Genomic DNA, 57,671 nt, shown 5'->3' on the forward strand with positions numbered 1-57,671 from the left:
CTTCTATCTATATTCCCAAAGGACAGTATCTACTTGCTGCTTTAGCCGTAACCGCAATGATCCTTATGCTTATTGTATTTATAGGAGCGTTCAGAAAGTGGTATCAGCTGCTGCAGATTAACACAACAGAAATTGACCATTATGGAGAACCTGTGAAAGAGCTGGTAGAGAGATAATGTGCTTTCTGCAAAATCTGTTAAAGACTTTTGCTTCCTCTGATAATTTTTATACATTTGTTTTGCTTTAGGGGTATTCTGTAAAGAATTGAGAGAGTCCCTTTGAACCTGATACGGCTTACACCGACGTAGGGAAAAGCAAAATGACATGATTTCTTATGTCTTTTGTTCCGGATTTTTTCCTAAAGCTATTTTTATTTTAATAATAACAATGGAAAAAAATCTCTGGCAACAAGTTCAGCTTGTACGACAAAAATCTCCTCTTGTTCACAATATAACCAATTATGTAGTGATGAACAATACAGCCAATGCTCTTTTGGCTGCAGGAGCCTCTCCTATTATGGCACATGCCAAATCAGAAATCCGGGAAATGATTAATATAGCTCATTCTGTGGTTATTAATATCGGTACTCTGGATGAATATTGGTCTGAGTCTATGCTGATGGCCGCAGAAACAGCGAATGCCATTCATAAACCATGGGTACTTGATCCAGTGGGAGCAGGAGCAACTTCATTCCGTGATCAGATTTTACATCAACTGTTACAATTTCATCCTACCGTAATCAGAGGCAATGCTTCTGAAATTATTGCTCTTGCTAAGATCAATACAACAGTAACTAAAGGCGTAGACAGTACAGCAGAAAGTAATGATGCCGTGAAAGCTGCACAAATCCTGGTTCAACAATATAATACCATTGTGTGTATCTCCGGTGAAACAGATATTATTCTTAGCCAAGATCAATCTATACAAATTAAAAACGGACATTCCCTTATGACCAAAGTAACGGGGCTGGGATGTTCTGCAAGTGCATTAGCAGGTGCATTCATCGCCATTGCAGAAGATAAAGCAGCAGGTATTGCTGCGGCCATGTCATTATTGGGAATAGCAGGTGAACTGGCTGTTCGTGAAAGTAAAGGCCCCGGCAGCCTTCAGGTCAATTTGATTGATAAATTATATAACATGACCGAAGAAGAATTTACAAGCCATTTAAAAATAGAAAAATCATGAATGTAAATCCTTTCCCTTACTCATTATATCTGGTAATTTCTGAAGAAGACTGTATGGGAAAAAACTTTCTGGAAGTCGCAGAACAGTCCATATTAGGAGGTGTAGATATGATACAGCTTCGCGAAAAAAAAGATAGTCCTGAAGTATTCCTTCAAAAAGCTATGCAGCTTATTGAAATTACGAATAAATATGGCATTCCACTTATTATTAACGATAATATAACCGTTGCTGAAAAAGTAAATTCAGCAGGGATACATGTTGGGAACAGCGATGCAACTCCTCAGAATCTAAGACAGCGTCCTTTGATCAGAAATAAAATGATCGGTTACTCAATAGAACATCTGGCTCAGCTCGACAATGAACAAACTACAGTGGCAGACTATCTGGGAATAAGTCCTGTTTTTAAAACTAAAACTAAAACAGATACTATTATAGAATGGGGACTGGAAGGTATTTCTCAAATCAGACAGCTTACAGAAAAACCTTTGGTAGCCATAGGTAATATTCATCTTAAAAATGCAAGGGCAGTTATCAATGCCGGAGCTGATTGTATCGCAGTAGTTTCTGCTATATGCAGTGCTGATGATCCTCAAAAAGCAGCTTATGAATTAAAAAATGAAATTGTAAAATGAAAAAATACAAATACCCATCAGTTTTAACTATTGCGGGCTTCGACGGAAGCGGTGGTGCCGGTATTCAGGCTGATATTAAAACAACTTCTGCTTTAGGCTGCTATTCCACTTCAGTACTAACGGCTTTGCCTGTGCAAAACACCCAGGGAGTACAAAAAATATATCCTATTCCTGTAGAAGCAGTTGCTGATCAGATAAAAGCAATTCTCGACGATATTGTTCCTGATGCTATAAAAATCGGAATGGTTCATACTCCCCAGCTGGTAGAAACCATTGTTTCCACATTAGCCCAATATCCTAAAATACCTATTGTCTTTGATCCTGTCATGGTTGCCACCAGCGGGCATCATTTGATTGAAGAAGAAACCATCACGGCACTCACTGAAAGGTTGTTTCCTATTGCAGATGTCATCACTCCCAATATGGATGAAGCTGCCATTTTAGCAGATATGAAAGTAGAAACGCTTGAAGATTTATACACTGCAGGAATTAGGATTAAAAAACTAGGCTGTAGAACTATTCTTCTTAAAGGCGGACATCAAGAGACCTCAACAATTACCTCTCTCTTTTATGATGAACAGGAAAATTTTCATTCTTTCGAAACACTGAAATTTAATACCAATAATACCCATGGTTCAGGCTGTACGCTTTCATCTGCCATTGCTGCATATATTGCTCAGGGTAAAACCTTATACGAAGCGGTTTCTCTTGGGCAACAATATATCTACAAAGCTATAGAAAGCGGGACAGATGTACAAACAGGTCATGGAAACGGGCCACTGAATCACTTTTTTAACCCACAAAAACTTATCAAAAATGAAATGGTCTGAACAAACCTGGAATGCTATAGAAAAACATTATCAATCTATCCTTACTATGCCTTTCATCAAAGAACTATCTGATGGTAGGTTGCCACAGGAAAAGTTCCGTTTTTATATGGCTCAGGATTCTCTATATTTGGAACACTTTGGAAGAACCCTGTCCCTTATTGCAGCAAAAATACCTGATCTTGAAGATGTACTTGCCTTTATGCGTTTTGCAGAAAACGCTATCGTTGTGGAAAATGCTCTTCATGAATCCTACTTCAAAGACTTTGGGTTAGTGGATAAAGGAGTTTTACAACCGGCTTGCCATCACTATATTCACTTTCTGAGAAGTACCGCAGCATTGGAATCTGTGGAAATTGCGGTTGCAGCAGTCCTTCCATGCTTCTGGATTTATCGTGAAGTTGGAAATTATATTTATGAGATTCAAAATACGGTGAACAATCCTTATGAAAAATGGATCGCTACTTATGCAGGAGAAGAATTTTCAGCTGCAGTAGATCAGGCTATTGACATCTGTGATCAATTAGCTGAAAACAGCACCGAAGAAACCAGAAAAAAAATGACAGAAGCCTTCATCGCTGCATCCAGAATGGAATATTATTTTTGGGAAGCAGCTTATGATTTAAGAACATGGGAGTAAAAAATAGAGAGGCTACACCAATCATATTTAATCTTATCAACCAGTAAAAAAAACGGAACCAAAAAGTTGGTTCCGTTTTTTTATAAGTATAAAACTTCATTAAAAATTGAAATTAAGTCTTGTGAAAACATACCGCCCGTTCTGTCCAAACTGTGAAGTGGAACGTGAGTAAATAAACTGATCGTTATTACTTGAAGCCGGTAGATTTTTGGTAGGATAAATATCAAACAGATTGTTGACTCCTATCGTTAATCCTACATTTTTTGTAAACTGATAAGCCGCTGAAATATCTGTAATGATTTTATCTCCTATGGTCTGGTGTTCGTTAGGTTCAAGAATACCATTACCATTCGCATCAATAATGTCTGCTCCGGTTACTTTTCCGAAATAAGTATTTCTAAGGTAGAAACTTGCACCCTTCCATGTAAGTGTGTGAGAAAGACTCGCTTTTACTCTAGGTACAGCTTCTTCCAGATATACTCTTGATTTTTCGGAGAAATAAATCTTTTCAAGAGCCGGCGATTTTAATAATCCCGCTGAATGAATCTCCCCAACCTGCTTAGTCTGATTCAAATTGATGGCAAAATTATTATCCAGTTTTACACCTGAAAATCTTGCGTTATGAGCAATAACAATATCCACCCCTTTTGTTTCCGTATCAATGGCATTGGTGAAAAACTGAGCTGCATTCACATTTAATTTTTCAAACTCTATTTGCGCTTCCAGAGGTACATCTTTTTTTAAGAACTGATCGGTAAGGATAATTCTGTTATCAATTTTTGTAAAATATCCATCAGCAGTGAAGGTCAAATTCACAGATGGAATTTTATACGTAAATCCTAAGCTTGCAGATTTTGAGGTTTCCTGTTTCAGTTTTGGGATATTCAACTGTCCTGCCAATCGTGAGTCATTGCTGTAAGTTCCCACTTCAAGAAGTTGTCCACCAGTAAATAAAGTAGAAGTTACATTATAATAAATTTGGTGAATAGACGGTGCTCTGAACCCGGTAGATCCTGCAAATCTTACATTGAAATTAGGAGCGACTTTAATTCTTGAAGCCAGTTTATAATTGAATGTAGATCCGAAATCTGAATAATTTTCATATCTCGCAGCTGCATCCACCAAAAGCCAGTTGGTAAAGTTGAACTCTACATCTGCATAAGCCGCTAATGACTGTCTGTTTTTGTTCACCGCATTCTCAGGTTTAAATCCACTAAATACCTGTGAGCCTCCCGGAAGAGCCTGTCCAAAGAAATCTGTAGGTCTTTTCGTAGTATTGTTCCATGGATTTCCCAAAACATCATACGTGGTATAAGATGCTTCTTCACCAGCTGTCATTTTAAAGTTTTCAAAACGGTGTTCTCCCCCGAAGGCCACATTCATACCTTCCAATACATCATATTTTTTAGAGAAATCCAAATTGATCGTATTTTGAGTAAATCTTAATCCACCAGCATCAAATTCATTCGGTGAAGCAAAACGCAAAGAAGTGTTTCCTGTATTTCTGATATTGTACATAAAGGAGTTTTGCCCAAAAGTATTGCTGAAATCAATATGCCAGCCCTCCCATTTTCCTTTAATACCTGTTGCCAGGGAAATATCCTGAATATCAGTTCCTATTTGTGGCAGGTAGCCATTAGGATACAGACCTGTAAAAGTTCTGCTTTCTCTCGGTCTTCTGTAGAATCCTCCGGAAACCCCATGTCTTAAACTGTATCCGCCAAAAGTATATACCTTCCAGTCGTCACTTACAGGAACCTCAGCATTAATGAAAAGCTGGTGGTTATTAAGCTTGGACTGCCCTACCTGCATATTGAAGTCTTTTCTTGTCTGTCCTCTGTATGCAAGCTCCTGATCAGTAACATCAAAATTCAATAAAGACTGAAGCCCTTTCTGAAGAACATTCCCTGCTCCATCTTTTATATCCTGAATAGTAGTAGCTCCTTGTATGCCGGCTAATTGGCCAGGAGTAAAATAATTTACTCCCTGAGCATACTGATGAATGTAGTTGATGATTTGCTGTGAATTGGGAGTATTTCCAATATCAGTAAAAAGAGAAGAAAGGTTTACTCCATCTTTCAGAGCCCGTTGCTCAATAGCATTATAAGCATTATAAAGCGTTCCTGATTCCGTTCCGGCTCTGTAGGTAGGATTTCTGAACTGGGAAGACCAGGTAATATTGAAGAAACCACCTTTAGTCCCGATCTTATTACCATAGTTAAGGTCCAATTGGATATTCTGTCCATCAAAATTTCCTGTATGGTCATTAGCTGTAGGGGTTAAATTCCCACCGTAGCTGATCTGACCAGCCAGTTTTCCTGTGTCTCTTTTCAGTTCAAGGTTCATTACCCCGGCAATGGCATCAGATCCGTATTGTGCGGCTGCACCGTCTCTTAAGACTTCTATCCTATTTAAAGCGAAAGAAGGAATAGCATTCAAATCTGTTCCTACAGTTCCTCTTCCAGGTGTTCCATTTACGTTGACTAATGCAGAGGTGTGTCTTCTTTTTCCATTAACCAATACCAGAACCTGATCCGGTCCCAAACCTCTTAACTGCGCTGGATCCAAATGGTCTGTTCCATCAGAATTGGTTTGAATGGTAGAAGTAAAAGAAGGTGCAATGGCATTTAAGATTTGTCCGATACTAGACTGCGGAAGAACCACAGAAGCTTCCTTCAGATTGAATACATCCACAGGAACCGGGCTGTCTGCCTTCGATCTTGCTCCGGCTCTGGATCCCAGGATAACAACTTCTTCTACTTTATTGGTATTAACACTGTCTTTTTTGGTTTTGATACTGTCTTTTTCCTGTCCATAGGTAAAAACTCCCAGGAAAAATAAAACAGAAGCTGAAAAAATAGTCTTTTTATTACTCATATCATTTCATCAATTTGATTAAACATTTATGTTTTTTGCAGGTGCAAATGTAAAATATATTTATTAGTCTACAAAAACAATAGACTTTGTTTTTGTAAAAAATGATAATCGTTTCTTTCTATCCCTTATTAAAATTACTATTTTTTCCAATAACTTAAAGAAATTTCATAAAAAAACGGATTCAAAAAATGAATCCGTTTATCTTATTTAAAAAGCTATTTTTCAAACTTAAATCTTGGTAAGTTTAGCATATTTCAAAATCAGGTTCTTCTCCCCTTCGTGTATGAATACTACTTTTGCTTTGATATTCTGAGGATCTGTTCCATCCAGGAAAGCAACCTCTCCTATTCCGAAACGGTCGTGTCTCACTTTATCTCCCACTTCAATATCCTGAGACGATGCACCACTTGGATTGATAATTTTGGCAGTGCTCACCGGTTTCAGTTTTCTAGCTTCCGGAGCTGGTTTTGAATTATCTTCCCCTCTGTTAAGTGTCTTTTTCTCTACCTTTTTGAAAGATTTTCCTTCTGATGGATGTTCATCAAAGATATTAGATCTTACCCCTGAATTATTGATAAATCTTTTCTCCAACGCCGGGTTAAGGAATTCTATATATTCATCATCAATTTCGCTCAGGAATCTTGATGGTTCTGCATCAGTAATTTTCCCCCATTGGAAACGGGAAACAGCATAAGAGAAAAACACTTGCTTCTCAGCTCTGGTTAACGCCACATAGAACAATCTTCTTTCTTCTTCAAGATCTTCTCTGGTTGCAGAACTCATGAAACTTGGGAAAAGATTTTCCTCAAGACCTACCAAATGAACTACAGGAAATTCAAGACCTTTGGAAAGGTGAATCGTCATCAAGGAAACCATATCATCTTCCAGATTTTTATCCTGGGTATCTGCCGATAAGGCAATATTCTCAAGGAAATTGGAAAGACTCGGATCTCCATCTTCCAGCTGCATCTGTTCTTCAATAAATCCTTGCATCGAGTTCATTAATTCCTGAACGTTTTCTACTCTTGAAATCCCTTCCGGAGTCTGATCATCTTTTAAAAACTTAATTAAACCACTTCGTTTAGCTACTTCCATAGCAACACTGTAAGCTGTTTCCGTTTTCAACAAGACCTGGAATGCTTTAATCATCGACCAAAAGTCATTCAGTTTATTTAAAACACCATTATTTAACCCTAATTGAGGAGCATATATGGGTAAATTATCAAGAACTTTTGATACAGGAAGGTTCTGAGCGTCTGCAAAAACAATCAATTTATTTTGCGTTGTTTCTCCAATTCCTCTGGTTGGATAGTTAATGATTCTCATCAATGCTTCCGAATCATTTTCATTGATTAAAAGACGCAGGTAACCGATTAAATCTTTAACCTCCTTTCTTTGGTAGAATGAAAGACCTCCATATACTTTGTATGGAATATTTTTACGTCTCAGGGCATCTTCAAATGCTCGGGTCTGAGAATTTGTTCTGTATAAAATAGCAAAATCACTATATTTTCTCTGGTCGCGGTTACGAAGCTCCCAGATATTTCCGGCTACAAAGTTCGCTTCATCAGCATCAGAAAGAGAACGGTAAATTTTAATTTTATCTCCTTCTTCATTATCACTGAAAACATTTTTCTTAAACTGCTGTAAGTTTTTTGCAATAACAACATTGGCTGCGTTTACAATGTTTTGTGTAGAACGGTAATTTTGTTCCAATGATACTGTAATTGCATCCGGATAATCTTTCTTGAAGTTCAGGATGTTATAGATATTAGCTCCACGGAAAGAGTAAATAGACTGGGCATCGTCCCCTACCACACAGATATTTTCAAACTTGGAAGCTAATGCTTTCACAATAAGATACTGAGAGTGGTTAGTATCCTGGTACTCATCTACCATGATATATCTGAATCTGTCCTGGTATTTTGCCAATACTTCTGGGAAACGAGTCAGTAATTCATTGGTTTTTAACAATAAATCATCAAAATCCATTGATCCGTTTTTGAAACACTGTTCAACATATCTCTGGTAAATCTGTCCTATAAATTTCATATTGGCTTTTTCATCAGCCTCCATCAGTTCCGGATTATTGAAATAAGCTTTAACGGTAATCAGATTATTTTTATAGGTTGAAATTCTTGCCTGAACTTTTTTAGGTTTATAAAGATCAGCATCAATATTCATATCCTTCAATACTTTTTTAATCACATTCAAAGCATCCTGCTGGTCATAAATGGTAAAATTGGAAGGATAGCCCAGATAATGAGCCTCAATTCTTAAAATTCTTGCAAAAACCGAGTGAAATGTTCCCATCCAAAGACTTCTCGCATTGCTGTCTCCTACTACCTTTGCGATACGTTCTTTCATTTCACGAGCTGCCTTATTGGTAAAGGTAAGTGCCAGGATATTGAAAGGGTCTATTCCATTATGGATAAGGTGGGCAATACGCATCGTAAGCACACGTGTTTTTCCGGAACCTGCTCCCGCAAGTACCATCAGAGGGCCTTGTAAAGAGGTAACGGCTTCATATTGTGATTCATTGAGTCCTTTCAAATAGTCCATACTGCAAAAAAATTTTGGGAACACAAAATTAAGGTATTCAGAGGAGAATTCAAATTATGAAATGGGAATGGTGAATTTTTGCTTCACAAGTGAATGGTAAATGGCACAAAGAAGTATGCTGAATGAGCCACTGATCTTGTTCTCAACCGATCTTAAACGTGAATAGGCAATTTTGCTTCGCAAGTGAATGGTAAATTGTTATGGCTTATAAAATTGACAAGCGAAGCGGATTGACTGTTCACTATTGCTTATTCTCGCCTTAACTTCTCACTCTATTTCTGTAACATTTAATTCACTTTTTCTACTAATTGATAAACAATTTCTAACTTTATGAAAAAGCGTCTTCTTTCTGCTGCTGCCGTAGCTTTCTTCGGGCTCATGCTGAATGCACAGCAAATTAAATTCGAAGAGTATGATCTTCCCAATGGTCTTCACGTAATTCTTCATCAGGATAATTCGGCTCCGGTAGTAACTACGGGGGTTATGTATCATGTAGGAGCAAAAGATGAAGTAAAAGGAAGAACCGGGTTTGCTCACTTCTTTGAACATCTTTTATTTGAAGGAACTCCTAATATCAAAAGAGGCGATTGGTTTAAGATCGTTTCTTCAAACGGAGGACAAAATAATGCCAATACAACCAACGACAGAACCTATTACTACGAAACTTTCCCTTCCAATAACGAACAACTTGGACTTTGGATGGAAGCTGAAAGAATGCGTCATGCAGTTATCAATCAAGTTGGAGTAGACACTCAGAGAGAAGTGGTAAAGGAAGAAAAAAGATTAAGAATGGATAACCAACCTTATGGAAACCTTTTCTCAACAATTCAGAAGAACTTGTTTACCAATCACCCGTACAATTGGCCAACGATTGGATCTATGGAAGACCTGAATGCTGCAAAACTTGAGGAGTTCCAGGCTTTCTACAAAAAATTCTATATTCCAAACAATGCTACATTAGTGGTTGCAGGAGACATTAAACCTGAACAGACTAAAAAATGGATTGAAGAATATTATGGCGGCATTCCAAAAGGAACTATCTCTCCAAAAGATTTCCCTAAAGATACTCCTATCACTCAGGAAAAAGAAGTGACTGCCACTGATCCGAACATTCAGCTTCCGGCTTATATTTTCGCTTACAGAACTCCTGCCAATAAAGAAAAAGATGCGTATGTTTTGGATATGCTTTCTTCTTATTTAAGCAATGGAAAATCATCTGTTTTATACAAGAAATTAGTAGATCAGGACAAAAAAGCACTTCAGGTAGCGGCTTTCAATCAGGGGCTTGAAGATTACAGTATTTTTGCATTCTTCGCTATTCCGATGGGACAAACTTCTAAGCAGACTTTACAGGCTGATATTGATGCAGAGATTAAAAAACTTCAGACGACTTTAATTTCTGATGAGGATTATCAAAAAATCCAGAACCAGTTTGAAAACCAGTTTGTGAATCAGAACTCAAGCATTCAGGGAATTGCAGCTTCTTTAGCTACCAACCATGTATTGATGGGAAATACCAACCTCATCAATAAGGAAATTGATATCTACAGATCTATCACCAAACAGGATATTCAAAATGCTGCTAAAAAGTATCTTAATTCCAACCAAAGAATCATCATCAACTACGTTCCTGAGAAAAAATAATTTACCCATGAAAAAGCAATTCACCTATATAGCAGCGGCATTTTTATTTGCAGGAATGCTTTCTGCCCAAAAAATTGACCTTAATGCAATGCCTAAACCGGGACCTACTCCTGCCATTAACATTGCCAAACCAAAAACTTTTCAACTCAGTAACGGGTTAACCGTAATGGTGGTTGAAAATAACAAACTTCCAAGGGTAAATACTACTCTTTCTATGGACAGACCTCCTTACTACGAAGGAAATATAGCTGGGGTAAGCCAATTGATGGCAGAACAGCTTGATAACGGAACTACCAATCTAAGCAAGGATGAGTTTAATAAAAAAGTAGACTTTCTGGGAGCTAACATCAACTTCTCATCCAACGGAGCTTCTTCGAATTCTCTTTCAAAATATTTCCCTGAAGTATTGGGATTAATGGCAGATGCCATCGTAAATCCAAAATTCTCAGCAGAAGAAATTAAAAATGGAAAAGAAAGAATCATTGAAGGATTAAAAGCTGATGAAAAAAATGCTTCCTCCATTGCTGAAAGAGTATCCAATGCTTTGATGTATGGAAAAAATACCTCAAGAGGTGAATTTGAAACTATTGAATCTATCAATAAAATTCAATTGGCGGATATTCAGAATATTTACAATAAATACTATGCTCCTGATAATGCCTATTTAGTAATTGTTGGAGATGTAAAATTCGATCAGATTAAGCCTTTGGTGGAAAAAGCTTTTGGAAGCTGGAAAAAGTCAAACACCAAGTTTGCCGCTTTAGAGCCTGCTTCTAATGTTTCCAAAACAGAGATCAATGTGGTTGATGTTCCATCAGCTGTGCAATCTGTATTGTCTGTCGGCAATCTTAACAACCTTAAGATGAAAGATCCACATTACTTCCCTGCTACGATGGCCAATTATATTCTTGGTGGTGGCGGTGAAGCCAGACTTTTTATGAACCTCAGAGAAAAGAACGGATTCACTTACGGTGCCTATTCAAGCATGAATGCCAGCAAGTATTCCCCTGATTTCTCAGCGGAAACCAGTGTAAGAAATGAAGTTACGGATAAGGCTGTAAAGGAAATGATGAATGAACTGAACACCATTTCTACAGTTAAACCGGAAGAACTGGAAAATGCTAAGGCTAAGTTGAAAGGTTCCTTCATTATGTCTTTAGAAAAACCTGAAACCATCGCTAAGTTTGCATTAAATCAAAAAGTTCAGGATCTTCCTGCAGATTTTTACACCAATTATCTAAAATCTATTGATAAAGTTACTGCTGCAGATGTTTCTAACACTGTAAAAGCGACAATCCTACCGAACCAGAGCAGAATCTTCATTGCAGGAAAAGCATCTGACATTTCCGAAGGGCTGGAAAAATTAGGGTATCCGGTAAAATATTTTGATAAAGAAGCCAATCCGGCAGCAAAACCTACAGCACAGAAAGTTGATGCGAATGTAAGCATTGGTTCTGTAGCGGATAAATACATCAATGCTATTGGTGGTTTGGCTGCTGTTCAGAAAGTAACCTCCATTACAGCTGATGCTACTACCAAAGTTCAGGGAATGGATATGAGTATGAAGCTTATTCAGGGGAAAGGCGGAAAAATGATGATGGAAATGAAAATGATGGGCAATACTCTTCAAAAGATTGTTTTTGATGGTAAAGACGGATATGCTGAAGCACAGGGACAAAAAATGCCTTTAAATGATAAGCAAAAAGCTTCTATGGCAGATCCGGAACTTTTCCCGGAGCTTACTTTCGCTAAATCCACAGAATTAAAGTTAGCAGGAATCGAAAAATATAACAATGAAGATTCTTATGTAGTAAAAGGACCAAAACAAACCTATTATTACAGCGTAAAAACAGGTTTAAAAACCGGTGAAATAAAAGTTGGAGAAGGAGGTTCTATGCCTACGAACTTCTCTGATTATAAAGATGTATCCGGAGTGAAACTTCCATTCACCATTATCCAGAATATGGGTGGCATGGAAATTAATCTGGCTGTACAGTCTTACCAGCTTAATCAGGCTAAAGATTCTGACTTTAAATAATAAACAAAACAATTTTATAGAAAAAGGCTATCTCAATTTGAGATGGTCTTTTTTGTTTCTTCTCTCATGTAGAAAATCTATGTAATAAAAGAATCTGTGTTATCTGCAAAATCAGTGAGAAAACTTAAAACAATTCAGGCATCTGTTATAAACATTCCTATCTTGCTATTTGTCTTCTCCTTTGTTTTAAGCTTAAAATCATTGTTTGATTTTTATTTTTTTGCGATTTTGCCATATTTACCGATATCTTTTTTTGTTGTTCAGTAAAAAAAGATTAAATTTGCCCATTCAAAAAGATATCAGAATTAATGGATACTATATTTACACTATTGATGGTTCTTATTATGATTGCCAGTGTTTTATTGGTGATTGTTGTTATGGCTCAAAACCCAAAAGGTGGAGGTCTTTCCAGTACTTTCGGGGGGGCATCTTCTGCACAGTTTGGAGTACAGAGAACCAATGATTTCATGGAAAAAGCAACATGGACTCTAGGCGGAACTATCATCGTTCTTATCCTTTTAAGCGTTGTTATTACGGGTAAACCGTCGCAAGTGGCTCCGGCTCAACAACAACCTACTAAAAAAGAAGCTCCGGCAAAACAATCTGCTCCGGCTTCTTCAACAACCACTACTCCGGCTCCAGTACCAGCTGCACCGGCTAAATAAGAAGATTATTTTTCTACATATAAAAAGCAACTCAAATTGAGTTGTTTTTTTATTGTACTATATTTCCATAGTTTAATGTATAATGTAAAGAAGTTATAAAGCAGATGATAAGTATTTCACTCATCCACGTCTTCCAACTTCTCTCCTCCAGCTTCCAGCCTATTTACTTCAGTTTTACCTTCTCAATCTGGTAACGAAGATTTAGACCTGCTTTTAAGAAGGAATACTGCATCGGTTTTGATTCTTTATAATATTTATTGATAAAGATCTGCATAGCACCATAGAAACGGTTCAGATAAACATCATTTTTCACTGTACTTTCTCCTTTGTGGTGAAGAAGAGAAGCCTGGCCATAATAATAATTTTTATACCCGTTTCTTATTAAAGTATAACAAAGATCAATATCCTCACCGTACATAAAATAGGCTTCATCCAATCCACCTACCTTTTCATAAACCCCTTTCTTTAAAAGTAAAAATGCACCTGTCATTACTTCCACTTCAGCTACAGCATCTTCTTCAAGATCATTCCTGTAATAAGACTTGGAGTTATTTTTTTTAAAATTGGTGAACAGTTTTTCAAAAGAATTGAACATATCCGGCACCGAACGTTTGCTTTCCGGCAGGAAATGTCCTTCTGCATCGTGCATCCGTATTCCAAGGCATCCGAAATCCGGCTGTTTATCCGAAAAATCTAAAAGGTCCTTCATATAAAAACCTTCAAACTCTGTGTCAGGATTTAAAAGCAATACATACTCTCCTTTTGCAACTTGTATTGCCTGATTATTAGCCTTTGAAAAACCTCCGTTAATTTCCGAAGGAATAAAATGTATTTCAGGAAACTCTGAGATAAGCTCCCGCCATGAGCTATCTGTAGAAGCGTTGTCTATCACAATCACCTCATATACTACTTCTCTTACATATTTCTGAATAGATAAAAGGCAATTTCTGAGTAATTGGGTAACATTGTAATTAACAATAATAATAGACAGCTTCATATTAATCCTTTTCGTTGTAGGGTAACCTGTTGATAATAGATCTTCCGAGTGAAATTTCATCTGCATATTCCAATTCATCTCCTACTGAGATTCCTCTTGCAATGCTTGAAAAATTCACGTTAAAGTTTTTAAACTTTTTGTAGATATAATAGGCTGTGGTATCCCCTTCCATGGTAGCACTCAACGCGAAGATAAATTCTTTTACCTTCCCTTCATTCAGTTTTCTTTCAATACTTGGAATATTCAGCTGGCTTGGACCTACTCCTTCCATCGGAGAAATTTTACCTCCTAGAATCAGGTATTTCCCACCATATTTTCCTGTATTTTCAATGGCAATCACATCCCGTACGTCTTCAACAATACAAATCAGCTCACCGCTTCTTTTCTCATTGCCGCAGATGTCACATATGTCAAAATCAGAAAAATTATGACACTCTTTACAGTATTTTATTTCATTGACAAGATTAATCAGGGAATTTCCAAGGCTCACCGCTCTGGAATTGGGCTGCTTTAATAAATGTAATGCTAATCTCAAAGCTGTTTTTCTTCCGATTCCAGGCAACCCTGAAATTTCATCAACTGCTTTTGCCAACACTTTACTTGGGTAATCCATAGGTACAAAAATAAGCATTATTTGAGGAAAATGATCTATCCGGAAGGGGAGTTTTTGACGTATTGAAAAGGAACACTCAATGTCAATTCGCTACGCTTATCAATCTTAGTAACCAATGATCATCCATTATTCACCAGCAAAGCAAAATTCACTATTGACATGTAAAACCTAGGTTACCTGTTGTTTTTACTGTTCCCATCTATTATCTATTCGTCTATCATCATTTCTACATCTCTTCTTCCCAACTCCCACAATGTCTCATTTCGATATTTTAATTCCCTATTCTATCCCCATACTCCATAACTATAAAAAAACCGTTATATTTGCGGCTCAAATTAAATATGAAAAAAATAAACTAACACATGGTACTTAACAACCTAAATTATCCACTGGATTTCAAGTTTAAAATTTCGACATTAGCCAGTGACTTCAATATTACTGACAAAAATGGGAATTACGTAGCATACGTACGTCAGAAAATGTTCAAACTTAAAGAAGATGTTATTGTTTTCAATGATGAAAGTAAATCAAAAGAACTTTTCAGAATCAGAGCCAATAAATGGATTGATTTTAATGCCTCTTATTCTTTAAACGATATTGTAGACAACAAAAACTATGGTAGATTAGCAAGAAAAGGGATGCGTTCTCTTTGGAAATCAAGCTATGATATCCTGGATGCTAACGACCAGCCTAAGTTCAAGGTACAGGAAGACAATGCATGGGTAAGATTCTGGGACAGCTTTGTAGGAGAACTTCCTATCATCGGAATGTTTACAGGATATTTCCTTAACCCATCTTATACTGTTACCGGGATTGATGGAAAAGCATACTTCAAACTAAAAAAAATGCCTTCATTCTTTGGAAGAAGATTCCAATTAGACAGATTGATCGATATTGATGATGAGGAAGAAAGTTTAGTAATTCTTTCCTTATTAATGATGACCCTTCTTGAAAGAGCAAGAGGCTAAAATTTCAAAACCACAACCCCATGAAATACCTAATCATTTTATTTTCTGCATTTCTTTTAGTTGCCTGTAAAAAGGACAAAGAAACAGTGTCTGCAAACGCTACCACTGATTCATCAAGCATTGCTAAAGATTCTGCTACAGCTAGTATTCCTTCCGGAAAAATTCAGATTGAAACCATTTCATTCCCTGAAGAAATCAAAGAATGTTCATGTTATTTTGCAAGAAACAAGACTGATTTTGAAGCTGAAAAATACATCTATGCAGACGATGCCGGAAAAACAGCGTATATGAACCTGGATGGTAAAAGACTCGCTATGAACCTGATCTCTTCAAGTGATATGGAAATAGATGAAGAATTGACTAAGGAAATAGAAAATAATGATTACAAAATCTCTGTAAAAGGTAAAAAGATTAAAGGTGAAGAAGCCCTACTCTTTGAAGGTACCCTAACGATTGAAAAACCGGACGGCAGTGTTATTACAACACCAATCTATGGAGAATGTGGATGTTAACAACAAAAAATGAATAGGCTTATTGAAAAATATGCTTATTCATTCTTTTATAACACATAAAAATGCTTCTGTATTCTACGGAAGCATTTTTTATTTTGTAAATTTGAGAAAAATAAATTTCAATGGCATTATCTAACATAGAGCCGCAAATAATCTGGAAAAATTTCTCCAAATTAAATGCAGTTCCAAGACCATCTAAAAAAGAGGAAAAAGTAATTGCTTTCATCAAAGGATTTGGTGAAGACCTGGGCTTAGAAACTACTGTAGATGAAGTAGGAAACGTAATTATTAAAAAACCTGCCACTGCAGGAATGGAAAACCGTAAATCTATTGTACTTCAGTCGCATTTGGATATGGTTTGCCAGAAAAACAATGACGTTAATTTCGATTTTGAGACAGAAGGAATCAAAATGGAAATTGATGGGGATTGGGTAAAAGCAAAAGGAACTACTTTAGGTGCTGATAACGGTTTAGGAGTGGCTACCATTATGTCTATCCTTGAAAGTTCAGATATTCCACACCCTGCATTGGAAGCTTTATTTACTATTGATGAAGAAACAGGAATGACAGGGGCTATTGGTTTAAAACCTGGACAGCTTACCGGAGAAATCCTATTAAACCTTGATACGGAAGAGGATGATGAAATTGACATAGGTTGTGCCGGAGGTGTTGACGTTACCATCACTCAGACCTATGCACAAGAAGCTCCAAAAGGGCAGACTGTAAGAATTGAAGTGAAAGGATTACAGGGGGGACACTCAGGAATGGATATCCATAAAGGTTTCGGAAACGCAAATATTATTCTGGGAAGACTTCTTTACAAAGGATTAGAAAAGCAAAATCTTGAACTGATCTCTATTGATGGTGGTGGATTAAGAAATGCTATCCCAAGAGAAGGTGTTGCTATGATCTCTGTAAGAAATGCTCAGGAGTTCATCGAAGAAGTTACTGTTCTTAAGAAAGAAATTTTAGAAGAATTTGCATCTGTAGAAGCAGGTCTTCAGATCAATATTGAAAACTCTACTTCTTCTGACAAAGCGATCTCAGAAGCAGATTCTAAAAAAGTAATCCTTACTTTAAAGGCTCTTCACAACGGAGTTTACAGAATGAGTCCTGATGTAGCAGACCTTGTGGAAGCTTCTAATAACGTGGCAAGAGTTGAATTAAAAGGCGGAGAATTAAAAATCCTTAACCTTACAAGATCTTCAGTAGACTCTTCTAAATATTCTACAGCAGAACAGTTGAAGTCTGTAGCAGAATTGGCTGGAATGAATGTAGTATTCAGCGGTTCATATCCAGGATGGAAACCAAGACCAGGATCTGAAATCGTACAGATCATGGAAAAGATCTACACCGAGAAATTCAATGAAAAACCTCACGTAGTAGCTTGTCACGCTGGATTAGAATGTGGTATCATCGGAGCTAACTATCCTGAAATGGAAATGGTAAGTTTCGGCCCCACTATCAGAGGGGCACACTCTCCTGATGAGAAAGCGAACATTCCATCAGCTCAGAAGTTCTGGAGCTTCCTGAAAGATATTTTAGCGAATATTCCTCAGAAATAAATCAAAAGTCATGATTGGTACCTGGAAAGGAAAATATAAGTATAACCTCAAGCAAAACTCAAAATTCAACAATAAGGATGTTCAATTTCTTTTGGAGATCACAGAGTTTGACGGTGAAAGATTTATAGGAACTGTACAGGATGATGACCCTGAATTTGGAACCAAAGGACAAGGAATTATTGAGGGAAAACTTAATGGAGATCATATAGAATTCATTAAACAAATGCCGGTAAGAACCATGCTGCTTAAGAATGGAAAAAAGATAGAAGCTAAAAACAAAAAGCACCACCCTATCTATTACACTGGTACTTCCAACATGAAGGATTCTTTTTCCGGACAGTGGAAAATTAAAGCAGGAATCAGTTTTACCAATATGCTTTTATATATTTCCTTTGGCACAAAAGGTACATGGGAAATAACCAAAATAAAATAATAAAGCATAAAATGCTATATCAATATCCAAAGTCTTAGATTTTGGATATTTTTAATTTTAATTTAAACCATTAAGGTATTTTAAGCAGTTAAGATTATTAAGAATCCACAAGCGGATTGAAAAGTATCCCGCTCAAAAATATCCCGGATATTTTCTTAACTTTCCTTAATCACTTAAAATATCTTAATGGTTCCCAAAACCATTTAAATATGAAAAATATTACAGTATTCTGCGGCTCAAGTTTCGGGTCGGATAAGATTTATGAAGAACAGGCATTTTTGCTTGGCCAGGCTTTAGCAAAACAAGGTATACAGCTTATTTATGGTGGTTCTGAAACAGGTTTAATGGGAACAATAGCCAACGGAGCATTAAGTGAAAATGGAAAAGTAACCGGTGTTCTTCCCCAATTTTTAAAATCTAAGGAAATTGCCCATAAAAACTTAACAGAGCTTATCCTTGTGGAAACCATGCACGAGAGAAAAACCAGAATGAATGATCTTTGTGATGGTGTCATCGTTCTTCCTGGCGGTTATGGAACTTTGGAAGAATTCTTCGAAATGATTACATGGGCACAGCTTGGTCTTCACAAAAAGCCTATTGGTATCTTGAATATTGACGGATTCTACAATGACCTGATTAATTTGGTTGAAAATATGGTAAATAAAGGTTTTTTAAAGGCTGTAAACCGAGACATGCTTCTCATCAGTGACAATATAGATGAACTTCTGGAAAAAATGAGAAATTATAAAGCTCCTACTGTTGGAAAGTGGATTTCTAAAGAGGAAGTTTAATTATACAAAGAAGGAATATTTTTAGAGTATTCCTTCTTTTTATATATCTATCATCATTTCTTAGACATAGTTTAGTATTTTTGTAATTAAAATTTTATCACTATCAAAAGAAATAATGCCATGAAAAATGTATTTCTAACAGGCTGCCTATTTTTAAGCCAGATCGGTTTCGCACAATATAGTTACCCAAAAACGCCAGAGAAACCTGTAACGGATGATTATTTTGGAACAAAGATTACCGACAATTATCAATGGCTGGAAGACCTGAAAAGCCCTGATGTACAAACATGGTTTAAGGCCGAGTCAGACTACAGCCATATTATTATTGATAAAATCCCTAATCGTGAGACCCTTTATAATCGTATGAAGCAGGTTCAGGAAATGGGAGGTGACTCGTACAGCTATGCGAAACAAAGGGAAAATTTTTATTTCTATCTTAAAACAAAAAAGAACGAGAAGCTTTCCAAGCTGTATACCAGAGATATTTCTACGGGAAAAGAAACATTGATATTTGATCCCGAAACGTATAAAAAGAATGCTCAGATCACTAATTTCTCAATAGATTCCAAAGGCAATAAAATAGCGTTACTATTTTCGCAATCCGGTGGTGAAATTTGTGAGCTTAAGGTTTTAAACTTACAAACAAAACAAATACTTGACGATACACTGAGTCCTATCTGGAGTGAGTTCAACTTTGAGTTTACCCCGGATGACCAATCTATTATTTACACCAAGATGAGTACCGGAGATCCCAACAGCAATATGCTTCTGAAAGAAATGAAAGCAATGCTGCACAAGCTGGGAACCCATTCTGATCAGGATATTGTACTGGCATCAAGAGAGGCAAATCCGGAAATCAATATGCTAACGGAGCAATTTCCAATGATTGAGTTTTCTGAAGATTATCAATACATTTTCCTTAATATAGGTTCTACCAAATCGGAAAGTCCTCAATTCTATGCTCCTTATTCTGCTTTAAAGGATAAAAAAATCACATGGAAACAGATTGTAAAAGCTTCAGACGATATTACTCAAACCTTTATTAAAGGAGATCAATTATTTTTCCTTAGTCACAAAAATGCACCGAATTACAAAATAGGACTTACGAGCCTGTCAAACCCTGACTTTGATAATGCTAAAATTATCGTTCCGGAGGGTAATGCCGTAATCAAGTCAATCCACAATTCTAAAAATTATTTATTCTATGCTTTAAACAATGGTATTACTCAGGATAAATATCAAATTGACCTTAAAACATTAGCTATAAAAAAGGTACCGTTACCTAACGGAGTCAATACTTCCGCTCCCCTTAACTCCCGTGAAAATGATCATCTACAGTGCAATAACAGCAACTGGCTTACCCCGAATACATTCTATGAATATACTCCTCAGGATGGGAAAGTTATTAAAAGTAAATATTTCAATGGGCACAGCAAATACCCGGATTATAATGCATCCTATGAAGTAAAAGAAGTGGAAGTAAAAAGCCATGATGGTGCTATGGTTCCTCTTTCTGTTATCTATCCTAAAAACATGAAAATGGATGGTAGTACACCTGCTTACATCACCGGATATGGCGGTTATGGGATCTCTTCTACTCCACGCTTTTCAAATAGGTTGTCTGTACTGCTTGAGCAAGGTGTAGTTGTTGCTATCGCCCATGTGAGAGGAGGTGGAGAAAAAGGTGAAAACTGGCATAAAGACGGAATGAAAGCTAAAAAACCTAATACATGGAAAGATTTCATTGCCTGTTCAGAATATCTTGTTGACCAAAAATATACTTCTCCTTCAAAATTAATTGGTAACGGAGTAAGTATGGGAGGTGTTCTTATTGGAAGAGCCATTACAGAAAGACCGGATTTATTTGCCGTTGCTATTGCTGAAGTAGGAATGACTAATGTTCTTCGTTCTCAAAACTCAGCCAATGGAGCTAATCAGATTCCGGAAGTAGGAAGTCTAAAAAATGCTGAGGATACTAAATATCTTATTGAAATGGATGCACAAAGCAAGGTTAAAAAAGGAGTGAAATATCCTGCAGTGATTGTCCGTACTGGAATGAATGACTCACGAATTACCCCATGGGAACCAGCAAAATTTGCAGCAACACTACAAAACAGTACAGCATCTGATAAACCTGTTTTATTGTATGTCAATTACGAAAACGGTCATTTTACGAGTGACCTGGATGTAGTCTTCAAAGAATATTCTGATATTTTCGCTTTTGCATTATGGCAGGTAGGACACCCGAAGTTTCAGCCGGCAAAGAAATAAAAGTAAAAAATTCATAAAAACAAAAACCCGTCCGGAAAACTCGAACGGGTTTCTTATTAAGATTAAAAAATATTTTCTAAGGATAAGGAGCAATTTCCACTTCAAGCCCTTCCATAGCATCTGCAATATGCAACTGGCATCCTAATCGGCTGTTGTCTTTCACGTGGAAAGCTTCAGCAAGCATGGCATCTTCTTCATCTCCCATAGGTTCCAGACCAGGATCATTGATTACATAAACCTGGCATGAAGCACACATCGCCATTCCGCCGCATACACCAATAGTACCTTCTTCAGCCAATTCATAAGAACGGATAATTTCCATTAAGTTCATGGACATATCCGTTGGAGCAATAACATCGTGGGTTACACCTTCTCTGTCGGTGATTTTAATATTAATATCTGACATAATTCTGCAAAATTAGTCAATTTTTTTCACAACAGCCTTCTCTGCTTCTTTACGGCTTCCGTCAAATCCGTCTACTCCACTTACGGTAGTATATTTTAATACGAATTTTTTACCAGGATTCAGTCTGTTATAAACACTCTGACACATTAAAGTAGCCTCGTGGAAACCACAAAGGATCAGCTTCAATTTACCAGGATACGTATTGATATCTCCGATTGCATAAATACCATCAATGTTAGTCTGATAATCAAGAGCGTTGTTTACCACAATCGCATTCTTCTCAATATTTAATCCCCAGTTTCCGATCTCTCCTAATTTTGGAGTCAATCCGAATAATGGGATAAAGTAATCTGTTTCAATTTCAAAAGCATCCTCACCATCTTTCTGTACAGTGATTGCTTCTACTTTTCCGTCACCTCTGATACCGGTAACTTCAGCAGGAGTAATTAATTTAATTTTCCCTTCGTTTTTCAGATCCTGAACTTTTTCTACAGAATCCAAAGCTCCTCTGAACTCATTTCTTCTGTGAATCAAAGTTACTTCGCTTGCTACGTTGGAAAGGAAGATACTCCAGTCAAGGGCAGAATCTCCACCTCCGGCAATTACTACTTTTTTATTTCTGAAGTGTTCAGGTTCTTTAACGAAATATTCCAGTCCTTTTTCTTCATAATCAGCTACATTTTCGAAAGTAGGTTTTCTTGGTTCAAAAGTTCCCAATCCACCCGCAATAGCAATAGCTTTACATCTGTGAACTGTTCCTTTGTTGGTAATCACTTCAAACCACTCATCATCAACTTTTGTATAAGAAACAGCGGTTTCACCTAAAGTGAATCCAGGTTGAAACTGCTTGATCTGCTCCATCAAATTATCCACTAATTCTCCAGCATTCACTGAAGGATACCCCGGAATATCAAAAATAGGTTTCTTAGGATAAAGTTCAGCCAATTGCCCTCCCGGTTGTGGAAGTGCATCAATAATATGGCACTTCATTTTTAAAAGACCCGCTTCAAAAACTGCAAAAAGTCCTGTAGGTCCTGCCCCTATGATCAATATATCAGTGGTTATCATAATTTAAGATAATTTAATTATACATGTAACTGCAAATTTACTAATTTTAATGCGAAGCATATTTAATTGATTCTAAATAAAAAGCTGAGATTTGTCAAATATCTATTATTTAAGATATTAAATTTGGCAGTGTTTTTGTAAATGTCATATCATGAAGAAAATTTTAAACCTTTTTGCAGTATTCATATTCTTTTTAGGGTCTGCCCAGATTGATAACATCGCAGATGGCGAATCTATCACGCTTAGAATCCATTATGGCTTCTTAAATGCAGGAACTGCCAACCTTATCACTAAAAAGACCACCTACAAAGGTGCTCCTCACCTGTATGTAAAAGGTACCGGACAAACTACAGGTGCTGTAAAGGCTTTCTTCAAAGTAGAAGATCTCTATGAAAGTTTTATTGATAGTGCAAGCGGATTGCCAAGCTACTATGTTCGAAATGTACGTGAAGGAGGCTACCGTCAGCATTTTGAAACAGCCTTCAATCACGATAACAATACTTTAATTTTAACTGACAAGAAAACACCTGCCAATGGATCAAAGATAATCAAGTCTGTGAAAGGTGTTCAGGATATGCTTTCATGTTTCTATTATTTAAGAAGCAAAAGTCCGGATGAATTAAAAGTAGGAACAGTAATCAATATGAATGTATGGATTGATGATGAGATGTTCCCTTTCCAGCTTAGAGTTACAGGAACTGAGAACTTAAAAACAAAATTCGGCACAATCAATTGTTTAAAAATTATTCCGTCTGTAAAAAGCGGAAGAGTATTTAAAGAGAAAGAAGGGGTAACAATGTGGGTTTCCAATGATGCCAATCACTTACCGATGCTATTGAAAGCAGAATTAGCAGTAGGGTCTCTTAAAGCAAGTATTGACGATTACAAGAATGTAAAATATCCTTTAAAGTTTACCAAGTAAACATATATAGCCAATTTTTTTAATGTATCAATGTCTGTAATTTTTTACAGGCATTTTTTATTTTGAATGTAATAGATCTTCAATTCAAGTTGTCTTAATAATAGAAGCAGCAACGAGGCTGCTATGTCAATACTTCGTTTCACATGAAGTATGGATATAAGAAACAGACATGTGTAAATTTTTCAATAAGATCCGTTTTTAATTACGTTTTGTTTCTTAGGTCAGTAATTAAAAACAAAAACCTCCGGAGCTCCGGAGGTTTGTTTTATTATAATGTCTTGAATTGCTCCAAGGTTCTTATATCATTTTCAAAGAACATTCTGATATCGCTCATTTGGTAAAGAAGCATTGTAATTCTTTCAATACCCATTCCGAATGCATATCCTGAATATTTCTCAGAGTCAATATTTACATTCTTTAGTACAGCAGGATCTACCATACCACAACCCATGATTTCTAACCAGCCGGTTCCTTTGGTAATTCTGTAATCAGTTTCAGAGTTTAGTCCCCAATATACATCAATCTCAGCACTCGGCTCTGTAAATGGGAAGTAAGAAGGTCTCATTCTGATCTTAGATTTTCCGAAAAGTTCAGTCGTAAAGAACTGGATTGTTTGCTTTAAATCTGCAAAGCTTACATTCTCATCAATATATAATCCTTCAATCTGGTGGAAGATACAGTGAGAACGTGAAGAAATTGCTTCATTTCTGAATACTCTTCCTGGAGATAAAATTCTGATTGGCGGCTGATTTTCTTCCATATAACGAGTCTGTACAGAAGAAGTATGCGTTCTCAAAAGAATATCCGGATTCTGCTCAATGAAGAACGTATCCTGCATATCTCTTGCCGGGTGATATTCCGGAAGGTTCAATGCGGTGAAGTTATGCCAGTCATCTTCAATCTCAGGACCATCTGCTACTGCAAATCCAATTGATTTAAAGATTTCAATAATTCTGTTTTTAACCAGGTTGATGGGATGTCTTGACCCTAATTCCAATGGAAATGCAGGCCTTGTAAGATCTTCTTTTTCTACTACAACAGAAGATGCAGAAGTACTTTTTAAGTCTTCCAATTTCACAGCAACTGCCTGCTTCAAAGTATTGATCTTTTGCCCAAATTCTTTCTTCTGGTCGTTAGGAACTTCTTTAAATTTTTCAAAAAAATCATTCAGAACTCCTTTTTTACCGTTGTACTTAATACGGAAGTTCTCTATCTCTTCCTTAGAGGTAGCATTGAAGCCGTTTACTTCGATCAGTAGTTCTTCTATCTTTTCTATCATTATTTTACCCTTTCAAAATGTTTTGCAAAAATACGACTTTTAAGTTGAATAATAAGTCCGTCATAAAAAAATCTGCCTCTTTTTCGGGAGGCAGACTTCAATCACTTATTTCACTTAAATAAAAAAATTATTTCTTTTCTAAAGCTTTAACGTTGATCTGAAGCGTTACCTCGTCTTTAATCACTCCGTTTTCAGCAGGAGCCTGGAACTTAACACCAAACTCTTCTCTTTTGATATCCTTAGGTTCAGTAGCAACGCTTACTTCTCCGTCTTTCACAGAAACATTTGCTTTAAACTGAACAGGTTTTGTAATTCCTTTAATCGTTAAATTACCATCCAAAAGAGTATTATAATCACCTTCCGTGGTTGGAGTAACTTTTGTAATTTCATAAGAAGCTGTTGGGAATTTTTCCACTTCAAAGAAATCACCACTCTTAAGGTGACCGTTTAGTTTCCCCATATCTTCCGGACTGTCTTTCAAGTCTACAGAGGTCAGGGAATTCATATCAGCAACAAATTTACCGCTTTCAAGTTTTCCTTCCTTTACCGTTACATCTCCACTTTCAAACTTAATAGTTCCGAAGTGGCTCGTATTCTCAGATTTAAATACTTTATATCCCTTCCATTCAACCTTACTGTTTAGCGTATCCAAAGTATACTGGTTACCATCCTTGGTTGTAGTCACCTCATTACTGTCACTGGTAAGCGGTTTATCTTTTTTACAAGAAACCATTACAGCAGCAACGAATAAAGCAGGAATAGCTAACGAAAACAGTTTTTTTCTCATTTTTGATTTATTTTTATTACTCCCGCTAATATAATAAAAAAAATTATGTTTTCATAAAAACCTTACATTTGTAATATGCTTTTAGAAATAAACAATTTATTCTTCTCTCACACCAAAGAAAAACCGTTGTTTCAAAACCTTAATTTAAGATTTGAGGCCAATAAAATCATTGCTCTGGCAGGAGAAAGTGGATGCGGAAAATCTACCCTTTTGAGCCTTGTATACGGACTGCTTAATTGGGAAAGTGGAGAGATTATTTTTGATGGAACCCAACTATTGGGTCCCAAAGGAAACCTTGTTCCCGGAGAAGCTGAAATGAAGTTTGTAGCACAGAATTTTGACCTGATGCCTTATGCTACCGTTGCTGAAAATGTAGGTAAATTTATTTCGAATATCAATTTAACAAAAAAAAGAGAAACCATCATAGAACTTCTTGAAGTAGTAGGTCTTCAGGAGTTTGCTGATGTACTTCCTAAATATTTAAGTGGCGGACAGCAACAAAGAGTAGCCATCGCAAGAGCACTTTCTGTGATGCCTAAACTGCTTATTCTTGATGAGCCCTTCAGCAACCTTGATTTTCCAAGAAAGATTGAGCTTAGAGAAAGACTTTTCCGATATGTGAAAGAACATCAGATCTCTCTGGTTATTTCTACCCATGAACTTCAGGACATCATGCCATGGCTGGATCAGATTGTTATTCTTCAGAATGGAAGACTCATTCAGAATGACAGTCCGGAGGAAACCTACAAAAATCCATACAATTCCTATGTTGCCAAATTATTTGGTGAGGTGAATATCTTCAACGAAATCGAAGCTGAAGACTTCCAACTTTCAAAGTTTTTCTATTACCCAAAAGGAATAGAAGTGTCTGAAAATGGTATCGAAGCCGAAGTTTTGGAAAGCAGATTTGCAGGAAATTACTATTGGAATAAGATGAAAGCAAGAAATAAGGAATTGGTGGTATATACTGATGATAAACTACAGGGTTCTGTCCATATTTCATTTATTTAAATTGCATAGAACTTAGATAGCAATCTTCTACTGTTTAAGCCCCAGCATAGCCTTTACAAGCTTACACAAAAGCACATAACTCATACATATACTTACACTTATCAATAAAAAAAATACAAACATAAGAATCTGTTATTAAACTTTTTCTTACATTTGTATTTCCACAGCATAAGGAAATTATTGGTTATTTCTCTTTCTGCCTTTTAGACGGACATTAGCAATCTTGCAATTAAGTCTTTGAAAGATTACACTGTCCAATTTTTTCCTTTTTTTATGGTCTTTAACCGATATCAAAAGTCAATGGCAATTATGCCTTCTTCACAAATTCCGACTTTAAAGCCATTGCTCCAAAACCATCAATCTTACAGTCAATATTGTGATCGCTTCCTGGTCTTAGGCGGATATTTTTCACTTTGGTTCCGGCTTTTACCGGCTTTGGTGCTCCTTTTACAGGAAGATCCTTTACAACGACTACAGAATCACCATCCTGAAGTTCATTTCCGTTAGAATCTAATATTTTTCCTTCGTTTGCTGCTTCAGAAGCTGTTTCTTCAGGATTCCATTCGTAGAAACACTGAGAACATACCATCATGTTATCGCTCGGGTAGGTAAACTCAGAGCTACATTTCGGACAAAGTATCGTATCACTCATATTTTTAATTTTTGCAAAGGTAGGGCTTTTTAGAGGTTGAAGTCAAGAGATAAAGGTTAGTATAGGAAATAATAAACAGCTGATAACGACCTACAACCCTCAAAGAATGAATCAAAATCAGACTCAAAACATCACTCGTTAATTTTACACCAACATGTGAATTACAATAAATTAACTAGTTTACCGTAAAGAAAATAAAGTATATTGATAAACCATGTATATTTTGTCTGTAAAAAATTTTCATTTAAGCAAAGATATGAGTTCATTCATCTCTGAATGAAAGGCTATGATAACCGAATAAAAAAATATGAATCTTTAGAAAAATCTTTACAAAGTCTGCATTAAAAAAAAATTAGCAAACACAACGAATTAACTATTAGGTATAATTTCACCTCAATCGGTAACATTAGATTTTACACGATAACACTTACCAGGTCTGTTGATTAAATTTATATTTTTGTTCGCAAAGGCACTTCATTCAGCTAAGGTATTAACTCATTCATTACTGAATAAAACGCCATAGCGATCGATCTCACACGTAGAATAATAAAAAAATATTTAGTGAACTCTGCATTAAAATGTATAGGGTATAAAAATTCATAAATATTATGAACCAGCTATTCGCTCAAAAACACTTTCACTCTACTACTCTAAAACCCTATTGCGCTCAAACTCTCCAACTCAATCTTTAACTCTCAACTTTAATTCGTATTTTTGCAGATTCAAACAGCGAAGCAAACTTATGGAACTTATTCACAGAAACTTGGCAATCGGAATTCACGATGCCTTACAGGAAACATTTTTTGAGAAAAACAAATATGCCGATAAAGTTATTGAAAGACTTTTAAAGGCAAACAGAAAATGGGGAAGCCAGGACAGAGCTGTTGTTTCTGAGATTTTCTACAATATCATCCGTTGGAAAAAACGCCTTGAATATTATATGGGTGAAGGAGTAAAACCCAACAATATCTATAAACTTATCATTGCTTACCTTCTTTGGAGCAAAACCAACTATAAAAAGTTTGAAGAATTTGACGGAATTAAGATTGCAGACATTCTTACCAAGCTTAAAAAGAATACAGTTCCTACAAAAGCAATAGAATATTCTATCCCGGACTGGTTGGCAGAAACATTGGAAAAAGAATTGGGTGCTAAATGGGAAAGAGAAATGCTTGCTTTGAATGAGCAGGCTCCTACTGTTTTAAGAACAAACTCATTAAAAACAACGACAAAAGAACTTATTTCTGACCTTTCAGATGAAGGGGTTGTATCCTTCCCTATCAAAAACTATCCTGATGCGGTACAGTTGGAAGAGAAAAAGAATGTTTTCCTTACTACAGCTTTTAAAGAAGGATTATTTGAAGTTCAGGATGCTTCTTCTCAAAAGATCGGATATTTCCTTGATGTAAAAGAAGGACAAAGAGTTGTGGATGCGTGTGCAGGTGCAGGAGGAAAAACACTTCACCTGGCAGCATTAATGCAAAACAAAGGTCAGATTGTAGCTTTAGATATTTTCGAGTGGAAATTGGCTGAATTGAAGCGTCGTGCTAAAAGAGCCGGAGCTCACAATATTGAAACCCGTATGATCTCTGACAACAAGGTCATCAAGCGTCTTCATGATAAAGTAGACAGACTATTAATTGATGCTCCCTGTTCTGGTCTTGGAGTTTTGAAAAGAAACCCGGACAGTAAATGGAAAATTGATCAGGACTTTATTGACAGAATCAAAAAAGAACAACAGCAGATTCTTCAGGATTACTCCAAAATGCTTAAAAAAGGCGGAAAGATGGTGTATGCTACTTGTTCTATCTTACCTTCTGAAAACAACCTTCAGGTAGATGAATTCATTAAAAACAACCCTGGATTCAAAATGATTAAGGATGAGAAGGTAATGCCAAGCGAAGGATACGATGGATTCTATATGGCATTGATTGAAAGAGTTTCTTAATTCACTTTACCACACAACTCTACATATAAAACTACTCCTTTGAGTAGTTTTTTTTGTTTTTTTAAACAAATATGTAACATTTCACGCTTATTCTCTACTAACTCTATAGATTAACCGTTTTGATGCTGTAAGTAGTTTTATAAACTCAATTACTTTATAGCCAATTATAGTATGAATACAAGAACTTAACTTTTGGGCGATCTTCTTAACCTTATCTGCTTCTATACAGTTCTAAGGATGCCAAGTATATATTCTTATTCTAAACAAAATTCCCACAAAACGATTACTCATGACATCACCGGCTGACAATGCTTCTTCCTGTTTTTAAGACCGGAAAATCATTTCAAAGTCTGAATAGTATAGTTAGTAAGAAAAACAGGATTTTAATTTACTAACAAAGGGCTTGTTAAAACCCTATAAAAACAAAACCTTCTTGCATGAGAATTGCAAGAAGGTAAAAACACAAATGATGAAAAAAAATTATTTCGAGCCACAAAGTAAGGACTAAAATTCGCATAATAAATTACCATATATTAAGAAATATGTCATTTTTATTTTGTATAGAGGTTACATGTATTTTAACCTAACGAAAAAAATTAATCAAAAACATCACAATTCTCTTAAATAGTTAATATTTTTCTTTCAAATAAATTAATTAATTGAAAATTTTAATTTATTTGAAATTTTAATTGTCATTTATAAACATCACCTTTACTTTTGTCACATAAATAATAAAAATATGTGTGGAATTGTATGTTTATTTGACGCCAAGCAGAAAACCGAGACATTAAGGCCTCAGGTTTTGGAAATGTCAAAAAAGATCCGTCATAGAGGACCGGATTGGAGTGGAGTTTTTCAGGATGAAAAAGTAGTTTTCTCTCATGAAAGACTTGCCATTGTAGATCCAACATCCGGAAAGCAACCTTTATTTACTAAAGACGGAAAAGTAGTGTTAGCCGTAAACGGTGAAATCTACAACCATAGAGAATTAAAAGAAGAATTTACCGATTATGAGTTCCAGACTCAATCCGACTGTGAGGTTATTCTGGCGCTTTACAGAAAATATGGAAAAGACTTTGTTGAAAAACTGAACGGGATTTTCGCATTTTCATTATACGATACAGAAAATGACGTGTATCTCATTGCCCGTGACCACATGGGAATCTGCCCATTGTATCAGGGATGGGATAAAAACGGAAACTATTATGTAGCTTCTGAATTAAAAGCTTTGGAAGGCATATGCAAAACCATTGAAACATTCTTACCGGGACATTTGGTATACAGCAAAGACGGAGCTGAGCTTCAGCAATGGTATACCAGAGAATGGGAAAGCTTTGACCACGTAAAAGAGAACGAAACGGATATTTCCAAATTGAGAAAAGGCCTTGAAGATGCTGTTCACAGACAGCTGATGAGTGATGTACCTTACGGAGTATTGCTTTCCGGTGGATTAGATTCTTCTGTTATTTCAGCAATAACTGCAAAATTTGCCAGACAAAGAATTGAAAGCGGTGATACTCAGGAAGCATGGTATCCAAGATTACACAGTTTTGCTGTAGGTCTTGTAGGATCTCCTGATTTAGCTGCAGCACAAAAAGCAGCGGAACATATCGGATCTGTACACCATGAGGTTAACTTTACGGTTCAGGAAGGATTGGATGCGGTACGTGATGTAATTTATCATTTGGAAACTTATGATGTAACAACCATCAGAGCTTCTACCCCGATGTATCTTTTAGCAAGAGTGATCAAATCAATGGGTATTAAAATGGTATTGTCAGGAGAAGGTTCTGATGAATTATTCGGTGGGTATTTATATTTCCATAAAGCTCCTAACGCTAAAGAATTCCATGATGAAACGGTAAGAAAACTTGGAAAACTTCACCTATACGACTGTCTGAGAGCTAACAAAGCTTTAATGAGCTGGGGAATAGAAGGAAGGGTTCCTTTTCTAGACAAAGAATTTATGGATATTGCCATGATGCTTAATCCAAAAGATAAAATGATTAATGTATCTGAAGGAAAAATTGAAAAATGGGTATTAAGAAAAGCTTTTGAAGATCTCCTTCCTGCCTCTATTGCATGGAGACAAAAAGAACAGTTTTCAGATGGTGTAGGATATTCATGGATTGATACTCTAAAAGAAGTTGCTGAGAAAGAAGTTACAGATGAGATGATGACTAACGCAAGATTCAGGTTCCCGCTAAACACCCCTCAAAACAAGGAAGAATACCGATACAGAACTATTTTTGAAGAGCACTTCCCTAGTGAAACTGCAGCGGCTACTGTTCCATCTGTTCCATCTGTAGCCTGCTCCACTCCTATCGCCCTGGAATGGGATGAAGCTTTCAAAAAGATGAATGATCCAAGTGGAAGATCAGTTAAGGTACACGAAACTTCGTATTAGTTGATTTTGAGAGTGAGAAGGTTTTAGAGTGAGGGAGAATGGTGAATTTTAGATGCTCAAAGTTTAAGGTTTGAGGTTTAAAGGTATCGTGATGCTAAATCCATTCACGATTCACTTGCAAGGCAAAATTCACTATTGATATTTACCGTTAAAAACAACATACTTTTCCCTCTTGTTTTTAACTTTCATCATAATAATTTATTAATCCTGTAGCAATACGGGATTATTTTTTGAATTAACTATAACAATATGGCATAATTTAACTGACAATCAAAAATAATATCTAATAAATAATTATATTTGGAAAACGAAAATATCAATTATAAAAAAATGAGAAGAAACCTTACTGTTTTATTTGCCTTATTATCCATCAGTTTTGCTTTTGGACAGGGAAAATATGGCAAATATCTGAACTCAAAAAAGCTTGCTTTAGCTTATAAAAGCGTGAAAGATGCTGATAAGGATGACTATTATCAACAGTTTTACTGGCTGGTAAAAGCTGAGCAGCTTAAAACCTATCCTCACCTTAAGGATATAAAGCCTGTAGTGCTGTATGAATTTGTAAAAAAAGTAAACCCTCAGAATCCTTCAAAAAAACTGGATAAAAGAGATAAAGAGCTTAGAGCTACTGCAGAATTATCTTTAAATCAATACTTCAAAAATAAAAACTTTGAAAACAATTCTGTATTAATGTACAACCTTGAGACTTACGTAGATCCATCAAAAGGACAATTCTACACTAAGGTAGATCCTGAAAAGATCAAAGAGCTGGTTCCTAAGGAATTGTTTGCCTTCAATTCTTTCAACAGAAATTTAGGAGAGGAAAAAACGTATTATCTTTGGGTGGATAAGAAAAAAGATGATCTTAATATTGTAGATATTATTCCTAATGAAAAAGAGGACAAATCCTTCTACACAAGATTAAGACAGTATCTTCCAAGCTATAAATTTTCAAAATATGTTCCGACTGTAAAAAAGGGGAACAAATCTGATAAAACAGACGTAGAATATTATTACATCATGCCTTTCGAGCAGAATACCGATAATATTGAATATAAAACAAAGGATTTCAAAAATTTCACTTTGAGCCAGTATAGAAAAGCTGGTGACGAATGGAAAGGAGTAGAAAAACCTAAAAAATAAATCAAAAAGTCCTGTGATATTTCGCAGGACTTTTTTAATTTTATATGGATTTCTTTATCTAAGAATCAAATTGCTTAAAGCAAGCACTTTTCTTCAAATAAAATAAGTCTGGACATTTTTGATTATTCCAGCCTATACAAAATGACAGAAACAAACCCTCAACAGACATCCATAAAGAAAATTCTTCCCCTGATTCTGGCTACTGCTATTTTTATGCAAATGCTGGATTCAACCATCCTGAATACTTCTCTCCCATCCATAGCCAAGGATCTTCACGAGTCTCCGCTGAATATGCAGAACGCCATTATCAGTTATGTATTGACATTGGCCGTTTTTATGCCGGCAAGTGGATTTTTGGCAGACCGTTTCGGAACCAAGAAAGTATTTATTTTCTCATTGATATTATTCAGTTTAGGTTCTTTATTCTGTTCATTATCCCAAAACCTTACCCATCTTGTTATTTCAAGAGTCATCCAGGGCGTTGGAGGAAGTTTGATGACACCAGTCGGAAAACTGGCACTCATTAAAACCTTTGATAAGAGTGAATTACTGAAAGCCATGAACTTCGCGATTATCCCTGCTCTTATCGGGCCTGTTCTCGGTCCGTTGGTAGGAGGTTATATGGTAGATTATCTTTCATGGCACTGGATATTCTTAATTAATATTCCTATTGGTTTTTTAGGGATTATTTTAGGATTAAAATTCATGCCTGATTATAAATCTGATGATGTAGATTTTGATTTAAAAGGTTTTTTAATTTTCGCTGCAGCCTCTCTCCTGCTCTCTATTTCACTGGAGCTGTTCGGAGATATGCAGAATATCTCTCCGGTTCTCATTGTATTTATCCTTGGGTTCCTGTTTCTTTACTATTATTATAAACACGCCAAAAAAGGAGGCCATCCTATTTTTCCTTTAAACCTTTTTCAGGTGAGGACTTTCCGTGTGGGCATTGTAGGAAATCTGGCAACAAGATTAGGAATTAGTTCTGTTCCTTTGCTTCTTCCACTGATGATTCAGATTGCTTATAAACAGTCTGCCGTAACTTCGGGATGGATTATTGCTCCGATGGCTCTGACTGCTATATTCGGAAAATCATCTGTTATCAAAATTCTGGATAAATATGGATATCGACAAACATTAATGCTCAACACTTTTATCATCGGAACCTTGATCTGTATGCTGGCTATTCCTGATATCCATACTTCATTATATTGGTTTGTTCCCATTATTGCAGTACTTGGATTTTTCAACTCTATCCAGTTCACATCTATGAATACCATTTCCATTGCAGATCTCCGAAATTTCCAGACCAGCAGTGGAAATTCTTTAATATCTGTTAACCAACAGCTCGCTATTGGCTTTGGAATTGCTTTCGGACTGATTGTTTTAAAATTATTTGAAGGTTCAGACCTCATCCAGGGTGAAACTCACAATGCATTCAGATACACCTTTCTTACCGTAGGAATATTAACCATCTTATCAGGATTCGTATTTAGAAGACTGCATATTTCAGATGGAAAGAATATGAAATCGAAAGATGAATAAGTAAAGATTACAGCTTTTTCAACCTCTTTACATACTCCCTTTCTACTCCCATACGAACTTATCACAGATCAATGCATCAGCCTTTTAAGTATGGTAATTTTGTTTACATAAAATCAACAATATTATGGCAACTAAAAAAGTAGAAATGGTAGTATCTCCAAGACCTGCTCACTTTGTAGGTGATGGTTTTAGAGTTCATAATTTTATTCCGGGCGTACATGGATTAGATATGAAGAGAATGGATCCGTTCATTATGCTTGATTATAATTCAAAATTTCATTTCAATGGTTCTGACAGACCAAGAGGTGTAGGAGTTCATCCACACAGAGGTTTTGAAACAGTAACCATAGCCTATAGCGGTAAAGTAGAGCATCATGACAGTGCAGGCGGCGGCGGCATTATCGGAGAAGGTGATGTACAGTGGATGACAGCTGCCAAAGGAGTTCTTCATAAAGAATATCATGAAACCGAATGGGCTAAAGAAGGAGGAATCTTTCAAATGGTTCAGCTTTGGGTAAATCTTCCGGCAAAAGATAAAATGAGTAATCCAAAATACCAGGCGATTGAAAATTCTAAGATGGAAAAAGTTGATCTTGGTGAAAATGGATATGTAGAAGTTATTGCGGGAGAATTTGATGGACACAAAGGTCCTGCGTTTACTTTCACCCCTGTTAACATGATGAATGCAAAGCTTAAAACCGGTGGTAAAGCAGAATTTAATTTTCCTGCCCATTTCAATACTGCCGCTTTGGTTATTGAAGGGAATATTACCATCAATGGGGAAGAGCATGTTAAATCAGATCATTTTGCATTATTTAAAAATGAAGGAGAAAACTTCACCATAGAAGCACAGGAAGATTCGGTTGTTTTAATCATCAGTGGAGAACCTATTAATGAGCCAATCTTTCCTCATGGACCTTTTGTGATGAATACCAGAGAGGAAATCATGCAGGCTTTTGAGGATTTCAATACCGGAAAATTCGGATATCTTGAAGATTAAAAGGATAGAATTAAATTTTCCTTAATCTTAAATGAGCTCTTTTTTTACTAACTTTATATATCATTAATCGGGGTAAAGTGTAAAAGATTAATGCCAAGGAATATTTGAGGATATAAACCTTATAGGTTATTGAAATCTATAAGGTTTGTTTTCTCAACAATTTTTATCTCATAAAAAATATTAATTTCTTTACCAAAGACCTCTAATAAACTTTTAATACAAAAATTATGAAACCTGAATTTGAAAACATACCTCTTGTAAAAACCGAAAAAAGATTTCAAATAGAAGTTAATGGACATTATGCCTTCATTGATTATCGCGAAACCACACACCAGATTGCTTTAATACACACTGAAGCTGATCCGGAACTTGGAGGAACAGGAGCGGCATCTGCTGTTGTGGAAAAAACATTACACTATATTGAAGAAAGCGGTAAAAAACTTCTTCCGTTCTGTCCATACGTTTTTGCCTTTATCAAAAAGCATCCGGAGTGGAAACGTATTGTAGATGAAAAGTTTGACGGATACGATAAGCTGTAAATTTTCATCAACATTTATTTAAACTAACATTAAAAGCATTACATCATTATGTCAAATATTGGACTTATCATCGAAGAAAAAGCAGCAGACATCGGGAACTTCCTGGTAGGAAGACTTCTTCCGTTCCGTGAAAAAAGAGCGGTGGGGCCTTTTGTTTTTATCGACCATATGGGACCTTCAGAATTAAAGGATTATCAAAATCTTGACGTGCCACCACATCCACATATCGGATTATCTACATTGACTTATCTGCTTGAAGGCTCTATTTTTCACAGAGACAGTATTGGAAGCGCTCTTGAGATCAAACCCGGTGCTGTTAACTGGATGACGGCCGGAAAAGGAGTGGTACATTCTGAAAGAACTCCTGAATATTTAAGACACAGCGACAAGAGACTTCACGGATTCCAGATCTGGGTAGGTCTTCCCAAACATCTTGAACAATCTGAACCTACTTTCCATCATATTGAAGCGGATGAAATTCCGGTTTGGGAGGAAGATGGGATTCAATATAAATTAATTGCCGGAGAAGCATTCGGAAAAATCTCTCCAGTTCCTGTACACAGTAAATTATTTTTCATCGAAATCAAAACCAAAGAACCTAAGAAAATAAGCATTGGAAAAGATCTTTATGGAGAATCTGCCATGTATGTTCTGGATGGAACGGTAACTACTGAAGGGAACTCTTATGGATCAAAACAACTGATGATCGCGAAAGATACCAAGCTTTGTGAGTTTGATATGAGCGAAAACGGTACAGTTTATCTTTTCGGAGGAGAGCCTTTTGATGAAGAACGTTTTATCTTCTGGAACTTTGTGAATTCTGACAAGGAAATAATCAATCAGGCTAAAGTAAACTGGAATGATCAGAATCATGATGCATTTCCTTTGGTTCCGGGTGATGAACAAGAATATGTACCGCTACCCAAAGCGATTTTAAACAGAAAATAATCTCCCCAAACAGAAAACCATGAAAATATTAGCATTTGCAGGAAGCAGCTCCTCTACTTCTATTAACAGAGAACTGGTAAAGTTTGTTTTAAAGGATTTTCAGGAAGAAGAGATCAACCTCATTGACCTGAATGACTTCACAATGCCTGTTTTCTCTGTGGATCTTGAAAAGAAAGGGTTTCCGGATGAAGCTCACCATTTTTTAAAGGTCATTGAAGAATGTGATGTTATCATTTGTTCTCTTGCAGAACACAACAGATCTTACAGTGCCGCTTTTAAAAACGTTTTTGATTGGGCATCAAGGATTAATGTGAAGGTGTTTCAAAACAAGCCGATGCTCCTTATGAGTACTTCTCCCGGAGGGTATGGCGGCGGAAACGTTATGAATACAGCCAAGACATTCTTCCCTCAATTTGCTGCAGACATCAAGGATACTTTTTCATTGCCGAAATTCTATGAGAATTTTGATCTTGAAAGTGGAGTGATTAATCCTGAGATGCTCGGTGAACTGAAAACAAAGATTGAAAATTTTAAAAATCTAATAAAAAACAATGACTAAAGGAAGACTAGAAGCTTTCAGTGATGGGGTTCTGGCGATCATTATTACGATCATGGTTCTTGAACTGAAAGTACCTGAAGGAGGCAGCTGGGCCAGTCTCAAAGCGCTTCTACCTAAATTTTTAGCTTATATTTTCAGTTTCATTTATGTAGGTATTTACTGGAATAACCATCATCACCTATTTCAGGCGGTGAAAAAGGTAAACGGAGGTATTCTCTGGGCCAATCTTCATTTATTATTCTGGCTTTCCATGATGCCTATTGCTACAGAATGGATTGGCACTACCGGTTTTGCAGAAAACCCTGTAGCAACCTATGGTATTGTCCTCGTATTATGTGCAATTGCCTACAGCATTCTGGAGAATGTTATTATCCGATGTGAAGGTGAAAACTCAAAGCTGAAGGAGGCTATACACGCAAAGTATAAGGAGAATATATCTATTATTTTTTATATTTTAGGAATCGCTACTTCATTTTTTTATCCTTATATTGCCATAGGTTTTTATTATATAGTGGCTCTTATATGGCTGATTCCGGACCAAAGAATCGAAAAATCATTAAAAGACAATTAATATGGAAACACACGAATATCCTAACGGCGACATCACTGTCATCTGGCAGCCTCAAAAGTGTATCCACTCGGCTGTATGTGTAAAATTGCTTCCCAAAGTCTACAATCCAAAAGACAGACCCTGGATAAAAGCAGAAAATGCAACCCCTGAAGAATTAAAAAATCAGATAGATCAATGCCCATCTGGAGCATTAAGTTATAAATTCAATACTGGAAAATAATGGCAGTAACGGTAAAAGCAAGTTTAGGAAAAACAAAATATTATACAGAGGTAACAGCGGGAGAAAATACAATCATTACCGATGAACCTATAGATAAAGGCGGACAGAACAAAGGTTTCAATCCCATGGAAATTCTGGCTACTTCTTTGGCAAGCTGTACTGCAGCAACCCTAAGAATGTACATAGAAAGGAAGGAATGGGATGTGGAAAACATCCATGTAGAAGTAGAACTTGAAAATTATCCCTTGACAAAAAAAGCGATCTTCAAAAGAGATATCAGCTTTGATGGAGTTTTGGATGATGAACAGTTGAAAAGACTACATACCATTGCTGATGCCTGTCCCGTACATAAAATATTAACCAACGATATAGAAATACTAACTAAATTCTCATAAAACATGATCGAAGTAAAACAAAACAACGACGAGAAACACGGAAGTTTTGAAGCTTTCATAGATGGAAAACGCGCAGGAATGATGACGTATACCTGGGCAGGAGAAGAAAGATTTATTATAGACCACACGGAGGTGGAAGAAGCCTACAACGGAAAAGGTGTAGGTAAGGAAATGCTTTTGGCTGCTGTAAATTTTGCAAGAAAGGACGGGAAGAAAATCATTCCTCTTTGTCCCTTTGCTAAAGCCAGTTTCCAAAAGAGTGAGGAATTGCAGGATGTTTTAGTGAATTAATCACTGTTTCCACCCTTACAATACAAACCTTTCAGAGCAGATCTGGAAGGTTTTTTTCATGCATATATTTTTATTTTTAACGCTTAGGCTCTTTCTTAACGCAAAGTTTTTATTTACAGCACGGATTATTTTTAAGGGAGCTAAGAAAGAATCGATTTTCAATCGATTTGATGAAGCGAACTGCCACTCGTTATCACTATAAACAATTTGGTGACTATATACAATTTTACACCACTGTCATTGACTACGTCGAATCTTCGATTTCTGACAAAGGAAGAATCTCATAATATGGCTTAGATTCTTCATTTCACTTCGTTACATTCAGAATGACAGAATCATAATAATAAGATAACCGCATTAGTGTAAAATTGTATATAATTACCAAAAATTTAAAATGGTGAAAAGTATAGAGAATAATTGCTTTTATGAGCTCCATAACTTCCAGCTTCAAACCTTTCTGAAAAATATAGGTTTTATCCCGAGCTTAGATCTCTTTCAAAAAGTAATTGTATAAAAATTGTCTCTGAACTAAATTCACGATTCACGATGGTTCTTTTTTATATATTTGCTAAAATTTAAAATCTAAGCATGAATCCAGGAACTATCCTTTTGCTGTTTGTCTTTATCTACTTCATCGGCCTTTTGGTGATCTCTTATTTCACCAGCCGGAATTCTGACAACCAGTCCTTCTTTATCGGTAATAAAAAAAGTAAATGGTGGCTCGTTGCATTCGGAATGATAGGGACCAGCTTAAGTGGGGTTACCTTTATTTCAGTTCCGGGAACTGTTGGCAAAATGACCGGCTCCGAATATATTTATGGTGGTTTTGAATATTACATGATGGTAATTGGCTTCTTTATAGGATATTTTATTGTTGCAGCCATCCTTTTGCCACTGTATTATAAGATGAATCTTACTTCCATATATACGTATTTGGGGAAAAGATTCAATGTGGAAGCGCATAAAATCGGATCCATATTCTTTATTATTTCAAGAGCTATTGGTGCTACAGCAAGATTATATCTGGTGGTAAATGTGTTGCAGATTTTCCTTCTTGAAGGACTGGGAGTTCCATTTTGGGTAACTTCCATGATTCTTTTGCTAATGGTTCTTCTCTATACTTTTGAAGGGGGCGTAAAAACCATTGTGATTACAGATACATTGCAGACTTCTTTCATGATTATCAGTTTAGTGGCTTGTATTGTCTATATTCTATCCAATCTAAATCTGTCTTTTGGTGAAGCATACACGATTTTGGGGCAGAAAAATTATACTCACTTCATCAATTTTGATCCTAACTCCAAGACATTTTTCCTAAAGACCATTCTGGGTGGAATCTTCATTACCATTGCCATGACCGGACTGGACCAGGAAATGATGCAGAAAAATATCTCTGTAGACAATCTTAAAAACTCAAAGAAAAACATGCTAACTTTCGCAGGAACCCTTCTGTTAGTTAATCTTGCTTTCTTATTTTTAGGAGGATTACTTTATCTTTTCGCCTTACAGCATGGTGCAGAATACGGAACTACGGGAACTGATCCTGTGAGCAATATCTTCGGGTTCAAAGATGCTGCAGGAAACATCAAGAATATCATGGGAGATGATCTTTTCCCTGCTTTATCTCTTAATGGGTATTTCCCAATGGCCATTTCCGTTATTTTCATCATCGGATTGATTTCAGCGTTATTCCCTTCTGCGGATGGAGCATTAACAGCGGTAACAAGCTCGTATTGTGTAGATTTGTTAAACCTTAACGAAGATAAAACCAAAACTGAAAAAGAAAAGAAAAGACTTCGTATGAAAGTGCATTTAACATTCACTGTTATGTTTTTCATCCTAATCATGGTGTTCAAAGCACTGAATGACAAATCTATTGTATACCTGATTATGGAAATTGCAGGATATACGTATGGACCTCTATTAGGACTTTTTGCTTTCGGGATTTTCACTAAGTTTCAGATTTCCAAAAAGTACTCTATTCTTATGGTAACAATTCTAGCCCCTATCATCACTTATTTAATCAATTTTGCAGTTACTTCTTATACGGATTACAGAATTGGTGTGGAGCTGATTGTTCTTAATGGATTATTGACCTTTATTGGATTATGGATGGTGAAGGATAAGCAGCATTTAAGAATCGTTTAATCCATAATAACCCCAAAATATCAGTAATGAAATTATTCGTTTTTCTGGCCTTCAGCTTGTTTGCAGGTACATCTGCAAACGCACAGAATGCTATTGATTTTGCCAATCTTACAAGGTATAAAGATGAAAATACAAGCATTTTAAATTCAAAGAAAAATGTGGATGTTGTCTTTATGGGCAATTCCATTACAGAAGGCTGGGTAAAGAGTCATCCGGAGTTTTTCTCTGAAAACAATTATACGGGCAGAGGAATCAGCGGACAAACTACGTCACAGATGTTGTTACGCTTTCAGAATGATGTTATCGCTTTAAAACCTAAGCTGGTGATCATTAATGCAGGAACTAATGATATTGCTCAGAATACAGGCATTTATGATGCTGATTTTACTTTTAATAATATCAAAGCTATGGCTGATATTGCTCAAAACAACGGAATTAAAGTAATCATTGCTTCCGTATTACCCGCTGCTGCATTTCCATGGCGTAAAGAAATAACGGACGCCCCCCAAAAAGTAGATGCCCTAAACAACAGATTAAAGCAGTATGCGAACAATAACAGACTCATGTTTGTAGATTATAATACTGCGATGCGTGATGCAAAAGGCGGGATGCGCGAAGGACTTTCAAAAGATGGCATCCATCCGGTTCCTGCAGGGTATGCAATCATGGAACCAATGATTAAAAATGCAATCAATAAAACATTAAGAAAAAAATAAAAATTTCAAAAAATATATTTATTAATTATGAGAAAAATTATTTCATTTTTCATCTTTGTGTTAACGTTCGGTTCTTTGGCGGCTCAGGAAAATTTTGAATTGTCCACGTTGAGAATAGGGCCTTACAAAATCTTTATGGAAAAAAGTGAGGTTGAAAAAATTTCAGGGACTAAACTGAAAATTTCTGATGGGGAACAAAAAAATGGGGTGAAATACAATGGAGAGCTTATCAATATTGAAATCTTCCAAGGCTATGGTGGCGATGCAAAACCTGATGCCGTTACAATCGCAGGAATGACAACCACCAGTAAAAAATTCAGAACCAAAAGCGGAATGGGTGTGGGAAGTACCAGAGATGAACTTATCAATGCTTACAAAAACTATCCTATATTTAGTGTTCGTCCGGAGGTTGATGACAATGGTAAACGCATTAAAGATGCGGGATACTTTAATATTGAGGACTATGATGCCGGAACACAGTTAACATTTAAATTTGTTAATAATATTGTTACAGAAGTTACAGTTTACATCAACGAAGGCTGCTAAAAGCAGGAGAATATTCAAATCGACCAAAATCCGGATATAAAAATCCGGATTTTTGCATTTCCATAAGCCGGTAAAAAATTGTAAATTCGCGTGCAAATAAATCAGATATAATGAGTAAAAGTATTGAAGAGTTAAAATCTCTTACTACACAGATCAGAAGAGACATTTTAAGAATGGTTCACGCTGTAAATTCAGGACACCCGGGAGGAAGCTTAGGCTGTACAGAGTACTTTACAGCACTTTACGGAAAGGTGATGAACTATCATCTTCCTTTTACGATGGAAGGCAAGAATGAAGATCATTTTTATCTATCAAACGGGCACATTTCTCCTGTGTACTACTCTACTTTGGCAAGATTCAACTTCTTTCCGGTAGAGGAATTGAGTACTTTCAGAAAGCTTGATTCAAGATTACAGGGGCACCCTACTACTCACGAAGGTCTTCCAGGAATCAGAATTGCTTCAGGTTCTTTAGGACAAGGTCTTTCTGTAGCTTTAGGAGCTGCTTTAGGTAAAAAAATGGACGGAGATCAATCTCTTGTTTACACTCTTCACGGAGATGGTGAACTTCAGGAAGGTCAGATCTGGGAAGCACTGATGTTTGCTGCGGCTAAAAAAGTAGATAACATCATTTCTACTATCGACTACAACGGACGCCAGATTGACGGCGATACAGATGATGTATTAAGCCTTGGAAATCTTCATGCTAAACTTGAAGCTTTCGGATGGATTGTTTTAGAAGAAAAGAATGGTAACGATCTTGAAGCTGTAATCGGTATTCTTGAAAGAGCAAAAGCTGAAACAGGAAAAGGAAAACCTGTAGCCATTATCCTTCACACAGAAATGGGTGCTGGAGTAGATTTCATGATGGGATCTCACGCTTGGCATGGTAAAGCTCCTAATGATGAGCAATTGGATACTGCATTCAAACAATTGTACCTGGAAGCTCCTGCTGACTACTAATATCTAACCATCAGTTAACATCTCGATTAATAAAAATAAAAATGAAATATACATATACAGAAAAAAAGGACACGCGTTCAGGATTCGGAGCCGGATTAGCTGAGCTTGCTGACAAAAATCCTAATGTAGTAGCACTTTGTGCAGACCTTATCGGATCTTTAAAAATGGAGAAATTCATTGAAAAAGCTCCTGAAAGATTCATTCAGGTAGGTATTGCAGAAGCTAATATGATGGGTATTGCTGCAGGTCTTAGCATCACTGGAAAAATTCCTTTCACAGGAACTTTCGCTAACTTCTCTACTTCAAGAGTATATGACCAGATCCGTCAGTCTATTGCTTATTCTGGAAAAAATGTGAAAATCTGTGCATCTCACGCAGGTCTTACATTAGGAGAAGATGGAGCTACTCACCAGGTATTGGAAGATATCGGGATGATGAAAATGCTTCCTGGAATGACTGTAATCAACCCATGTGACTACAACCAGACAAAAGCGGCTACTCTTGCTATTGCTGATTTTGAAGGTCCTGTATATTTAAGATTCGGTAGACCAACTGTTCCTGTATTTATCCCTGAAGATATGCCTTTCGAAATCGGAAAAGGAATTATGCTTCAGGAAGGTACTGATGTAACAATTGTTGCAACAGGACACCTTGTATGGGAGTCTCTTGTAGCTGCTGACGAGCTTGAAAAAGAAGGAATTTCTTGTGAAGTGATCAACATCCACACTATTAAACCTTTAGACGAAGAGATCATTTTAAAATCTGTTGAAAAAACAGGAAAGATCGTTACTGCTGAAGAGCATAACTACCTTGGTGGTTTAGGAGAGTCTGTTGCAGGAATGCTTGCAAGAAAAAGACCTACAAGACAGGAATTCGTAGCGGTAAATGATACTTTCGGAGAATCTGCAACACCTGCTGAATTGATGAAGAAGTATAAGATTGATGCTGAAGCTGTAAAAGAAGCTGTAAAAAGAATTTTAGCGAACTAATAAAGTATTTTCAAATGATAAGATAAAAGCCGTCTCAGTGAGACGGCTTTGTTTTTATTGTTAAAAAAATTATTTCAATCCAAAGTTTTTAGAGATTCCTACTCCAATCTCTTTTCCGAAAGAAAATTCAAAATTACTATTGGTAGCATCAATGCCATCTGCCTTTAAATGACTGTATTTAATCCCACCAATATTGAAGTTTAATCCAAATCCATTTTTGAAGTTGATGAACAATGCAGGGGTAAAGTTGGTATAAAACCCATTAGCTTTCACTTCACTGGTAGAGCCCAAGGTCGTTGTTTTCAGGTTTTGATATTGGTAACCAGCACCTAAGTCTCCATAAACAGCAAAAATATCACCTAAAGGAACTGCATAACGAACGAATGGGCCAATAGCAAACTCATTTGTTTTTATACTAGAGGCATTGTTATTGGAACCTTCCTCTTGTTTCCCGGAAGTAATAACAAAATTGATCCCTACTGTCCAGTTTTTGTGGAACTGATAACCTACCGTTGGAGTAAAGGTAAACGCTTCAGTACTGGAAACTTTGTTACCCATGAATTTGTTGTTGTTATTACTATACCCAATGTTTCCACCTACTAGCAAGGTATTTTTCTGAGCACTTACCACTCCAAATGCTGCAATGGCAGCCATCACTAAGATTTTTTTCATACTTTTTTGAATTTTAATCTTTTATTAACAACTAGCATGTCAAATCATAAAATTAGTTAAATAAAAATTAACAAAACAGAGAGTATAATTGCTTAAAAATTTGAAACATTATTAACAATACCTGTAATACATTTGTAAATAACGGGTATTCAAAAATCTCATGTAAAAATAGAGACTATAGCCGGAGCTATAGCCTCTGCATGAATTGCCTTAGTGTTACATTTTAAAAGCTTTTTTTAATCATATTTTTCTATGTATCATTAAGCTTATCTTGTCAGGATAATCTTATGCGTATAGGTTTCCTTATCTTTGGTTTGCACACTGAGCATATAGACGCCTCCGGGTAATGTTGCCGGCAAATCAATGGTTTTAGCCCTGAATTTTGAACGGAACACTTCTTTCCCGAAAGTATTGTTGATGAAAATATCGGCATCTGTAAAATCGATATTTCCCTGTAAGGTAACCTGTCCCCTGGTAGGATTAGGAAATAAGGTTAAGACTTTTTCTGCAGGCACAGTTTTCATTGCATGGGCAGAAGTTGCCGCTGCAGGATTATAAACATTTTCCTGGTAGGCATAATGGATGTTTAAATCATGTGTAGCATATAAAGTTTGTTTCATAGTAAAACCAACACTTGTATATGGTTCAAAAGTTATAAATTCTATGGTCCCTTTATTAGGGTTTTGAGGATCTGTTTTTAGTCCACCAGAAAGATATGTAGGACCAGAAACACCGGTTGTAACAATTTCAACCTCATTATCAAATACCTGAACAATAGGTTTACTGTTACTGCTAATACCAATCACAAGCTTTGTATAGGTTTTAGCACCAGGGAAGTGAAGGGATTGACTAACTACTTTACGAGGATTCTCATTGATATTCTGGATCAATTTAGAGAAATCGATTTCATTGGGACCTACAGCATTTTGAGGATTCTGGATTGAACATTTACAACCTTCAGGAAGTTCATGAGTTTCATTACTTGCATAGACTCTATTAAGCTGATAGGCGTAATACACCCGAAGTCCTCCATTAAGACCTACTGCAGAGCTAAGCTTCAATACAACCCGGTCGTAAGGTTTGGTGGTGGTAATTTCTATCGTCCCCCTACTGGGATCCGTGGCTCCGATTTTAAGGATTTCATTGTTAACAATCTTAAAATCATTGTTTGAAACGTTTCCGTTAAAGGTTTCCACAGAAACGCCTCCCAGCAATTGTACCGATAAGCCAACCTGATTGGTGCCAATACCGATGACCACTTTTGAGTTTGTTTTTACCGAAGGAAAAGACAGTCTTTGCTCAACACTCGCAAGCGCTCCCAGTGGAATATTCATGAACGCGTAACTGTTCTCATCAGACCCAACCACATTTTCCGCGTTTTGAACAGAGCAAAGAACGCAAATTCCAGAAGTTTGCGAACTCTGGCTGCTTACATAAACTTGCTGTTCACTGATGGGTATGGGTGGTATCTCAATCTGATAAGCATAATAGAGTGCATAATTATGCGGAGTATCTGGTCCAGATTCATACCTTAATACAATTCGGTCATAAGGTTTGTTAGTTGAAAATTCTATAGTTCCTTTCCCAATGCTGTTAGGGGAAAGAATTGGAATAAAGATGTTCCTCACAACCTTAGAATCATTATTGGAAATATTTCCGTTAAAGGTTTCCACAAAAACTCTATCCAAAGTTAAAATATCCTCAATTTGAAAACCTATGACAACTTTGCCGTTAGTTATTACCGAAGGGAAAATCAGGGTTTGCTCAATTTTATTACCAGGCTCCATCTCATCCATGTATATCACAGCATAATCGTCTTCATAGGACCCGACTGCATTTTCTGGACTTGTGACAGAACACCCAAGACAAGATCCAAAAATTTGATAAGCCTGGCTGCTTGCATACACCTTTTCTGCATATACCAGCGTGTTCGTAATGAACATCAATAAAGATAACAGTATTGCTCTTTTAAGGATACAGCCTGCTAATAAATATTTTTTCATACTATAAAGATTTTGGGGGTTAGTTTTTTTGAAAAATAGAGACTATAACAGGAGCTATAGCCTCTACATGAATTGCCTTAGTGTTACATTTTAAAAGCTTTTTTTAATCCTATTTTTCTAGGTATCATTAAGCTTACCTTGTCAGAATAATCTTATGCGTATAGGTTTCCTTATCTTTGGTTTGCACACTGAGCATATAGACGCCTCCGGGTAATGTTGCCGGCAAATCAATGGTTTTAGCCCTGAATTTTGAACGGAACACTTCTTTCCCGAAAGTATTGTTGATGAAAATATCGGCATCTGTAAAATCGATATTTCCCTGTAAGGTAACCTGTCCCCTGGTAGGATTAGGAAATAAGGTTAAGACTTTTTCTGCAGGCACAGTTTTCATAGCATTGCCAGAAGTTACCGCTGCAGGATTATAAACATTTTCCTGATAAGCATAATGGATGTTTAAATCATGTGTAGCATATAAAGTTTGTTTCATAGCAAAATCAACACTTGTATATGGTTCGGAAGTTATAAATTCTATGGTCCCTTTATTAGGGTTTTGAGGATCTGTTTTTAGTCCACCAGAAAGATATGTAGGACCAGAAGCTCCGAATACAACGATGTTAACCTCATTATTAAATACCTGGGCAATAGGTTTACTGTCACTGCTAATACCAATCACAAGCTTAGTATAGGTTTTAACGCCAGGGAAGCGAAGGGATTGACTAGCTACGGTCTCAGCATTCTCATTGATGTTCTGGATCAATTTAGAGAAATTGATTTCATTCGGACCTACAGCATTCTGCGGATTCTGGATTGAACAGTTACAACCCTGAGGAAGCTTATGGGTTTCACTACTTGCATACACTCTATCAAGCTGATAAGCGTAATAGACCCTAAGTCCTCCATTAAGACCTACTGCAGAGCTAAGCTTCAATACAACCCGATCGTAAGGTTTGGTGGTGGTAATTTCTATCCTCCCCTTAGTGGAATCTGTGGCTCCGATTTTAAGGATTTCATTGTTAACAATCTTAAAATCATTGTTTGAAACGTTGCCATTAAAGGTTTCCACAGAAACGCCTCCCAGCAATTGTACCGATAAGCCAACCTGGTTGGTGCCAATACCGATGACCACTTTTGAGTTTGTTTTTACCAAAGGAAAAGACAGTCTTTGCTCAACACTCGCAAGCGCCCCCAATGGAATATTCATGAGCGCGTAATTGTTCTCATCAGGCCCAACTGCATTTTCTGCGTTTTGAACGGAACAAAGAACGCAAATTCCAGAAGTTTGAGAACTCTGGCTGCTTACATAAACTTGCTGTTCACTGGCTGGTATTGATATTGGTGGTTTCTCAATCTGATAAGCATAATAGAGTATATAATTACGCTGAGTATATAGCCCAGGTTCATACCTTAATACAATTCGGTCATAAGGTTTGTTGGTTGAAAATTCTATAGTTCCTTTCCCAATGTTGTTAAGGGAAATATCTTGAATAAAGATGTTGCCGACAGCAATAGAATCATTATTTGAAATATTTCCGTTAAAGGTTTCTACAAAAACTCCATCCAAAGAGAAAAATATATTGAACTTAAAACCTATCACAACTTTGTTGTTAGTTGTTACTGAAGGGAAAATCAGGGTTTGCTCAATTTTCCCACCAAGGTCCAGCATTTTCAAGGATATTAAAGCATAATTGTTTTCATCGGGCCCGACTGCATTTTCTGGGTTTTTGACAAAACATTCATCACAAGATTCAGAAATTTGATAAGTCTGGCTGCTTGCATACACCTTTTGTGCATATACCAGCGTGTTCGTAATGAACACCAATAAAGGTAGCAGCATTGCCTTTCTAAGGATACCAACTGCTAATAAATAATTTTTCATACTATAAAGATTTTGGGTTTTAGTTTTTGCTTTTTCACTCAAATTTTAAATATAAATTCTGAGTGAAATAAAAATAAGATACAAGCATTATCCTACCATCTGGAAAGAACATGTTTTAAATCGGCTACATTGAAAACTTTCTGGTAATTTCAATTCTAATACCTACCTGTACACAAATTGATTAAAAAAACAACTAACACCACGCGTAATAATTAACTTTTTTAATCATTGTATTAAGTATTTTTTTAGGTTAATTATTTTTAAAATTAAGGGTAAAATAAACCTATTAAACAGCCAGGTACAATCCATTCAATAGTGACTCTCTTATAGAAATGAGAAAAAAGGTAAAAAATTATTGATTCTCATAGTCATAGTTTTTGGTGTAACATCTAAAGTAAAACAAACTTATTCAACTTTACCATATCAAATATATAAAAAAAATATTAATAAAAAAATATCAACAATAAATGAATTTCATTGAATTAATTAAATGAAATATTACAATTTTACAAATAATAAAGAATACTAAATTTAACTTAAAGTCATTTTTTTATAAACAAATTGCGGGCTGTTTCTTCGAAACAGCCCGCAGCCTTTTATTGAATAATCACTCATTCAATGTTGGAGTTTTATACAATGTTTTAATAACCACCCCGTCAAAAATTCTTTGAATTTTTGCCACCCCTCCAGCGGCGGAGGTGAATGGTTATACCTATAGTTGTCATGGTTGTAGCTTCTACCCTACTAATTATTTTGTTTTTTTACTATTCCGATTCATTGAAAGGAATTCCAACAGCAATCAGGATTGGACATAATATTTCCTTTATATAATCATCTTCTCTCTCAATAGATTTCTTTGAGCCTGAAAAGTAATTGCTGATTCTATAATTTTTCACAAACTGGTTACGCTTCTTTCCAATAGAATAATAATACCCGCCTCTTTCATCATTGATAAAATAAGTCATTTCATCAAAGGTCATGATCTTTTTGGAGAGGAGCCATTTTTTGTAAATACACTTCTCTGATTTATCAAAAATATATTTAACAGGAATTCTGAAAAAAAGGTCAAACAGAAAATAGATCATATAAATTGCCCATATCATCAAAGCTATTTTAAACTGATCTCCGGACATTTTATCCATAAAGTAATAGATAATCACAGGAAGAGCAATAGCTCCCAATGCCAGACACCATACCAGAGTTTTCAAAAAATTATAATTGGGCATTATACTGATTTCACTGCCGTTCTCTTCAAATTTATAACGGTCTGTTATATTCATTCCCAGGCTCATTAATTTTCATGATGTCTTCTGTTTCATTCACCATTTTTTGGATTCCTTTGTGCGTAAGAGCCTGTCCGATGGTCAGATGTTTTTCTTTTCCATCTACTTCAAAATAAATAGACAATATCACATTAGTGGTAATAAAGCCCATATACTTTGTTGCCAGCACGTGGAAATTGGTAAAATCCTTTAAATCATAGGTTCTGGCCGGAACAAAGATGGTATGTTTCCCGGTAATCGTTTTTCTATCCATATCGATGATCAATTTCTTCGTAAAAAAATTGATAGCAATAAGCACTACTAGCGCAATGAGAATAAGGCTGAGGATTCTTACATCCTTAAAGACCAGTCCTGCTATTATTAAAAAGAAAAGACATAAAACAGAAACAAAAACCGGTTGATTTTTAAAAATGTACTGGTTTCCTTCCTGTTTGTAAAATTTGTATGAGTTCATAATAATTTGTTTATATAATGATTTAGATATTCTAAAGATTAATCTTCTTATGGTTGGTACCGTTGTGCTATTTCATCTTCATTAATGGTTTTCAGGGTATTTAAGTCTGTTCTGAAATAAGTATCATGAATAGAAAAATAGGCATCCATTTTTATTTCAGTTTGTTCCGATGCTTTCTTCCAGCAATCAGAAAACCATTGTTCAAACAGTTTATATTTTTCATCATCATATTCATCCAGAATATCATCAAAATCATCTCCTTCGTAATGATCCTGAAAATCTGAGAAGATATTCCATATTTTTTCCGGGATCAGAGCATTCCAATCTCCGTCTTTTTCAGCACCGCCGTCCTTTTTAGAGGGCAAAGAAACAGTATTGGTAGCAATGTTACCTTTTCTATCTACTCCCCAGAATACAATATCCAGATATTCATATTCATACTCGAAATAGAATGCCTTGATATCAGACTTTCCCTTGTTATCAACATAACTGATATTCTCTCCATTCAACAGATGAATCAGGTCTTCTGTAAGCTGTACACTGGTTTCTTCCAGGTATTTTTTAAATTCAATATTGAGTTTTTTAAGGTCTTCCATAGACTGATTCTGTTTAAAAGATTATGATCTGTTAATTTTTCTACCTACTAGTTTTTCTAGTTCTGAAAACATTTCTTCAAGAGGCAAAACCTGTAAATCCTGATGATTTCTCAACCACTGCGAATGTAATACAATTAAGTCTTCTTCTAAGCTGTAAAATGAACTATTTTTAAGTTTATCTCTGGTTTTATTGGGTCCAAAATATTCGCTTTTCAGATATTTTTCTAATTCTCCTTCTTCCAGATTTTCTACTATTGAACTTTGCTCAAGAAAAAGAGCAAGGTGTTTTTGCGCCCCTATTTTTCTTAATCCCTCTTCAATATTTCTGTTGAGCTCCGGTGACCATCCTGAATTCCATACAAACTGGGAAAAATTCCCATTGGAATATTGCGCCAGGTAGTAATCAAGATAATAGCCGATAATAGAATCTTCGTGCATGTTTTCCACTTCAAATCCTTCTTCGTTCAGGAGATTCACCACTGAAATATTGGAAAGGATCAAATCATAAGGATCATTACTGTTGTAAGATGTGTCTGAGACAATTATTTTATTCTGCTTCATATTATATAATTAAATGTGTTTTTTTCTTCATCCTTTCAATTGCCCCAGGTTTCCATCCAATCCAGATATTCACTTTTATGCTCATTATCATTAAGTCTGATAATTATATTTTTCAGATCCTGCTTCTCAAATTCATAATCTGAAACGGTAAAAATCAAGAAAATATCTTTCCCAATAATATTTTTAAAAAAGTTTTCATTTTTAAGCTTTTCCAGTACTTCAATGCAGATAGCGTAAAGCTTGGTCTGAAATCCCTGAAACCACTCATCATCTTCATATTCATTTTCGTACTTATCAAGCTCTGTTCTCAGGCTGGTACAGATCTCATTAAATTCCTGATCTGCACCTTCCATTTCATATGTCCATTCAGCAGGTTCGTATTTATAATAGACAGCATCATCCTCATCCCTATTTTTAAGCGTTTCTAATGTATTGGAAGAAGGACAAACGGTCATTGCTCCCTCATCACTATACAATGCAAAACTGTAAATATTTTCAGCACCATGCTTTTCATACATTTCTAAAAAAGCTTTCTTTGCTGCTGCTTCTATCTTTTGTTTCAGCGTCTCAAAATCCATGCTTCGTTTCTTTTTTTTAAATGGGCGGTAAAATTACCCTTATTCAGCCAAACCAGATACTTATATTTATTAATAGTCCAGCCAGTTTCATGATTATGACTAGCTTATTTTATAATTTTAAAGTTACTTGCTTTTTTTATACATGATCCAACCGGGAATTATAATTACTGCTGCAATGAGCATTGGAATCAAGTCTCCATAGGTGAACAGCCAGGAAGTCTCTTTAGATGGACCTATTTTTATAACAACTATCAGGCAAAAACCTATAATAATCATGATAATGCTTAGTGTCTTTTTCATAGTATTATATTGTAATGGTTATCAATTTATTAATCTACAAAATTGTTGTAACGGTTAAGAACAGTACCCGCTTCACTTTCAAGGTCATCAAGATCGTGATTCAGTTCACTGTTGTTTTCATTCAGACTTCGCTGCACAATTCTCATCTTACCCAGAAAATCATTCAAGGCATTATTAAGTGCAGTATAGCTGCTTTCTTTCTGCTTCTCAGAAGAGGGAATTTTTTCATCAATATTCCTTGTGTATAGTTTTTCCATCTGCTGATATTGTTGGGCAAATTTCTGTTTGTAAGCATTCAAATTATTAATTTCATAAGAATCATCAATGATTTTTTGCGTAAGTTCCATTGCTTCCTTAGATTGAATGATGTGATCTTTTAATGGATGGTCTTTAAGAACTTCCATTTCAGCCTTATCTGCTTTTGGAGAGAGTTGGGAAAACAGTTCATTCGCTGCACTACGGTTCTCCTGAATAAGTTTTCTGGCCTTTCCACTGATTTCAGTGATTTTCTTTCCTTTATCATCCTTCCAGTCTTCTGCTGTTTTATAGGTTTCCAGATCTTTCTTAAGGGTCTGCAACTTGGTGGCTGTGTCTTTCATCTTATCCACAAGAGCCTGATAGTCTTTTCCCAATACATTTGGAGCTTTAATCTCCTGGTTGATCCACATCATGATGGTAGGTGTAAATATTGGAGACATTCCTGAAAATTGCGGGTTGGCTGTAACGTTTTCTACATACTCATCCATTTGAGTCAGTGATTCCTGAAAGTTTTTAATGAATTCTGCCTGGGCTTCATCCATTTTCACCACTTTATTATTAAAGGAAACTATATCCCTGTTTTCATCTCCTGAATTAACATTGAAAGGGTTTACTTGTGTACTATTTCCACTTTGTGAAAGTTTTTCTTTAATCTTCTCCAGTTTATCACAGGAAATCAGAGAAAAACCAACACTCAGTATTCCCGCAATGAGCAATGATTTTTTCATAGTCTAATATTAAAAAATTAAATAGGTATTGTGTTGTGTTTTATATTAAGATCCTCCAGTTCATTAACCACTTCCTGCATGGTTTTCTTAGTGAAGGATTGGGATATAACCGGGCGCTTGAAATGGGATACATTCTTAAAATTCCCATATAAATAACATCCTAAAGGAATAATACCTATATACATTGTTCGCAGTTCAAATCCTTCAAAATCGTTAAGATCATAAATAAATTTTCGACGGTTTAATCCTCTATTAAGTAGGGTAAGACACTTTGATACAGGATCAAAACAGACACTAGGAGGCATAAAGGAAACAATTGTGAGCAACAATGAAAATATCAACATAATGATTCCTGTCTTCAGATAACTGGTATTAACCAGCACAATAATCGAAATCAGAAGCCAGGCAATCACTATAATATGCTGTAAAGACAGGTATTGCTTGACAAAATATTCTGTTCCTTCTCTTTTTACATGTTTAAATTCTTCCATACCAGTAAACGTTTGAAGTTCTAGCCGATAAATGAAAATTGATCTTCAGCTATTTTTCCGATCAATGGTAAAGGTTTTTCAACCTCATTAGCAGCATTAATGGCTCCAATTATCATCAATACTAATGGTAAAATACCTATCACTCCCAGAATCCCGATATGAGTAACCGAAATTAGAATTCCAAGTATGACTGGTAAAATAAAAGAAAGAATAACCACTCCCAGAGACTGCTTAAGGTGATATCTTAAAAGACGGTCTGGTTTATCCTTTCCTGCTATAAAAGCAATCAACCATCCGACAATGGTAATGTATGAGATGATAGATAATGTTTTATTGTCCATGATAAAGTTTTTTAAATTAATATTTTTGATTTTTTTCCTTGTCCAAAATTGCAACGGAAAAACATAATTCAAATTTTCCTGGTTACTACAAAACAACTTCAATTCAAAAAACGAATGTCTACAAAGCGTCTACAATTAATCACAAACAACTAATTAACAACCATTTAAGCCTTTACTGCATTTTCATTTTTTAGTATGAATCATTGATGGGTGTCTGCAATTTTTGTACTTTCACTTCATGAAACTGCACTTCTCTTTTTTATACTTTATATTCTTTATCTGTATTCTTTGTCCGGCACAAAATACATTCATTGATGGTCTTAAAAATCAATTGAAGAGCAACAATTCTGCTGAGGAAAAGTTTAAAATCTATAATGAACTTACAGAATATTACAGAGTCAGTGACCAATATTCTGTTGCTAAAAAATATGTTCAGGAACAATTAAAACTGGCCAAAAATGAACATAATTATACGGAAGAAGTAAAGGCTTTGGTTCAGAATGGAATCATAAAACTCAACCAATCTCAATACGATAAGGTTCCACCGCTTATTGATGATGCTAAGGCAGCCGCTCAAAAAACAACTGATAAAACAGCTTCACTATATGCTTCTTATCTGAATATCTACTATAATAATACTCTGGGAGAATCTGAAAATACCATGAAACTTATTCAGAAAACACTTCCACAGGTTGAAAAACTTCCTTCAGAAATTCTGCTGAACGCAAAACTCAATTATCTTCTATACGGCATCCACTCTGAATGGAATGATGCAAAAAACGCCACATTGTATGCTCAGAAAGCAGTGGAATTGGCTCAAAAATCTGGGAATAAAAATATGCTGAGTTCGGCTTATTCTGCCATGGCAGTCTGTTATTACTTTCCTTATGAAAAAACCGGAGACTTAAAAGATTTAAAGCTTGTTATAGAGATGTGTAAAAAAGCAGTTTCTCTTTATCAACAGTTTCCAGGGCAGGTTTCAGCCCATGCTCATGCATTAGCTTTATTAAACCTTGCCAATTACTACCTGAGCTATCCGGTTATTACTCCGGAAATTCGTGAAGAGATTCAGGATAACTCCAATAAAATTCTGACACTTACCCAACATACCACTTTAAATCAGGGAATCCAGGCGGGTGCACTCGGAATTCTCAGTAACCTTGCAACACGTGACCACAATGACGCCTTATCTGAAAAATACCTTTTAAAAGCGGAACAGATTCTATTGACTCAGAAACCTGTGTACTATCATGTAATGATTAATGTAGTCACTGATCTTTCCAAACTGTATGAAAGACAGAAAAACTATCAAAAGGCTTATGAATACCAATCTAAAGTAACAGAATACAACAATCTTCTTTACAATGAAGGACAGGCAGAAACCGCAAAAAGGCTGGAAGCCCAATTTCAGTCTCAGAAAAAAGAAGCTGAGTTAAAAGCTCTGACAGAAAAAACATTGAGTCTTAAAAAGGAAAAACTCCTGTATATCGGACTGGGAATTATAGGATTAATTGGAGCATTTTTTATGTTCCGCTCCTATCATTATAAATTGCGTTACTCTATAATACGAGAAAAAAAACTAAATACGGAAAAACACGAAGCCGAAATGATGGTCAAACTTCAGAAAGAAGAACAGGCCAGATTAAAGGTTGAACAGGAACTTCTCACCTTACAGCAGCAGAAACTTCAAAGTGAGGTCCTTGCCAGTCAGCTCCATATTCAGCATAAAAATGAAGTGCTTCAACAGCTTCAGACCCAACTTTCGGATACAGATATTAATATCAACCAGGTTGTAAAAGAACAAAATCGAGTGGATAATGATTTTGAAAAGATCAGGTTTACCATTCAGGAATTACATCCTGACTTCTTCAAAAATATTAATGAAAAAGCCAAACAGAAATTGACACCGCTGGACTTGAAATATTGTGCTTACCTCTACCTTGGAATGGATACTAAACAAATAGCCAACCTTCTGAATGTGGAACCTAAAAGTGTAAGAATGACCAAATACCGTCTGAAAAAAAAATTCGGATTGGATGAAAATATAGCTTTGGATACCTTTTTCCAGCGAATATTTTCTGAATAACACCACTATTCTTTTGGTCATTAATACACGAATTATTTAAAGTAGCTTATAAACACATTTTGGATCTGATGATAATTCTCTTTACCAATTAAATACACCATAAATGATTATTCAATTTTGTATAGTTTAAAAGCGCTCATGCAAATTGAGGATTGTGCATGATTTATGTACAATAAAAGATAATACTATTATCGATTTTCATTAATTTATTTTTTCCTTTTCTTCTCAAGCAATAATTCATATCATTTTAAAGTTTTCACAATTCCAATTAAAACGACCTAAAATTCAATGGGATAAATAAATGAAAATCTGTACACAATAGGATAATTCGTAATAAAATCTACAAATAAATTACAAATTTTATCACCATTAAGTGATAAAATTATTTTTTAGTTTTGAAGCATCAACGTTGATGAAATTCTGTATTTAAGTTGTATGTGTACAGTACAAATTGAACATAAGAATACATCACCCAATGCCAGGGATGAGATGGCAGACTATAATTTAATCAACAAAAAAATATCAAAAATGAAAAAATTAGTTGGAATGAAGAGAAACTTCTCTTCTACAGAAAACAAGAAATTACAAAGAGAAGATTTAAAATTAGTTCAAGGTGGTAATACATACACAGCTTCAGAAAATGCAACGTGTTATGATAAAAAAACCTGGAATGGTAAAGATCTTCAGAGTACATTATATGTAGGAACTGGCTGTCAAGGATTATAGAAAATTTAGTTATTAGAATTTAATAACAGTTCATTAATCTTAAAACTCCTTGGGGCTGAATTTAGTCCCAAGAGAGTTTTATATTTTGAATAATTCACTTTTACCATTAAATAATATACCTTATGAGAAATAATACTTTTATAGTCTCCTTAGCTATTTTAATGGTAGGCTATCTTCCTTTGTCCTGTAAAAACAGAGAACTTAATTATTTTAATTATTATTATAAGGTCTATACCATTGACAGTACTCATAGAGTGAATAAAGATACCTTAGCCACCATTAAACAATACAAAAAATTATTTAGGCAATATCCTCCGGTTCAAAATGAGAGAATTAGAGAATTCGAAGCCTATATTAAAATGGCAGATAAATACCATAAAAGCTTTGGAGGTATAAAAAGTCTGAATAAATTGATTGCACAGACTGGACCTTATTGGCGTCCTGGA

57 protein-coding genes and 1 riboswitch (2 of these 58 cut by a window edge) are annotated in these 57,671 nt (G+C 35.8%); of the genes, 36 read left to right on the plus strand and 21 right to left on the minus strand.

Features of this window, described 5'->3' with window-relative positions:
* The 5 genes from J2772_RS22005 to tenA form a co-directional block, all read left to right on the plus strand.
* Positions 1 to 176 carry the end of a carbon starvation protein A gene (locus J2772_RS22005; RefSeq protein WP_209920573.1) on the plus strand. It extends 1,666 nt beyond the left edge of the window, so only the last 176 of its 1,842 coding nucleotides appear in the window; its start codon lies off the left edge, out of view; its stop codon occupies positions 174 to 176.
* 59 nt (positions 177 to 235) lie between these two features.
* Positions 236 to 328: riboswitch (TPP riboswitch) on the plus strand.
* A 59-nt stretch (positions 329 to 387) separates the two neighbouring features.
* The gene (thiM, locus tag J2772_RS22010; protein ID WP_209920576.1) at positions 388 to 1,185 is read left to right on the plus strand and encodes a hydroxyethylthiazole kinase; all 798 of its coding nucleotides are present in this window, start codon (positions 388 to 390) and stop codon (positions 1,183 to 1,185) included.
* Positions 1,182 to 1,817: a thiamine phosphate synthase gene (thiE, locus tag J2772_RS22015; protein WP_209920579.1), complete on the plus strand. Its 636-nt coding sequence runs from the start codon at positions 1,182 to 1,184 to the stop codon at positions 1,815 to 1,817. The genes thiM and thiE overlap by 4 nt, the downstream gene beginning before the upstream one ends.
* The gene (gene thiD, locus J2772_RS22020) at positions 1,814 to 2,647 is read left to right on the plus strand and encodes a bifunctional hydroxymethylpyrimidine kinase/phosphomethylpyrimidine kinase (RefSeq protein WP_209920582.1); all 834 of its coding nucleotides are present in this window, start codon (positions 1,814 to 1,816) and stop codon (positions 2,645 to 2,647) included. Before thiE ends, thiD begins: the two co-directional genes overlap by 4 nt.
* Complete coding sequence (tenA, locus tag J2772_RS22025; RefSeq protein WP_209920585.1) at positions 2,634 to 3,284, plus strand: thiaminase II; 651 nt, start codon at positions 2,634 to 2,636, stop codon at positions 3,282 to 3,284. The genes thiD and tenA overlap by 14 nt, the downstream gene beginning before the upstream one ends.
* Positions 3,285 to 3,383: 99 nt before the next feature.
* On the opposite strand, the gene J2772_RS22030 is transcribed toward tenA, so the two are convergent.
* Together J2772_RS22030 and J2772_RS22035 are read right to left on the minus strand one after the other, a co-directional pair.
* Complete coding sequence (locus J2772_RS22030) at positions 3,384 to 6,161, minus strand: TonB-dependent receptor plug domain-containing protein (RefSeq protein WP_209920588.1); 2,778 nt, start codon at positions 6,159 to 6,161, stop codon at positions 3,384 to 3,386.
* Positions 6,162 to 6,389: 228 nt separating this feature from the next.
* Entirely contained in the window at positions 6,390 to 8,723 is a 2,334-nt protein-coding gene (locus J2772_RS22035) for an ATP-dependent helicase (RefSeq protein ID WP_209920591.1), read from the minus strand.
* Positions 8,724 to 9,053: 330 nt separating this feature from the next.
* Between J2772_RS22035 and J2772_RS22040 the strand changes: the two genes are divergently transcribed.
* The 3 genes from J2772_RS22040 (at position 9,054) to secG (ending at position 13,070) form a co-directional block, all read left to right on the plus strand.
* Positions 9,054 to 10,367, plus strand: a complete 1,314-nt coding sequence (locus J2772_RS22040) for a M16 family metallopeptidase (RefSeq protein ID WP_209920595.1) — start codon at positions 9,054 to 9,056, stop codon at positions 10,365 to 10,367.
* A gap of 7 nt (positions 10,368 to 10,374) precedes the next feature.
* Positions 10,375 to 12,405: a M16 family metallopeptidase gene (locus J2772_RS22045; protein WP_209920598.1), complete on the plus strand. Its 2,031-nt coding sequence runs from the start codon at positions 10,375 to 10,377 to the stop codon at positions 12,403 to 12,405.
* A 308-nt stretch (positions 12,406 to 12,713) separates the two neighbouring features.
* Positions 12,714 to 13,070 (plus strand): preprotein translocase subunit SecG, encoded by a 357-nt coding sequence (gene secG, locus J2772_RS22050; protein ID WP_209920601.1) that lies wholly within the window; start codon positions 12,714 to 12,716, stop codon positions 13,068 to 13,070.
* A 163-nt stretch (positions 13,071 to 13,233) separates the two neighbouring features.
* Here the strand turns inward: secG and J2772_RS22055 are convergent, their stop codons facing one another.
* Together J2772_RS22055 and recR are read right to left on the minus strand one after the other, a co-directional pair.
* On the minus strand, positions 13,234 to 14,073 hold the full coding sequence (locus J2772_RS22055) for a glycosyltransferase family 2 protein (RefSeq protein WP_209920767.1): 840 nt from the start codon (positions 14,071 to 14,073) through the stop codon (positions 13,234 to 13,236).
* On the minus strand, positions 14,069 to 14,680 hold the full coding sequence (recR, locus tag J2772_RS22060; protein WP_209920770.1) for a recombination mediator RecR: 612 nt from the start codon (positions 14,678 to 14,680) through the stop codon (positions 14,069 to 14,071). Before recR ends, J2772_RS22055 begins: the two co-directional genes overlap by 5 nt.
* A 362-nt stretch (positions 14,681 to 15,042) precedes the next feature.
* On the opposite strand from recR, the gene J2772_RS22065 reads away from it, so the two are divergent.
* The 6 genes from J2772_RS22065 (at position 15,043) to J2772_RS22090 (ending at position 21,220) form a co-directional block, all read left to right on the plus strand.
* On the plus strand, positions 15,043 to 15,648 hold the full coding sequence (locus tag J2772_RS22065) for a hypothetical protein (RefSeq protein WP_115972807.1): 606 nt from the start codon (positions 15,043 to 15,045) through the stop codon (positions 15,646 to 15,648).
* A 20-nt stretch (positions 15,649 to 15,668) separates the two neighbouring features.
* A complete protein-coding gene (locus tag J2772_RS22070; protein WP_209920604.1) occupies positions 15,669 to 16,160 on the plus strand; it encodes a hypothetical protein in 492 nt (163 codons plus the stop codon).
* A 122-nt stretch (positions 16,161 to 16,282) separates the two neighbouring features.
* Positions 16,283 to 17,725 (plus strand): aminoacyl-histidine dipeptidase, encoded by a 1,443-nt coding sequence (locus J2772_RS22075; protein WP_209920607.1) that lies wholly within the window; start codon positions 16,283 to 16,285, stop codon positions 17,723 to 17,725.
* A 10-nt stretch (positions 17,726 to 17,735) separates the two neighbouring features.
* Positions 17,736 to 18,158, plus strand: a complete 423-nt coding sequence (locus tag J2772_RS22080) for a hypothetical protein (RefSeq protein WP_209920611.1) — start codon at positions 17,736 to 17,738, stop codon at positions 18,156 to 18,158.
* 209 nt (positions 18,159 to 18,367) lie between these two features.
* Positions 18,368 to 18,949: a TIGR00730 family Rossman fold protein gene (locus J2772_RS22085; protein WP_209920614.1), complete on the plus strand. Its 582-nt coding sequence runs from the start codon at positions 18,368 to 18,370 to the stop codon at positions 18,947 to 18,949.
* A gap of 120 nt (positions 18,950 to 19,069) precedes the next feature.
* Complete coding sequence (locus tag J2772_RS22090) at positions 19,070 to 21,220, plus strand: prolyl oligopeptidase family serine peptidase (protein ID WP_209920619.1); 2,151 nt, start codon at positions 19,070 to 19,072, stop codon at positions 21,218 to 21,220.
* Positions 21,221 to 21,296: 76 nt separating this feature from the next.
* Here J2772_RS22090 and J2772_RS22095 read toward each other — a convergent pair whose 3' ends face one another.
* Both J2772_RS22095 and J2772_RS22100 read right to left on the minus strand, forming a co-directional pair.
* Positions 21,297 to 21,626 (minus strand): 2Fe-2S iron-sulfur cluster-binding protein, encoded by a 330-nt coding sequence (locus J2772_RS22095; protein ID WP_045493683.1) that lies wholly within the window; start codon positions 21,624 to 21,626, stop codon positions 21,297 to 21,299.
* 12 nt (positions 21,627 to 21,638) lie between these two features.
* Positions 21,639 to 22,694: an NAD(P)/FAD-dependent oxidoreductase gene (locus tag J2772_RS22100; protein WP_209920622.1), complete on the minus strand. Its 1,056-nt coding sequence runs from the start codon at positions 22,692 to 22,694 to the stop codon at positions 21,639 to 21,641.
* 151 nt (positions 22,695 to 22,845) lie between these two features.
* Here J2772_RS22100 and J2772_RS22105 point away from each other — a divergent pair, with 151 nt between their 5' ends.
* On the plus strand, positions 22,846 to 23,616 hold the full coding sequence (locus J2772_RS22105; protein ID WP_209920624.1) for a DUF3108 domain-containing protein: 771 nt from the start codon (positions 22,846 to 22,848) through the stop codon (positions 23,614 to 23,616).
* 268 nt (positions 23,617 to 23,884) lie between these two features.
* Here J2772_RS22105 and pheS read toward each other — a convergent pair whose 3' ends face one another.
* Both pheS and J2772_RS22115 read right to left on the minus strand, forming a co-directional pair.
* The gene (gene pheS, locus J2772_RS22110; RefSeq protein ID WP_209920626.1) at positions 23,885 to 24,895 is read right to left on the minus strand and encodes a phenylalanine--tRNA ligase subunit alpha; all 1,011 of its coding nucleotides are present in this window, start codon (positions 24,893 to 24,895) and stop codon (positions 23,885 to 23,887) included.
* A gap of 127 nt (positions 24,896 to 25,022) precedes the next feature.
* Positions 25,023 to 25,682, minus strand: a complete 660-nt coding sequence (locus tag J2772_RS22115) for a YceI family protein (RefSeq protein WP_209920628.1) — start codon at positions 25,680 to 25,682, stop codon at positions 25,023 to 25,025.
* A gap of 75 nt (positions 25,683 to 25,757) precedes the next feature.
* Here J2772_RS22115 and J2772_RS22120 point away from each other — a divergent pair, with 75 nt between their 5' ends.
* Entirely contained in the window at positions 25,758 to 26,693 is a 936-nt protein-coding gene (locus tag J2772_RS22120) for a sulfate/molybdate ABC transporter ATP-binding protein (protein ID WP_209920630.1), read from the plus strand.
* A gap of 307 nt (positions 26,694 to 27,000) precedes the next feature.
* Here J2772_RS22120 and J2772_RS22125 read toward each other — a convergent pair whose 3' ends face one another.
* A complete protein-coding gene (locus J2772_RS22125; protein WP_209920633.1) occupies positions 27,001 to 27,345 on the minus strand; it encodes a zinc ribbon domain-containing protein YjdM in 345 nt (114 codons plus the stop codon).
* A 742-nt stretch (positions 27,346 to 28,087) separates the two neighbouring features.
* Between J2772_RS22125 and J2772_RS22130 the strand changes: the two genes are divergently transcribed.
* The 17 genes from J2772_RS22130 (at position 28,088) to J2772_RS22210 (ending at position 44,272) form a co-directional block, all read left to right on the plus strand.
* Positions 28,088 to 29,293, plus strand: a complete 1,206-nt coding sequence (locus J2772_RS22130; protein WP_209920638.1) for an RsmB/NOP family class I SAM-dependent RNA methyltransferase — start codon at positions 28,088 to 28,090, stop codon at positions 29,291 to 29,293.
* Between the two features lie 739 nt (positions 29,294 to 30,032).
* Positions 30,033 to 31,700: an asparagine synthase B gene (gene asnB, locus J2772_RS22135; protein ID WP_209920641.1), complete on the plus strand. Its 1,668-nt coding sequence runs from the start codon at positions 30,033 to 30,035 to the stop codon at positions 31,698 to 31,700.
* Between the two features lie 300 nt (positions 31,701 to 32,000).
* Positions 32,001 to 32,843 (plus strand): hypothetical protein, encoded by an 843-nt coding sequence (locus tag J2772_RS22140; protein ID WP_245365299.1) that lies wholly within the window; start codon positions 32,001 to 32,003, stop codon positions 32,841 to 32,843.
* 141 nt (positions 32,844 to 32,984) lie between these two features.
* A complete protein-coding gene (locus J2772_RS22145; RefSeq protein WP_209920644.1) occupies positions 32,985 to 34,388 on the plus strand; it encodes an MFS transporter in 1,404 nt (467 codons plus the stop codon).
* A 124-nt stretch (positions 34,389 to 34,512) separates the two neighbouring features.
* Positions 34,513 to 35,388, plus strand: a complete 876-nt coding sequence (locus tag J2772_RS22150; protein WP_209920647.1) for a pirin family protein — start codon at positions 34,513 to 34,515, stop codon at positions 35,386 to 35,388.
* A 227-nt stretch (positions 35,389 to 35,615) separates the two neighbouring features.
* Positions 35,616 to 35,927 (plus strand): GNAT family N-acetyltransferase, encoded by a 312-nt coding sequence (locus J2772_RS22155; protein ID WP_209920650.1) that lies wholly within the window; start codon positions 35,616 to 35,618, stop codon positions 35,925 to 35,927.
* Positions 35,928 to 35,975: 48 nt separating this feature from the next.
* Positions 35,976 to 36,875, plus strand: coding sequence for a pirin family protein (locus J2772_RS22160; RefSeq protein ID WP_209920653.1), 900 nt, complete (start codon positions 35,976 to 35,978; stop codon positions 36,873 to 36,875).
* A gap of 19 nt (positions 36,876 to 36,894) precedes the next feature.
* The gene (locus J2772_RS22165) at positions 36,895 to 37,434 is read left to right on the plus strand and encodes an NADPH-dependent FMN reductase (RefSeq protein WP_209920656.1); all 540 of its coding nucleotides are present in this window, start codon (positions 36,895 to 36,897) and stop codon (positions 37,432 to 37,434) included.
* Positions 37,427 to 38,005 (plus strand): TMEM175 family protein, encoded by a 579-nt coding sequence (locus tag J2772_RS22170; protein ID WP_209920659.1) that lies wholly within the window; start codon positions 37,427 to 37,429, stop codon positions 38,003 to 38,005. The genes J2772_RS22165 and J2772_RS22170 overlap by 8 nt, the downstream gene beginning before the upstream one ends.
* A gap of 1 nt (position 38,006) precedes the next feature.
* Positions 38,007 to 38,225, plus strand: a complete 219-nt coding sequence (locus J2772_RS22175; RefSeq protein WP_066699640.1) for a (4Fe-4S)-binding protein — start codon at positions 38,007 to 38,009, stop codon at positions 38,223 to 38,225.
* Positions 38,225 to 38,620 (plus strand): OsmC family protein, encoded by a 396-nt coding sequence (locus tag J2772_RS22180; RefSeq protein WP_209920661.1) that lies wholly within the window; start codon positions 38,225 to 38,227, stop codon positions 38,618 to 38,620. Before J2772_RS22175 ends, J2772_RS22180 begins: the two co-directional genes overlap by 1 nt.
* Before the next feature lie 3 nt (positions 38,621 to 38,623).
* A complete protein-coding gene (locus J2772_RS22185) occupies positions 38,624 to 38,911 on the plus strand; it encodes a GNAT family N-acetyltransferase (RefSeq protein ID WP_209920664.1) in 288 nt (95 codons plus the stop codon).
* Between the two features lie 588 nt (positions 38,912 to 39,499).
* Positions 39,500 to 41,059 (plus strand): sodium:solute symporter, encoded by a 1,560-nt coding sequence (locus J2772_RS22190; RefSeq protein WP_209920667.1) that lies wholly within the window; start codon positions 39,500 to 39,502, stop codon positions 41,057 to 41,059.
* 26 nt (positions 41,060 to 41,085) lie between these two features.
* Entirely contained in the window at positions 41,086 to 41,775 is a 690-nt protein-coding gene (locus tag J2772_RS22195) for an SGNH/GDSL hydrolase family protein (RefSeq protein ID WP_209920668.1), read from the plus strand.
* Between the two features lie 27 nt (positions 41,776 to 41,802).
* The gene (locus J2772_RS22200) at positions 41,803 to 42,321 is read left to right on the plus strand and encodes a hypothetical protein (protein ID WP_209920671.1); all 519 of its coding nucleotides are present in this window, start codon (positions 41,803 to 41,805) and stop codon (positions 42,319 to 42,321) included.
* Positions 42,322 to 42,428: 107 nt separating this feature from the next.
* The gene (locus J2772_RS22205) at positions 42,429 to 43,283 is read left to right on the plus strand and encodes a transketolase (RefSeq protein ID WP_317194528.1); all 855 of its coding nucleotides are present in this window, start codon (positions 42,429 to 42,431) and stop codon (positions 43,281 to 43,283) included.
* A 41-nt stretch (positions 43,284 to 43,324) separates the two neighbouring features.
* The gene (locus J2772_RS22210) at positions 43,325 to 44,272 is read left to right on the plus strand and encodes a transketolase family protein (RefSeq protein ID WP_123859220.1); all 948 of its coding nucleotides are present in this window, start codon (positions 43,325 to 43,327) and stop codon (positions 44,270 to 44,272) included.
* A gap of 69 nt (positions 44,273 to 44,341) precedes the next feature.
* Here J2772_RS22210 and J2772_RS22215 read toward each other — a convergent pair whose 3' ends face one another.
* The 12 genes from J2772_RS22215 to J2772_RS22270 all read right to left on the minus strand — a co-directional run bounded on the left by J2772_RS22215 (position 44,342) and on the right by J2772_RS22270 (position 54,413).
* Complete coding sequence (locus J2772_RS22215; RefSeq protein ID WP_209920677.1) at positions 44,342 to 44,944, minus strand: outer membrane beta-barrel protein; 603 nt, start codon at positions 44,942 to 44,944, stop codon at positions 44,342 to 44,344.
* Positions 44,945 to 45,210: 266 nt separating this feature from the next.
* Positions 45,211 to 46,947: a T9SS type A sorting domain-containing protein gene (locus J2772_RS22220; RefSeq protein WP_209920680.1), complete on the minus strand. Its 1,737-nt coding sequence runs from the start codon at positions 46,945 to 46,947 to the stop codon at positions 45,211 to 45,213.
* Positions 46,948 to 47,080: 133 nt separating this feature from the next.
* A complete protein-coding gene (locus J2772_RS22225) occupies positions 47,081 to 48,823 on the minus strand; it encodes a T9SS type A sorting domain-containing protein (protein ID WP_209920683.1) in 1,743 nt (580 codons plus the stop codon).
* A 764-nt stretch (positions 48,824 to 49,587) separates the two neighbouring features.
* Entirely contained in the window at positions 49,588 to 50,103 is a 516-nt protein-coding gene (locus tag J2772_RS22230; RefSeq protein ID WP_245365300.1) for a hypothetical protein, read from the minus strand.
* Positions 50,081 to 50,560, minus strand: coding sequence for a hypothetical protein (locus tag J2772_RS22235; RefSeq protein ID WP_209920686.1), 480 nt, complete (start codon positions 50,558 to 50,560; stop codon positions 50,081 to 50,083). Before J2772_RS22235 ends, J2772_RS22230 begins: the two co-directional genes overlap by 23 nt.
* A gap of 47 nt (positions 50,561 to 50,607) precedes the next feature.
* Positions 50,608 to 51,156: a hypothetical protein gene (locus tag J2772_RS22240; protein WP_209920688.1), complete on the minus strand. Its 549-nt coding sequence runs from the start codon at positions 51,154 to 51,156 to the stop codon at positions 50,608 to 50,610.
* A 21-nt stretch (positions 51,157 to 51,177) separates the two neighbouring features.
* Positions 51,178 to 51,717, minus strand: a complete 540-nt coding sequence (locus J2772_RS22245) for a DUF4375 domain-containing protein (protein ID WP_209920691.1) — start codon at positions 51,715 to 51,717, stop codon at positions 51,178 to 51,180.
* Positions 51,718 to 51,752: 35 nt separating this feature from the next.
* Positions 51,753 to 52,295, minus strand: coding sequence for a DUF4303 domain-containing protein (locus J2772_RS22250; RefSeq protein ID WP_209920694.1), 543 nt, complete (start codon positions 52,293 to 52,295; stop codon positions 51,753 to 51,755).
* Between the two features lie 123 nt (positions 52,296 to 52,418).
* Entirely contained in the window at positions 52,419 to 52,595 is a 177-nt protein-coding gene (locus J2772_RS22255) for a hypothetical protein (RefSeq protein ID WP_209920697.1), read from the minus strand.
* Between the two features lie 29 nt (positions 52,596 to 52,624).
* Positions 52,625 to 53,581: a DUF3829 domain-containing protein gene (locus J2772_RS22260; protein WP_209920700.1), complete on the minus strand. Its 957-nt coding sequence runs from the start codon at positions 53,579 to 53,581 to the stop codon at positions 52,625 to 52,627.
* Between the two features lie 17 nt (positions 53,582 to 53,598).
* Positions 53,599 to 54,072: a hypothetical protein gene (locus J2772_RS22265; protein ID WP_209920703.1), complete on the minus strand. Its 474-nt coding sequence runs from the start codon at positions 54,070 to 54,072 to the stop codon at positions 53,599 to 53,601.
* A gap of 20 nt (positions 54,073 to 54,092) precedes the next feature.
* Positions 54,093 to 54,413, minus strand: a complete 321-nt coding sequence (locus J2772_RS22270) for a DUF4870 domain-containing protein (protein ID WP_209920706.1) — start codon at positions 54,411 to 54,413, stop codon at positions 54,093 to 54,095.
* A 238-nt stretch (positions 54,414 to 54,651) separates the two neighbouring features.
* Here J2772_RS22270 and J2772_RS22275 point away from each other — a divergent pair, with 238 nt between their 5' ends.
* The 3 genes from J2772_RS22275 to J2772_RS22285 form a co-directional block, all read left to right on the plus strand.
* A complete protein-coding gene (locus tag J2772_RS22275; RefSeq protein ID WP_209920709.1) occupies positions 54,652 to 56,499 on the plus strand; it encodes a helix-turn-helix transcriptional regulator in 1,848 nt (615 codons plus the stop codon).
* Between the two features lie 528 nt (positions 56,500 to 57,027).
* Positions 57,028 to 57,225: a TIGR04139 family peptide modification target gene (locus tag J2772_RS22280; protein WP_209920712.1), complete on the plus strand. Its 198-nt coding sequence runs from the start codon at positions 57,028 to 57,030 to the stop codon at positions 57,223 to 57,225.
* 122 nt (positions 57,226 to 57,347) lie between these two features.
* On the plus strand, positions 57,348 to 57,671 hold the 5' end (the start) of the coding sequence (locus J2772_RS22285) for a hypothetical protein (RefSeq protein WP_209920714.1). Its footprint extends 582 nt past the window's final position; only the first 324 of its 906 coding nucleotides appear in the window; its start codon is at positions 57,348 to 57,350; its stop codon lies beyond the right edge, outside the window.

Origin of the sequence: Chryseobacterium jejuense (genome assembly GCF_017877355.1) — a bacterium.
GTDB classification, from domain to species: domain Bacteria; phylum Bacteroidota; class Bacteroidia; order Flavobacteriales; family Weeksellaceae; genus Chryseobacterium; species Chryseobacterium jejuense_A.

Coding starts and splice junctions, on each gene's coding strand:
- J2772_RS22065 (WP_115972807.1), top strand. CDS start 15,043: ATGGTACTTAACAACCTAAATTATCCACTGGATTTCAAGTTTAAAATT.
- J2772_RS22130 (WP_209920638.1), top strand. CDS start 28,088: ATGGAACTTATTCACAGAAACTTGGCAATCGGAATTCACGATGCCTTA.
- J2772_RS22280 (WP_209920712.1), top strand. CDS start 57,028: ATGAAAAAATTAGTTGGAATGAAGAGAAACTTCTCTTCTACAGAAAAC.
- thiD (WP_209920582.1), top strand. CDS start 1,814: ATGAAAAAATACAAATACCCATCAGTTTTAACTATTGCGGGCTTCGAC.
- J2772_RS22200 (WP_209920671.1), top strand. CDS start 41,803: ATGAGAAAAATTATTTCATTTTTCATCTTTGTGTTAACGTTCGGTTCT.
- J2772_RS22175 (WP_066699640.1), top strand. CDS start 38,007: ATGGAAACACACGAATATCCTAACGGCGACATCACTGTCATCTGGCAG.
- J2772_RS22220 (WP_209920680.1), bottom strand. CDS start 46,947: ATGAAAAAATATTTATTAGCAGGCTGTATCCTTAAAAGAGCAATACTG.
- J2772_RS22070 (WP_209920604.1), top strand. CDS start 15,669: ATGAAATACCTAATCATTTTATTTTCTGCATTTCTTTTAGTTGCCTGT.
- J2772_RS22260 (WP_209920700.1), bottom strand. CDS start 53,581: ATGAAAAAATCATTGCTCATTGCGGGAATACTGAGTGTTGGTTTTTCT.
- thiM (WP_209920576.1), top strand. CDS start 388: ATGGAAAAAAATCTCTGGCAACAAGTTCAGCTTGTACGACAAAAATCT.
- J2772_RS22270 (WP_209920706.1), bottom strand. CDS start 54,413: ATGGACAATAAAACATTATCTATCATCTCATACATTACCATTGTCGGA.
- J2772_RS22115 (WP_209920628.1), bottom strand. CDS start 25,682: ATGAGAAAAAAACTGTTTTCGTTAGCTATTCCTGCTTTATTCGTTGCT.
- J2772_RS22105 (WP_209920624.1), top strand. CDS start 22,846: ATGAAGAAAATTTTAAACCTTTTTGCAGTATTCATATTCTTTTTAGGG.
- thiE (WP_209920579.1), top strand. CDS start 1,182: ATGAATGTAAATCCTTTCCCTTACTCATTATATCTGGTAATTTCTGAA.
- J2772_RS22120 (WP_209920630.1), top strand. CDS start 25,758: ATGCTTTTAGAAATAAACAATTTATTCTTCTCTCACACCAAAGAAAAA.
- J2772_RS22180 (WP_209920661.1), top strand. CDS start 38,225: ATGGCAGTAACGGTAAAAGCAAGTTTAGGAAAAACAAAATATTATACA.
- J2772_RS22145 (WP_209920644.1), top strand. CDS start 32,985: ATGACAGAAACAAACCCTCAACAGACATCCATAAAGAAAATTCTTCCC.
- J2772_RS22160 (WP_209920653.1), top strand. CDS start 35,976: ATGTCAAATATTGGACTTATCATCGAAGAAAAAGCAGCAGACATCGGG.
- J2772_RS22195 (WP_209920668.1), top strand. CDS start 41,086: ATGAAATTATTCGTTTTTCTGGCCTTCAGCTTGTTTGCAGGTACATCT.
- J2772_RS22035 (WP_209920591.1), bottom strand. CDS start 8,723: ATGGACTATTTGAAAGGACTCAATGAATCACAATATGAAGCCGTTACC.
- J2772_RS22095 (WP_045493683.1), bottom strand. CDS start 21,626: ATGTCAGATATTAATATTAAAATCACCGACAGAGAAGGTGTAACCCAC.
- J2772_RS22255 (WP_209920697.1), bottom strand. CDS start 52,595: ATGAAAAAGACACTAAGCATTATCATGATTATTATAGGTTTTTGCCTG.
- J2772_RS22265 (WP_209920703.1), bottom strand. CDS start 54,072: ATGGAAGAATTTAAACATGTAAAAAGAGAAGGAACAGAATATTTTGTC.
- secG (WP_209920601.1), top strand. CDS start 12,714: ATGGATACTATATTTACACTATTGATGGTTCTTATTATGATTGCCAGT.
- J2772_RS22190 (WP_209920667.1), top strand. CDS start 39,500: ATGAATCCAGGAACTATCCTTTTGCTGTTTGTCTTTATCTACTTCATC.
- J2772_RS22170 (WP_209920659.1), top strand. CDS start 37,427: ATGACTAAAGGAAGACTAGAAGCTTTCAGTGATGGGGTTCTGGCGATC.
- J2772_RS22275 (WP_209920709.1), top strand. CDS start 54,652: ATGAAACTGCACTTCTCTTTTTTATACTTTATATTCTTTATCTGTATT.
- J2772_RS22085 (WP_209920614.1), top strand. CDS start 18,368: ATGAAAAATATTACAGTATTCTGCGGCTCAAGTTTCGGGTCGGATAAG.
- J2772_RS22245 (WP_209920691.1), bottom strand. CDS start 51,717: ATGAAGCAGAATAAAATAATTGTCTCAGACACATCTTACAACAGTAAT.
- tenA (WP_209920585.1), top strand. CDS start 2,634: ATGAAATGGTCTGAACAAACCTGGAATGCTATAGAAAAACATTATCAA.
- J2772_RS22080 (WP_209920611.1), top strand. CDS start 17,736: ATGATTGGTACCTGGAAAGGAAAATATAAGTATAACCTCAAGCAAAAC.
- J2772_RS22155 (WP_209920650.1), top strand. CDS start 35,616: ATGAAACCTGAATTTGAAAACATACCTCTTGTAAAAACCGAAAAAAGA.
- J2772_RS22125 (WP_209920633.1), bottom strand. CDS start 27,345: ATGAGTGATACGATACTTTGTCCGAAATGTAGCTCTGAGTTTACCTAC.
- J2772_RS22215 (WP_209920677.1), bottom strand. CDS start 44,944: ATGAAAAAAATCTTAGTGATGGCTGCCATTGCAGCATTTGGAGTGGTA.
- J2772_RS22165 (WP_209920656.1), top strand. CDS start 36,895: ATGAAAATATTAGCATTTGCAGGAAGCAGCTCCTCTACTTCTATTAAC.
- J2772_RS22040 (WP_209920595.1), top strand. CDS start 9,054: ATGAAAAAGCGTCTTCTTTCTGCTGCTGCCGTAGCTTTCTTCGGGCTC.
- J2772_RS22185 (WP_209920664.1), top strand. CDS start 38,624: ATGATCGAAGTAAAACAAAACAACGACGAGAAACACGGAAGTTTTGAA.
- J2772_RS22075 (WP_209920607.1), top strand. CDS start 16,283: ATGGCATTATCTAACATAGAGCCGCAAATAATCTGGAAAAATTTCTCC.
- pheS (WP_209920626.1), bottom strand. CDS start 24,895: ATGATAGAAAAGATAGAAGAACTACTGATCGAAGTAAACGGCTTCAAT.
- J2772_RS22100 (WP_209920622.1), bottom strand. CDS start 22,694: ATGATAACCACTGATATATTGATCATAGGGGCAGGACCTACAGGACTT.
- J2772_RS22250 (WP_209920694.1), bottom strand. CDS start 52,295: ATGGATTTTGAGACGCTGAAACAAAAGATAGAAGCAGCAGCAAAGAAA.
- J2772_RS22210 (WP_123859220.1), top strand. CDS start 43,325: ATGAAATATACATATACAGAAAAAAAGGACACGCGTTCAGGATTCGGA.
- recR (WP_209920770.1), bottom strand. CDS start 14,680: ATGGATTACCCAAGTAAAGTGTTGGCAAAAGCAGTTGATGAAATTTCA.
- J2772_RS22235 (WP_209920686.1), bottom strand. CDS start 50,560: ATGAACTCATACAAATTTTACAAACAGGAAGGAAACCAGTACATTTTT.
- J2772_RS22150 (WP_209920647.1), top strand. CDS start 34,513: ATGGCAACTAAAAAAGTAGAAATGGTAGTATCTCCAAGACCTGCTCAC.
- J2772_RS22225 (WP_209920683.1), bottom strand. CDS start 48,823: ATGAAAAATTATTTATTAGCAGTTGGTATCCTTAGAAAGGCAATGCTG.
- J2772_RS22090 (WP_209920619.1), top strand. CDS start 19,070: ATGAAAAATGTATTTCTAACAGGCTGCCTATTTTTAAGCCAGATCGGT.
- J2772_RS22045 (WP_209920598.1), top strand. CDS start 10,375: ATGAAAAAGCAATTCACCTATATAGCAGCGGCATTTTTATTTGCAGGA.
- J2772_RS22240 (WP_209920688.1), bottom strand. CDS start 51,156: ATGGAAGACCTTAAAAAACTCAATATTGAATTTAAAAAATACCTGGAA.
- J2772_RS22230 (WP_245365300.1), bottom strand. CDS start 50,103: ATGAATATAACAGACCGTTATAAATTTGAAGAGAACGGCAGTGAAATC.
- J2772_RS22030 (WP_209920588.1), bottom strand. CDS start 6,161: ATGAGTAATAAAAAGACTATTTTTTCAGCTTCTGTTTTATTTTTCCTG.
- asnB (WP_209920641.1), top strand. CDS start 30,033: ATGTGTGGAATTGTATGTTTATTTGACGCCAAGCAGAAAACCGAGACA.